The organism is Acidimicrobiales bacterium, assembly GCA_033344915.1.
Classification (GTDB): Bacteria; Actinomycetota; Acidimicrobiia; order Acidimicrobiales; family Aldehydirespiratoraceae; genus JAJRXC01.
The window spans coordinates 3,316,961-3,373,030 of the sequence record JAWPML010000001.1; the positions used below are offsets into that span (position 1 = coordinate 3,316,961).

At 69.4% G+C, this 56,070-nt stretch carries 60 protein-coding genes (2 of these 60 only partly in view); 14 read left to right on the forward strand and 46 right to left on the reverse strand.

Translation table 11 applies throughout. The annotated features are described in order from the left end of the window. Together R8F63_15960 and R8F63_15965 are read right to left on the reverse strand one after the other, a co-directional pair. Positions 1-248 carry the 5' portion of an NADH-quinone oxidoreductase subunit B family protein gene (locus R8F63_15960; GenBank protein ID MDW3220107.1) on the reverse strand. It extends 253 nt beyond the left edge of the window, so 248 of the gene's 501 nt are visible here — the first part of the coding sequence; the start codon lies at positions 246-248; its stop codon lies off the left edge, out of view. Beyond that, positions 248-613, reverse strand: coding sequence for an NADH-quinone oxidoreductase subunit A (locus R8F63_15965; GenBank protein MDW3220108.1), 366 nt, complete (start codon positions 611-613; stop codon positions 248-250). Before R8F63_15965 ends, R8F63_15960 begins: the two co-directional genes overlap by 1 nt. Positions 614-768: 155 nt before the next feature. Here R8F63_15965 and R8F63_15970 point away from each other — a divergent pair, with 155 nt between their 5' ends. Continuing rightward, complete coding sequence (locus R8F63_15970; protein MDW3220109.1) at positions 769-1,263, forward strand: GNAT family N-acetyltransferase; 495 nt, start codon at positions 769-771, stop codon at positions 1,261-1,263. Here the strand turns inward: R8F63_15970 and R8F63_15975 are convergent. Genes R8F63_15975 through R8F63_15985 form a run of 3 tightly spaced genes read right to left on the reverse strand, consistent with a single transcriptional unit; the run spans position 1,236 to position 3,069 of the window. Beyond that, on the reverse strand, positions 1,236-1,547 hold the full coding sequence (locus R8F63_15975) for an AzlD domain-containing protein (GenBank protein ID MDW3220110.1): 312 nt from the start codon (positions 1,545-1,547) through the stop codon (positions 1,236-1,238). The genes R8F63_15970 and R8F63_15975 overlap by 28 nt on opposite strands. Beyond that, on the reverse strand, positions 1,544-2,251 hold the full coding sequence (locus R8F63_15980) for an AzlC family ABC transporter permease (protein ID MDW3220111.1): 708 nt from the start codon (positions 2,249-2,251) through the stop codon (positions 1,544-1,546). The genes R8F63_15975 and R8F63_15980 overlap by 4 nt, the downstream gene beginning before the upstream one ends. Beyond that, complete coding sequence (locus R8F63_15985) at positions 2,248-3,069, reverse strand: PIG-L family deacetylase (protein MDW3220112.1); 822 nt, start codon at positions 3,067-3,069, stop codon at positions 2,248-2,250. The genes R8F63_15980 and R8F63_15985 overlap by 4 nt, the downstream gene beginning before the upstream one ends. 178 nt (positions 3,070-3,247) lie before the next feature. On the opposite strand from R8F63_15985, the gene R8F63_15990 reads away from it, so the two are divergent. The 3 genes from R8F63_15990 (at position 3,248) to R8F63_16000 (ending at position 6,361) form a co-directional block, all read left to right on the forward strand. After that, positions 3,248-3,814 carry an OsmC family protein gene (locus R8F63_15990; protein ID MDW3220113.1) on the forward strand — a complete coding sequence of 189 codons (567 nt, stop codon included), beginning with the start codon at positions 3,248-3,250 and terminating at the stop codon, positions 3,812-3,814. A 92-nt stretch (positions 3,815-3,906) separates the two neighbouring features. Then, entirely contained in the window at positions 3,907-5,163 is a 1,257-nt protein-coding gene (locus R8F63_15995) for an NAD(P)-binding domain-containing protein (protein ID MDW3220114.1), read from the forward strand. Between the two features lie 31 nt (positions 5,164-5,194). Then, positions 5,195-6,361, forward strand: coding sequence for an NAD(P)/FAD-dependent oxidoreductase (locus tag R8F63_16000; protein ID MDW3220115.1), 1,167 nt, complete (start codon positions 5,195-5,197; stop codon positions 6,359-6,361). Here the strand turns inward: R8F63_16000 and R8F63_16005 are convergent. From R8F63_16005 to R8F63_16120, 24 genes are all read right to left on the reverse strand, one after another. Then, positions 6,358-7,488, reverse strand: a complete 1,131-nt coding sequence (locus tag R8F63_16005) for a hypothetical protein (protein MDW3220116.1) — start codon at positions 7,486-7,488, stop codon at positions 6,358-6,360. The two genes, R8F63_16000 and R8F63_16005, sit on opposite strands and share 4 nt — an antisense overlap. A gap of 44 nt (positions 7,489-7,532) precedes the next feature. Continuing rightward, positions 7,533-8,753, reverse strand: a complete 1,221-nt coding sequence (locus R8F63_16010) for a D-alanyl-D-alanine carboxypeptidase family protein (GenBank protein MDW3220117.1) — start codon at positions 8,751-8,753, stop codon at positions 7,533-7,535. Further along, a complete protein-coding gene (locus R8F63_16015) occupies positions 8,746-9,216 on the reverse strand; it encodes a hypothetical protein (GenBank protein MDW3220118.1) in 471 nt (156 codons plus the stop codon). Before R8F63_16015 ends, R8F63_16010 begins: the two co-directional genes overlap by 8 nt. 3 nt (positions 9,217-9,219) lie before the next feature. Then, a complete protein-coding gene (locus tag R8F63_16020) occupies positions 9,220-10,950 on the reverse strand; it encodes an NADH-quinone oxidoreductase subunit N (GenBank protein ID MDW3220119.1) in 1,731 nt (576 codons plus the stop codon). Then, positions 10,950-12,581: an NADH-quinone oxidoreductase subunit M gene (locus R8F63_16025; GenBank protein ID MDW3220120.1), complete on the reverse strand. Its 1,632-nt coding sequence runs from the start codon at positions 12,579-12,581 to the stop codon at positions 10,950-10,952. The genes R8F63_16020 and R8F63_16025 overlap by 1 nt, the downstream gene beginning before the upstream one ends. Further along, complete coding sequence (gene nuoL / locus R8F63_16030) at positions 12,581-14,914, reverse strand: NADH-quinone oxidoreductase subunit L (GenBank protein MDW3220121.1); 2,334 nt, start codon at positions 14,912-14,914, stop codon at positions 12,581-12,583. Before nuoL ends, R8F63_16025 begins: the two co-directional genes overlap by 1 nt. A 4-nt stretch (positions 14,915-14,918) precedes the next feature. After that, positions 14,919-15,224, reverse strand: a complete 306-nt coding sequence (gene nuoK / locus R8F63_16035) for an NADH-quinone oxidoreductase subunit NuoK (GenBank protein ID MDW3220122.1) — start codon at positions 15,222-15,224, stop codon at positions 14,919-14,921. Then, positions 15,224-15,964 (reverse strand): NADH-quinone oxidoreductase subunit J, encoded by a 741-nt coding sequence (locus R8F63_16040; GenBank protein ID MDW3220123.1) that lies wholly within the window; start codon positions 15,962-15,964, stop codon positions 15,224-15,226. The genes nuoK and R8F63_16040 overlap by 1 nt, the downstream gene beginning before the upstream one ends. Continuing rightward, positions 15,961-16,638, reverse strand: coding sequence for an NADH-quinone oxidoreductase subunit NuoI (gene nuoI, locus R8F63_16045; GenBank protein ID MDW3220124.1), 678 nt, complete (start codon positions 16,636-16,638; stop codon positions 15,961-15,963). The genes R8F63_16040 and nuoI overlap by 4 nt, the downstream gene beginning before the upstream one ends. Further along, positions 16,631-17,884 (reverse strand): NADH-quinone oxidoreductase subunit NuoH, encoded by a 1,254-nt coding sequence (gene nuoH, locus R8F63_16050; protein MDW3220125.1) that lies wholly within the window; start codon positions 17,882-17,884, stop codon positions 16,631-16,633. Before nuoH ends, nuoI begins: the two co-directional genes overlap by 8 nt. Next, complete coding sequence (gene nuoG / locus R8F63_16055; protein ID MDW3220126.1) at positions 17,881-20,364, reverse strand: NADH-quinone oxidoreductase subunit NuoG; 2,484 nt, start codon at positions 20,362-20,364, stop codon at positions 17,881-17,883. The genes nuoH and nuoG overlap by 4 nt, the downstream gene beginning before the upstream one ends. Next, complete coding sequence (gene nuoF, locus R8F63_16060) at positions 20,361-21,773, reverse strand: NADH-quinone oxidoreductase subunit NuoF (protein ID MDW3220127.1); 1,413 nt, start codon at positions 21,771-21,773, stop codon at positions 20,361-20,363. Before nuoF ends, nuoG begins: the two co-directional genes overlap by 4 nt. Next, positions 21,773-22,393 carry an NAD(P)H-dependent oxidoreductase subunit E gene (locus tag R8F63_16065; protein ID MDW3220128.1) on the reverse strand — a complete coding sequence of 207 codons (621 nt, stop codon included), beginning with the start codon at positions 22,391-22,393 and terminating at the stop codon, positions 21,773-21,775. Before R8F63_16065 ends, nuoF begins: the two co-directional genes overlap by 1 nt. Then, positions 22,390-23,658: an NADH-quinone oxidoreductase subunit D gene (locus R8F63_16070; GenBank protein MDW3220129.1), complete on the reverse strand. Its 1,269-nt coding sequence runs from the start codon at positions 23,656-23,658 to the stop codon at positions 22,390-22,392. The genes R8F63_16065 and R8F63_16070 overlap by 4 nt, the downstream gene beginning before the upstream one ends. 37 nt (positions 23,659-23,695) lie before the next feature. Then, entirely contained in the window at positions 23,696-24,226 is a 531-nt protein-coding gene (locus R8F63_16075) for an NADH-quinone oxidoreductase subunit C (GenBank protein ID MDW3220130.1), read from the reverse strand. Between the two features lie 2 nt (positions 24,227-24,228). Next, complete coding sequence (locus R8F63_16080) at positions 24,229-24,822, reverse strand: NADH-quinone oxidoreductase subunit B family protein (GenBank protein MDW3220131.1); 594 nt, start codon at positions 24,820-24,822, stop codon at positions 24,229-24,231. Beyond that, positions 24,822-25,313 (reverse strand): NADH-quinone oxidoreductase subunit A, encoded by a 492-nt coding sequence (locus tag R8F63_16085; GenBank protein MDW3220132.1) that lies wholly within the window; start codon positions 25,311-25,313, stop codon positions 24,822-24,824. The genes R8F63_16080 and R8F63_16085 overlap by 1 nt, the downstream gene beginning before the upstream one ends. A gap of 10 nt (positions 25,314-25,323) precedes the next feature. Then, positions 25,324-26,466, reverse strand: coding sequence for a hypothetical protein (locus tag R8F63_16090; GenBank protein MDW3220133.1), 1,143 nt, complete (start codon positions 26,464-26,466; stop codon positions 25,324-25,326). Continuing rightward, a complete protein-coding gene (locus R8F63_16095; GenBank protein ID MDW3220134.1) occupies positions 26,466-27,965 on the reverse strand; it encodes a cytochrome c in 1,500 nt (499 codons plus the stop codon). Before R8F63_16095 ends, R8F63_16090 begins: the two co-directional genes overlap by 1 nt. Positions 27,966-28,016: 51 nt before the next feature. After that, on the reverse strand, positions 28,017-28,895 hold the full coding sequence (locus R8F63_16100) for a Rieske 2Fe-2S domain-containing protein (GenBank protein MDW3220135.1): 879 nt from the start codon (positions 28,893-28,895) through the stop codon (positions 28,017-28,019). A gap of 78 nt (positions 28,896-28,973) precedes the next feature. Next, positions 28,974-29,747, reverse strand: coding sequence for a menaquinol-cytochrome c reductase cytochrome b subunit (locus R8F63_16105; GenBank protein ID MDW3220136.1), 774 nt, complete (start codon positions 29,745-29,747; stop codon positions 28,974-28,976). Positions 29,748-29,771: 24 nt separating this feature from the next. Further along, positions 29,772-30,569, reverse strand: coding sequence for a selenite/tellurite reduction operon b-type cytochrome ExtP (gene extP / locus R8F63_16110; GenBank protein MDW3220137.1), 798 nt, complete (start codon positions 30,567-30,569; stop codon positions 29,772-29,774). A gap of 41 nt (positions 30,570-30,610) precedes the next feature. Further along, the gene (locus R8F63_16115) at positions 30,611-31,027 is read right to left on the reverse strand and encodes a 4Fe-4S dicluster domain-containing protein (protein ID MDW3220138.1); all 417 of its coding nucleotides are present in this window, start codon (positions 31,025-31,027) and stop codon (positions 30,611-30,613) included. Beyond that, positions 31,024-31,476 carry a hypothetical protein gene (locus R8F63_16120; GenBank protein MDW3220139.1) on the reverse strand — a complete coding sequence of 151 codons (453 nt, stop codon included), beginning with the start codon at positions 31,474-31,476 and terminating at the stop codon, positions 31,024-31,026. The genes R8F63_16115 and R8F63_16120 overlap by 4 nt, the downstream gene beginning before the upstream one ends. Positions 31,477-31,768: 292 nt before the next feature. On the opposite strand from R8F63_16120, the gene R8F63_16125 reads away from it, so the two are divergent. Next, the gene (locus R8F63_16125) at positions 31,769-32,614 is read left to right on the forward strand and encodes a hypothetical protein (GenBank protein MDW3220140.1); all 846 of its coding nucleotides are present in this window, start codon (positions 31,769-31,771) and stop codon (positions 32,612-32,614) included. Positions 32,615-32,671: 57 nt separating this feature from the next. On the opposite strand, the gene R8F63_16130 is transcribed toward R8F63_16125, so the two are convergent. Beyond that, complete coding sequence (locus R8F63_16130; GenBank protein MDW3220141.1) at positions 32,672-33,454, reverse strand: hypothetical protein; 783 nt, start codon at positions 33,452-33,454, stop codon at positions 32,672-32,674. Positions 33,455-33,613: 159 nt separating this feature from the next. On the opposite strand from R8F63_16130, the gene pgi reads away from it, so the two are divergent. After that, complete coding sequence (pgi, locus tag R8F63_16135; protein MDW3220142.1) at positions 33,614-35,266, forward strand: glucose-6-phosphate isomerase; 1,653 nt, start codon at positions 33,614-33,616, stop codon at positions 35,264-35,266. A gap of 13 nt (positions 35,267-35,279) precedes the next feature. Here the strand turns inward: pgi and R8F63_16140 are convergent, their stop codons facing one another. The 3 genes from R8F63_16140 to hemB form a co-directional block, all read right to left on the reverse strand. Continuing rightward, entirely contained in the window at positions 35,280-36,029 is a 750-nt protein-coding gene (locus R8F63_16140; protein MDW3220143.1) for a YceI family protein, read from the reverse strand. Between the two features lie 80 nt (positions 36,030-36,109). Further along, entirely contained in the window at positions 36,110-37,372 is a 1,263-nt protein-coding gene (locus tag R8F63_16145) for a glutamate-1-semialdehyde 2,1-aminomutase (GenBank protein MDW3220144.1), read from the reverse strand. Further along, positions 37,369-38,349, reverse strand: coding sequence for a porphobilinogen synthase (gene hemB, locus R8F63_16150; GenBank protein MDW3220145.1), 981 nt, complete (start codon positions 38,347-38,349; stop codon positions 37,369-37,371). The genes R8F63_16145 and hemB overlap by 4 nt, the downstream gene beginning before the upstream one ends. A gap of 105 nt (positions 38,350-38,454) precedes the next feature. Here hemB and R8F63_16155 point away from each other — a divergent pair, with 105 nt between their 5' ends. Then, positions 38,455-39,306: a methyltransferase domain-containing protein gene (locus R8F63_16155; GenBank protein ID MDW3220146.1), complete on the forward strand. Its 852-nt coding sequence runs from the start codon at positions 38,455-38,457 to the stop codon at positions 39,304-39,306. A 3-nt stretch (positions 39,307-39,309) separates the two neighbouring features. Here R8F63_16155 and R8F63_16160 read toward each other — a convergent pair whose 3' ends face one another. The 6 genes from R8F63_16160 to R8F63_16185 form a co-directional block, all read right to left on the reverse strand. Continuing rightward, positions 39,310-39,945: an HAD-IA family hydrolase gene (locus R8F63_16160; protein MDW3220147.1), complete on the reverse strand. Its 636-nt coding sequence runs from the start codon at positions 39,943-39,945 to the stop codon at positions 39,310-39,312. A 5-nt stretch (positions 39,946-39,950) separates the two neighbouring features. Continuing rightward, positions 39,951-40,289 (reverse strand): hypothetical protein, encoded by a 339-nt coding sequence (locus R8F63_16165; GenBank protein MDW3220148.1) that lies wholly within the window; start codon positions 40,287-40,289, stop codon positions 39,951-39,953. A gap of 31 nt (positions 40,290-40,320) precedes the next feature. After that, complete coding sequence (locus R8F63_16170) at positions 40,321-41,535, reverse strand: GNAT family N-acetyltransferase (GenBank protein MDW3220149.1); 1,215 nt, start codon at positions 41,533-41,535, stop codon at positions 40,321-40,323. Continuing rightward, positions 41,532-42,431: a hydroxymethylbilane synthase gene (gene hemC, locus R8F63_16175; protein ID MDW3220150.1), complete on the reverse strand. Its 900-nt coding sequence runs from the start codon at positions 42,429-42,431 to the stop codon at positions 41,532-41,534. Before hemC ends, R8F63_16170 begins: the two co-directional genes overlap by 4 nt. Positions 42,432-42,435: 4 nt before the next feature. Beyond that, complete coding sequence (locus R8F63_16180) at positions 42,436-43,692, reverse strand: glutamyl-tRNA reductase (GenBank protein MDW3220151.1); 1,257 nt, start codon at positions 43,690-43,692, stop codon at positions 42,436-42,438. A 62-nt stretch (positions 43,693-43,754) separates the two neighbouring features. Beyond that, positions 43,755-44,402, reverse strand: a complete 648-nt coding sequence (locus R8F63_16185) for a redox-sensing transcriptional repressor Rex (GenBank protein ID MDW3220152.1) — start codon at positions 44,400-44,402, stop codon at positions 43,755-43,757. 142 nt (positions 44,403-44,544) lie between these two features. Here R8F63_16185 and R8F63_16190 point away from each other — a divergent pair, with 142 nt between their 5' ends. Then, on the forward strand, positions 44,545-45,147 hold the full coding sequence (locus R8F63_16190) for a DUF4328 domain-containing protein (GenBank protein ID MDW3220153.1): 603 nt from the start codon (positions 44,545-44,547) through the stop codon (positions 45,145-45,147). Here R8F63_16190 and R8F63_16195 read toward each other — a convergent pair. Further along, a complete protein-coding gene (locus R8F63_16195; protein ID MDW3220154.1) occupies positions 45,140-46,633 on the reverse strand; it encodes an AMP-binding protein in 1,494 nt (497 codons plus the stop codon). The genes R8F63_16190 and R8F63_16195 overlap by 8 nt on opposite strands. Before the next feature lie 82 nt (positions 46,634-46,715). Between R8F63_16195 and R8F63_16200 the strand changes: the two genes are divergently transcribed. The 3 genes from R8F63_16200 to R8F63_16210 are packed head-to-tail and all read left to right on the forward strand — an operon-like array spanning position 46,716 to position 49,152. Beyond that, entirely contained in the window at positions 46,716-47,375 is a 660-nt protein-coding gene (locus R8F63_16200) for a CAP domain-containing protein (GenBank protein MDW3220155.1), read from the forward strand. Further along, positions 47,372-48,340 carry an ABC transporter ATP-binding protein gene (locus R8F63_16205; GenBank protein ID MDW3220156.1) on the forward strand — a complete coding sequence of 323 codons (969 nt, stop codon included), beginning with the start codon at positions 47,372-47,374 and terminating at the stop codon, positions 48,338-48,340. The genes R8F63_16200 and R8F63_16205 overlap by 4 nt, the downstream gene beginning before the upstream one ends. After that, positions 48,337-49,152 (forward strand): ABC transporter permease subunit, encoded by an 816-nt coding sequence (locus R8F63_16210; GenBank protein MDW3220157.1) that lies wholly within the window; start codon positions 48,337-48,339, stop codon positions 49,150-49,152. Before R8F63_16205 ends, R8F63_16210 begins: the two co-directional genes overlap by 4 nt. A 90-nt stretch (positions 49,153-49,242) precedes the next feature. Here the strand turns inward: R8F63_16210 and R8F63_16215 are convergent, their stop codons facing one another. The 6 genes from R8F63_16215 to R8F63_16240 all read right to left on the reverse strand — a co-directional run bounded on the left by R8F63_16215 (position 49,243) and on the right by R8F63_16240 (position 53,623). Then, the gene (locus R8F63_16215) at positions 49,243-50,109 is read right to left on the reverse strand and encodes an SAM-dependent chlorinase/fluorinase (GenBank protein MDW3220158.1); all 867 of its coding nucleotides are present in this window, start codon (positions 50,107-50,109) and stop codon (positions 49,243-49,245) included. Between the two features lie 43 nt (positions 50,110-50,152). Continuing rightward, positions 50,153-50,959, reverse strand: coding sequence for a pyrroline-5-carboxylate reductase (gene proC / locus R8F63_16220; GenBank protein ID MDW3220159.1), 807 nt, complete (start codon positions 50,957-50,959; stop codon positions 50,153-50,155). A gap of 123 nt (positions 50,960-51,082) precedes the next feature. Continuing rightward, complete coding sequence (locus tag R8F63_16225; GenBank protein ID MDW3220160.1) at positions 51,083-51,547, reverse strand: YbjN domain-containing protein; 465 nt, start codon at positions 51,545-51,547, stop codon at positions 51,083-51,085. 3 nt (positions 51,548-51,550) lie between these two features. Continuing rightward, on the reverse strand, positions 51,551-52,762 hold the full coding sequence (locus tag R8F63_16230) for a glycosyltransferase (protein ID MDW3220161.1): 1,212 nt from the start codon (positions 52,760-52,762) through the stop codon (positions 51,551-51,553). Positions 52,763-52,799: 37 nt separating this feature from the next. Continuing rightward, the gene (locus R8F63_16235; GenBank protein ID MDW3220162.1) at positions 52,800-53,327 is read right to left on the reverse strand and encodes a hypothetical protein; all 528 of its coding nucleotides are present in this window, start codon (positions 53,325-53,327) and stop codon (positions 52,800-52,802) included. 35 nt (positions 53,328-53,362) lie between these two features. Beyond that, on the reverse strand, positions 53,363-53,623 hold the full coding sequence (locus tag R8F63_16240; protein MDW3220163.1) for a MoaD/ThiS family protein: 261 nt from the start codon (positions 53,621-53,623) through the stop codon (positions 53,363-53,365). Positions 53,624-53,694: 71 nt separating this feature from the next. Between R8F63_16240 and R8F63_16245 the strand changes: the two genes are divergently transcribed. The 3 genes from R8F63_16245 to R8F63_16255 form a co-directional block, all read left to right on the forward strand. Beyond that, the gene (locus R8F63_16245) at positions 53,695-54,288 is read left to right on the forward strand and encodes a histidine phosphatase family protein (GenBank protein ID MDW3220164.1); all 594 of its coding nucleotides are present in this window, start codon (positions 53,695-53,697) and stop codon (positions 54,286-54,288) included. Positions 54,289-54,310: 22 nt separating this feature from the next. Next, positions 54,311-54,868, forward strand: coding sequence for a YgjP-like metallopeptidase domain-containing protein (locus R8F63_16250; protein ID MDW3220165.1), 558 nt, complete (start codon positions 54,311-54,313; stop codon positions 54,866-54,868). 87 nt (positions 54,869-54,955) lie between these two features. After that, positions 54,956-56,070 carry the 5' portion of a DUF222 domain-containing protein gene (locus R8F63_16255; protein ID MDW3220166.1) on the forward strand. It continues 175 nt past the right edge of the window, so 1,115 of the gene's 1,290 nt are visible here — the first part of the coding sequence; the start codon lies at positions 54,956-54,958; its stop codon lies off the right edge, out of view.

A 56,070-nucleotide genomic window follows, 5' to 3' on the forward strand; every position in this document is an offset into this window, starting at 1 on the left:
CGCACGGCCGGGGCCATCTTGTCGGTGACGGTGCCGGACACGACCACGAGGTCGGTCTGGCGGGGGCTCGCCGGCAGCGGGATCACGCCGAGGCGCATCACGTCGTAGCGAGCGGAGCCGAACGCGGCGCCCATCTCGATCGCGCAACACGCGAGACCCCACTGATACACCCAGAGGCTGTACTTGCGGCTCATGTTGAGCAGCGAGGTGAGCGGTTGCGGGATCTTCCCGGATTCGACGAGACCCATCAGACCCACCTGAGCATTCCCTTGCGCCAGGCGTAGAGCAGCCCGAGCAGCAAGATGTAGATGAAGATCGCCATTTCGATCAGACCGAAGAGCTCGTAGGCCTCGAGCCGGGTGGCCCAGGGGAAGATGAACACGGCCTCGACGTCGAACATGACGAAGAGCAGGGCGAAGATGTAGTAGCGGATGTTCGACTGCGACCACATGTCACCGGTCGGGTCCACGCCGGATTCGTAGGTCTCCAGCTTCTGCACGGTCGGATTCGAGGGTCGCAGAATGCGCCCGATGCCGAGCAGGACGGCAACGAGAACGACGGCGACGAGACCGAAGATCCCGACGGTGAGGTAACTACGGAGAAAATCCGACACGAAGGGAGAGCCTAGCGATCGTGTTTCGGGCAGAACAAAGCCGGGGAACATTGTCTGAACGACCATGTTCCCGGCCGCCAGAACCTACCGCCCGGCGGCAATTCTCATCGGGATTCGGGCGAATTTCCGACGCCGGCGATCTAGGGTCGCGGCTGATGAGCGACGGGGCGGAGCCGATCACGATCCGGCGAGCGGGGACGGACGATCTCGAACTCGTCGTCGCCCGTCGCATCGCCTTCTTCGGCGACACGCGGGGTTGGACGATCGACGAGATGCCGGCTGACTTCGTCGTCGCCAACCGGGCGTTCATCGAACGAACCCACGGCCACACGTTCCTTTCGTGGCTGGCCGAGGCCGACGGCGGCTGTGTCGGCATCGTCTCCGCCGTGGTCTCCGATGCACCACCGCGGCCCGAGGACCTGCGCCATCTCGATGCCTACATCGTGAACATGCACGTCGACCGGGATCACCGCACCCGAGGCGTGGGGCGGCTCCTGGTCGACGCCTGCATGGCCGAGTGCGAGGCGATGGGCGTGCGCCGGTTCAGTCTCTTCACGACCGAGGACGGACGCCCCCTCTACGAGTCGGTCGGCTTCTCCGACCACTACGGGTGGATGAACCACTACGTCAGCGCCGACAGCGCCCAGTAGGTCGGAAAGCCGACGGCGAACGAGGCGGCCAGCGTGCCGGTGCGCCGAACCGCCCACGCGGCCGCGAGCACGGCCACCACCTCGGCGCCGACCGGCCCGCAGCGTGCGCCGCCGTCCAGGAACAGCGATGAGGCGACCAACGAGGTCACCATGACCGGCGACACCAGCCCCAGCCGAGCGGTCCACACGGCGTCGAGCCGCTCGCCGATACCGCTCACGATCATCGAGGTCCGCAGCGCGTAGACACCGAGCGCCGCGACGAGAAAGACGAGGAGTGCGCTCATGCGTCGACCTCCAGGAACCGGCTACCGACCGCGAGTCCGGCGACCGCCGCGGTCGGGAGGGCCAGCGCTCCGAGCAGCGGGCCCAGGGAGACGACCGCGACGGCGGCCACCAGAGCGGCGACCACGTCGGCGCGCGCCCGAATCGCCGGACCGAGGAGCCCGGCGAACGCCAGCGGCGCGGCGAGGTGTAGACCAGCGCCGTCGGGAAGACGATCGCCGAGCACGTAGCCGATGGGCAGCGACGCCAGATAGGCGGCGATGAGGACGCCGGTCACCGCGAGGTAGTAGCGGACCCGCCAGGCGTCGTCGTCTTCCTCGGCGAACCGCGGTTGGCAGAGCAGGAACTGCTGATCGACGAGCGGGAAGGCGAGCAGGAGACTCCGGCGCCGTGACCCGGCCGCGAACCACTGCGCCAGCCCCGCGGAGTACAGGGCGAACCGAGCGCTGACGAGGACGGCGGCGCCGGCCGCCGCGAGCAGTGTGCCGCCATCACCGAGGGTCTCGGTCAGCACGAGGTGGGCGCTTCCCGCCATGAGGATCGCCCCGCCGAGGTACCCGGCGGCGAAGGAGATGCCGGCGTCCGCGGTTGCGGCACCGACCGCCATCGCGAACGGCACGATCGGCAGGGCGAGCGGCACGGTGTCACGCGCGCCCTGACCGATCGGGCCGCTCCGCAGGGCGCGAACCGTCGTCGACGTGGTCATGCCGCGACCGCTCCCCGACGGCAGGTCCGGGGCGTCCACGGCGACCCCCACTCGGCCGACACGACCGCCTGCAACAACTCCTGCGAAGTCGGCGACCGGAAGGCCTCCTGGTCGATCCAGCGGAGATAGTCGGACTCACCCATGAGGCCCGCCAGCGGCTCCGTCTGGCTGGCGTGGCAGCGCAGCACCGCGCGCTTGGTGGCGAGGGCCGCCCCTCGGACGTCGAGGACCAGATCGAGATCCGCCGGCGACGCGCCCGTGGGCTCGTCGGTCATCCACGCGCCCACGGCGTCGTGGAACGGACGCCACTCGTCCAGCCACTCGGTCGTCTTCGCGGCGAAGCGGAGTTCACCGATGCCGGTGTCGAGCCAGGCTGATGTGGTGGCCAGCCCACAGGCGACGTGGTCGCCGTGGCCGGTCACCCCGTCCGGCCCGAAGGTCACCGTGAGCTCCGGACGGACCTCGGCCATCACCGCGACGATCTCGTCGGCGACGATGCCGGTGTCGAGCCGCTCGAGCGACCCGTCGGGCGCGCCCATGAAGCGGACGTCGGTGACACCGATCGTGGCCATCGCCTCGCGCAGCTCGGCGCGGCGCAACCGCGATCGGCCCGCGTGCGGGCGTTCGTCGTCGGCCGCGAAACCGAGCTCACCGTCGGTCAGGGCGAGCACCGTCACGGCGCCGCCCCGGGCGACGACCTCGGCCATGAGCCCGGCGCTCAGGTACGCCTCGTCGTCGGGGTGGGCCCAGACGCCGAGCAGCCGCTGAGGGATGTGGCACTCGAGGTCGGGGGTGGGAAGGGCATGTGGGTTCTGCATGCCTCCATTCGTACGAAATCGCAGGTCAGAGGTCTTGGAGACGGTCTGGAGATCTGATCTTCAGGATCTCCAGATGTTCTCCAGACGGTCTTCAAGATCTGCGGTCGCCGGTCCTTCAGGGTGGGGCCATCAACCACCGGGGCCGACCGGCTCCGACCAACCGAAAGCAGAGAATCCAATGAGCATCACCGAAACCCCCACGGCGGACAACGGCGTGAACGTCGAGGCCCTCCTCGGCGCCAAGGAGCACGTTGCGGCCGAGCCCGCGCTCGCCGCCTTCGTCTGGAAGGCCTCCAGCGAGTGGGTCAACGGAGCCCACACCCGCTCCACGATCGAGAAGTTCCACGGCCTCCAGGGCGAGCAGTCGCACCGTGAGGCGTACGAGCTCGAGACCGATCACCCGGAGCTGTTCGCGGCCACCGACAACGGCGTGACCCCCGTCGAGATGGTGCTGGCCGGCCTGGCCGGCTGCCTCACCGCGGGCGTCGCCAGCGTCGCCCAGAACCGCGGCATCCAGCTGCGCTCGGTCACCGCCGAGCTCGGCGGCTCCATGGACATCCGCGGCATCCTCGGTGCCGACCGCGACGTCCGCAACGGCTTCGACGGCATCACGGTCACGTTCACGGTCGATGCGGATGCGTCGGCGGAGGACATCGCGAAGCTCGTCGCCCAGTCGCAGAAGCGCAGCGCCGTCTTCGACGTCATCGCCAACGAAACGCCGATCGCGATCGAGGTCGCGTCCTGAACCCCGCCCGATGCGATCGGGTCAGGCCGCACGTCCCCTCCGGACTCCCTGACCCGATCGTCGTCGGCGGCCCGAAACGACGGAGTCGAGCCATGCCCTACACCCCCGCACTCATCATCGGCGCCGGCCAGTGCGGCCTCGCCATGAGCCGGTCGCTCACCGAGCGCAGGATCGACCACGTGATCCTCGAGCGAGGCAACGTGGCGAACTCGTGGCACACCGAGCGATGGGACTCGCTCCGCCTCCTCACCCCCAACTGGCAGACCCGGCTCCCCGACTGGCACTACACCGGCACCGACCCCGACGGCTACATGACCGCCGGCGACGTCGCCGGCTACCTCGGCGAGTACGCCGACAAGATCGACGCCCCCATCCACACCAACACGTCCGTCCGCAGCGTGCGGCGCATGGGCGGCGGCTTCCCCGGCTGGGAGGTCCGCACGGACGACGATCTCTGGTTCGCCCGCACGGTCGTGATCGCGACGGGCGCCTGCAGCACGCCGAACATCCCGGACGTCGCCGCCGGCCTGCCCGACCACATCGACCAGCTGTCACCCATCCACTACCGCAACCCGGCCCAGCTGGCTCCCGGGGGCGTGCTGGTCGTCGGTGCGTCCGCATCGGGCACCCAGCTCGCCGACGAACTCTGCCGCGCCGGCCGCGACGTGACGCTCGCCGTGTCCCGCCACGTCCGCCTGCCCCGGACCTACCGGGGGATGGACATCCAGTGGTGGCTCGACACGGCCGGCATCCTCGACACCCGCTTCGACGAGGTGCCCGACATCGAACGGGCCCGCCGGGCACCGTCGCTGCAGATCGTCGGCACGCCCGACCGGCGCAGCGTGGACCTCGACCTGCTCCGCCGCCGGGGCGTGCGGTTGGCCGGCCGGGTCATCGACATCGACGGCGCCGACGTCCGCTTCGACGACCTCGTCGCCGACCGCTGCGGACACGCCGACGACAAGCTCTTCCGGCTGCTCGACCGCTTCGACGCCACGGCGCGCGAGCGCGGCATCGAGGACGAGCTCGAACCGTCGGATCGCCCCGCCCGCATCACGGTGCCGCCCACCCCGGCATCGATCGATCTCGATGCCGACGGGATCTCGACGGTGATCTGGGCGACCGGCTTCCGTCCGAACTACCCGTGGCTGCAGGAACGCGTCTTCGACGAGCGGGGCGAGATCCGCCACGACGGGGGCGTCGTCGATGCCGAGCACGGGCTCTACGCGCTCGGGCTGCCGTTCCTGCGCCGCCGCAAGTCCACCTTCATCGACGGGGCCGGCGCCGATGCCGCCGACGTCGCCGACCACCTGTCCACCCATCTCGACCGTGTGCCGCTCGTCGTCTGACGAGCGGCCGCCCAGCCCACGGAGCACAACCATGAACCAGTCCCCTTCCCACTACGACGCCGTCATCGTCGGCGCCCGCGTCGCCGGCGCATCGACCGCGATGCTGCTCGCCCGCGCCGGCCTCGACGTCCTCGTCGTCGATCGGTCGGCCCCCGGCAGCGACACGCTGTCGAGCCACGCGCTGATGCGCCAGGCGGTGTCCCAGCTCAACCGGTGGGGCGTCGTCCCCGCGATCATCGACGCCGGAACGCCGGTCATCCGCCGCACCGTGTTCGCCTATCCCGATCACGAGGTGTCGGTCGACATCCGGCCGGAGGGCGACGCCGAGGGCCTCTACGCGCCGCGCCGCACGGTGCTCGACCCGATCCTCGTGGATGCGGCTCGCGCCGCCGGCGCCGAGGTCCACCACGACACCGCCCTCCTCTCGCTGGTGCGCAACGAGAGTGGACGGGTCGGCGGCGTGCACCTCCGCGATGCATTCGGCCGCGAGCGAACAGTGCTGGCCGACCTCGTCATCGGCGCCGACGGACTCCACAGCAAGGTCGCCCGCGAGGTCGACGCCCCCGTCATCCGCCGGGGCCGGGCGGCCAACGCGGTGGTCATGCGCTACCTGTCCGGGTGCGACCTCGTCGACGACGAGTATCGCTGGATCAACCGCCCCACCCGCCTGGGCGGCGTCATCCCGACGAACGACGGGGTCCACTGCCTCTTCTCGTCGCTGTCACAGGCCGAGTTCGCCACCGCCCGCCACGATGTCGAGTCGTTGTTCTGGCGCGGCCTCCGCGAGCTCGATCCCGCGGTGGCCGACGCCGCCCGGGGCGGCGATGGGGCCGGTCCGTTCCGGACCTTCCCCGGGCACCTCGGTCAGTTCCGTCAAGCGGTCGGTGACGGCTGGGCGCTCGTCGGCGACGCCGGCTACTTCAAGGACCCGGCCGCTGCGCACGGCATCTCGGACGCGTTGCGCGACGCCGAACTGCTCGCCGACGCCATCGTCGACGGCGACCTCCGGACCTACGGGCCGACCCGGGACCGCCTGTCCGCCGGCTTGTTCGATGCCCTCGAATCGATCGTCGACTGGAGCTGGACGATCGACGAACTGCCCGAACGCCACTTCCGCATGGGCAAGGCGATGTCCGTCGAGCACCGGGCGGTCCTCGAGCACTTCGCCGCCGAGGACGCCCCGGTCGCCGCCGCCTAGTCCGCGACGGCGTCGGGCGACATCCAGCCGAACGGGATGTACAGACCGGCGTAGAGGTTCTCGTGCATGCCGTAGCCCACGCGGCCGTCGTTGGTCTGGTGGCGGCACAGGGTCTCGTTGAGGTACGCGATGTCGAGCCGTTCGGTCGGTTCGCCGATCGGCGTGTCGACCCCCTCGACCTTCAGCTCGTCGCCCTGCCACACGCCGTGGCCCCAGTAGCCGTCGTACATGTAACCCGACCCGGCCTTGAGGTAGACGGTGCGCAACGGCGTGGTCGTGATGCGCAGATCCGACGCGCCGTCGCCGCTGAACCAGATCTCCGCCGTCTGGACCTCCCGGGTCCCGGGGAAGAACGTGACGTCGATCTCCGGGCGGCCCAGATGCTCGGGCGGGCGATCGTCGCCCAGGTTGTAGAGCTTCACCGCTTCCTCGAGGACCCGACGACCGGCATGGTCGTTGTCGATGGTGATCTTCACCATGTGGTCGTCGAACTGGATCGGCAGCCAATTGTGGAAGAAGCCCATCGACATGTCCGGATGGATCTTGGCGCCGATCCCCTTCGGCTCCGGTTCGCCGATCCCGTGACGTACACCCCAGCTGTGATCGCGGGCACCGTGCCAGCGATCCGGCGTGATGTCGTAGCGGACCCCGTCGACCTCGAGCCAGCCCTCGTAGCTGCCGACGTGGGCGAGCCGGTAGGTGTTCTGGGTCTGGCGTTGCTGGACGTGGCTGTAGGACTTCGGTTCCGCGAGCGCCTCGGTCATCGCCCGGAACGTGAGGTCGCACGAGAGGCCCCACTCGTTCTCGTCGCAGGTCAGTCGCAGCTCGCGCAGTCCCTCGATCACCTCGACCTTCAGCGGCCCGACCGTGGTGTTCATCCGATCCGAGCCGAGCTCGCGGCTGGACCGCACGGTCACCTGATGGTCGCCATGGCTGACCGTGACGAAGGCGTCGGTCACGCCGAGGTTCGGGTACTGGCCCATGCCGAAGACCATGAAGAGCGAGTCGTCCGACCCGTGCATGTTGAAGTAGTAGCGATCGTAGAAGTGGCGATCGCCTGTGTAGACGGTGTCGATCGGTTCGGGGAACTGGTGGATGAGGAAGTCGTCACCGGGGCTGAGAGGCATGACCGGCAGTCTCGCGGCCCAACGTGAACGCCGTCCAGATCAGCTCAGTCGCGGGCGTCGGCGATGGCAGTGGAGCGCAGGATACTGGCGAACTCGGCACGGCTGAGTTGCACACCGATGTCCCCCACGACGATCGGGTCGGCCGCGAAGTCGACCACCGGGGGCCCGAGACCGGAGGACGCGGGGAGGTCAGCCGCGCCGGTTCGCAGGAGCATGGCCAGCGCGGCGTCGGGGGTGAGGAGCTCGTCGGGCGAGAAGGTGGTGGCGCTGGTCCCCGTGGTCAGTCCCTCGCTCCACAGCCAGTCGACGGCGTCGGAGAAGTGGTCCGTCGCGAAGACGTCCGCGAACGGCGCCTGCTCGGTCGCCGCCGGCGCGCCGTGGAGCCGCCAGAGCATCGACGCGGCTTCGCCCCGCAACACCGGATCGTCGGGACAGAAGCGGCCGGGCGCGCAGCCGACCGTCACACCGATCTCGCTCAACCACGTGATGTCGTCGGCGCGAGGACCGGGGCCGACGTCGCAGAATCCGGTCGGGAAGTCGGCCCCGAGAGCGCAGGCGATCCGTCCCGTGCCGACCCACACGAACTCCCACGCCTCGGGATCGGGGCCCATGAGGGCGCCGTCCTGGGGATACGAGGGCACGAACCCGTGGGCCTTGGCCCGGGCGAAGTCGTCGGCGGCCAGCCACGCGTAGGCGCGGGTGTTGACGAACCCGGGGCGCGCTTCGCCGGCCTGACCGACGTCGATCGCGTACCCCGTGTGGTGCTTCGAATAGCCCGGCGGGGCCGATATCCGCAGCGCCGCGTCGATCCCCGCGTCGGACGTGCGGCCGGCCAGCCGGTCCCGGAAGAGGAACTGCTGATCGCGCAGATCGCGGAACGCCGACGTGAGCACGAGCGAGATGCCGTCGGCACGCGCTTCGGCCTGCAGCGCCTCCCATGCCTCGGCGGCCGGCGCCTGGAGCAGTCGCCCGTCGACCGGCACGAGGTCGACACTCGCGACTGGTTGACGGCGATAGCCCCGCTCCTCCGCGAGCGCCCGGATGCGGGCGTCGAGCTCCGCGTCGCCCGTGATGTCGATGTAGAGGTCGTAGATCTCGTCCGGTGGCCGGTCCACGCCCCGAACGTTCGCGTCGACCCAGATGCCGAGATAGGTGTCGGCGTCGATCCCGGGATCGGCGACGTCCGCGGCCACCGGGGAGACCGGCGAGATCGCCAGCAGGGCGACGATCAGTCCGCCGAGAAGAAGTCGCCGCAGCTCAATCACCCGGGAAGGGTACGACGCGTCGGGCCAACCACCCGGCCATGCCGGCCATCAACGCGGTCGGCAGCGGCGAGCGGAGGATGGTCGGGAAGCGACGGAAGAACTCACGCACCCCACCTGCCGTCGGTCCGAAGAGGATGTCGAGGATGAGCACGACGGCGAGCGCCGTGATCACCATGCTCACGATGTTGACGGCCCGTCGGGTGCCGGGCGCGACGTCGACGGCCGGCGTCGTCCCCACGAGAACCGCCGCGCCGAGGATCACGACGCCGACGGTCGGCGTGGTCGACGAGATCAGGGTGCCGTTCCACGCCCATCGGTCGAGTTGCCCGTCGACGAGGCGGCTCAGGATCGGTGCCATCGTCATCAGAGCGGCGCACAGCGTGAGCCCGAGGGCCACCACCTCACGGGCCTCGTCCCACGCGACGGGCAGCGGGCCGTGGTCGTGCGGGCCGCCGGGTTCCATGGATCAGCCGGTGAAGGCCAGGATCGCGTCGTTCGCCAGCTGATCGATCGGGCCCGGGACCACCCCGAAACCGATGGTGAGCAGCAGGGCCACGCCGATCGCGACGGCGGCGGCGGGATGAACCGAGACCGGCTCCGCTTCCTCGTCGGTCGATCCGAGATACATCGACAGCACGATGCGCAGGTAGAGGAACGCCGACACGACGGCGGCGATCATCGCGACGACCGCGAGCCAGAACGAACGGGCGTCCACCGCGGCCCCGATCACCTCGAACTTGGCGACGAAGCCCGTGGTCAGCGGCACGCCGGCCTGGCCGAGCAGGAAGATCGTGAACGCGAAGGCCAGCGCCGGGTTGCGCCGGTTGAGTCCGTCGAGGTCGTCGAGGCTCGTGGCGCGATCGCCCTCGCCCGAGACGACCGTCAGCACACCGAAGGAACCGATCACGAGGAACGTGTAGGCGGCGGCGTAGAAGACGACCGACGCGACGCCGCGGGCGCTCGCCGCCTGCACCCCGACCAGGATGAAGCCGGCGTGGCTGATCGACGAGTACGCAAGCATGCGCTTGGCGTCACGCTGCACGATCGCCAGCACGGATCCGACCAGGAGCGTGGCGACGGCGAGCGCGTAGATCACCGGCTGCCAGTCATCGGCGAACCCGATGAACGACAGGTAGAAGACCCGCACGAGGGCGGCGAACCCGGCCGCCTTGACGGCCGACGCCATGAACGCGACGACCGGCGTGGGCGCGCCCTGGTAGACGTCGGGCGTCCATGCGTGGAACGGCACGGCCGCCACCTTGAAGCCGAGCCCGACGAGCAGCATGGCGAAGCCGATCAACAGCATCGCGTCGTCGATCAGGATCGTAGCTTCGAGATAGATCCGGATCTCCAGCAGGTTCAGCGACCCGGTGGCGCCGTAGACCATCGCCATTCCGTAGAGGAGAAACGCCGACGAGAAGGCACCCAGGACGAAGTACTTGAGGCCCGCCTCCAGCGACTCGGTGCGGCGGGCGTGCATCGCCGCCATCACGTAGACGGCGATGGAGAGCGTCTCGAGGCCGAGGAACAGGACGATGAGATCGTTGGCCCCGACCATGACGAGGCCGCCGGCCGCGGACAGCATGAGCAGGACGTACATCTCCGCGCCCACGAGCCGTTCCCGCCGCAGGAAGCCGTCGAACAACAACGCGCTGAAGACCACGGCGAGTGCGATGAGCCCACCGAACACCAGCGCGAAGCCGTCGAGGCCGTACTGCGTGCCGAAGGCGGCGATCGGACCACCGCCGGGGTTCGCCCCGGCGAGGAGATCCGCGTCGCTCAGGTCCTCGGGCCGGAAGTGCTGTTGCCACAGGACGACGGTGGCGATGAACGACACGAGGCCGACGCCCACCGTGAACGCGGCGTCGAAGCCGATGCGCAGGGCTTGCACGAACCCGGCCGAGAGGACGAGCACGGCGAGGAGACCGATGTAGAACACCGGCTCGGACACGTCGTCGCGCACGCCGGCGAGGGGGACGTCGTTGCCGACGAGGCCCCCGACGATCCACATGGCGAGCACGGTGACCGGCCCGATCGCGGTCGTGATCAGCGCGTCGAACTCCGCCGGCAACCGCTTCACGATCGAGCGGAACATGATCAGCAGGATGGCGCCGAGAGCCAGCGTCATCAGCGGTGTGAGCGCCGACCAGACGACGTCCGGTGTCTCCACGGGTGGGGAGGTGAGCTGGGCGAGCATCAGTGATCGTCCTCCGCGTCCTCAGCCTCGCCATGGTCGTCAGCGTCGTCAGGGTCGGGGACGACGAAGTCGGCGGTCGGTTCCTCGAAGTCGTCGACGTGGAACTCGACATGGGAGATCAGCGCGTCGACCGCCGGTTCCATGCGATCGATCACCGGCTTCGGATAGACGCCCATGAACACGATGCCGAAGAGGAACGGCGCCATGATGAACGCCTCCTTCAGCGTGAGGTCCTTCATGGTGGCGTTGTCGCCCTCGGCCGGGCCGTGGAAGACCCGCTGGTAGGCCCACAACAGATACAGGGCGGCGATGATCACGCCGCTGGCGGCGACGACGGCCCACCAACGATGGGCGGCGAACGCCCCGATGAGGGTCAGGAACTCACCGACGAACCCGTTGAGCCCGGGAAGCCCGATCGACGACAGCATCACGACCATGAAGACACCCGCGAAGAACGGGGCCGGCTTCTGGAGGCCGCCGAGCTCGCTGATCTCGCGGGTGTGGCGGCGGTCGTAGATCCAGCCGACCAGCAGGAACAGCGCACCGGTCGAGAGGCCGTGGTTGACCATCTGGAGGATGCCGCCCTCGATGCCCTCGGTGTTGAGGGCGAAGGTGCCGATCACGATGAAGCCGAGATGAGCGACGGACGAATAGGCGACGAGCCGTTTGAGATCGCGCTGCATCGTCGCCGCGATCGCGCCGTAGATGATGCCGATCGTGCCGAGGGTGACCAGGGCCGGGGCGAACCAGACCGCGGCCTCGGGGAAGAGGTAGATCCCGAAGCGCAGGAACCCGTAGGTGCCGAGCTTGAGCATCACCGCGGCGAGGATGACCGAGCCGGCGGTCGGTGCGTTGGTGTGCGCGTCCGGCAACCAGGTGTGGACTGGGAAGAGCGGCACCTTCACGGCGAACGCGAGGGCGAACGACAGGAAGATCCAGCGGGCGGTCGTGGTGGCGATCGCCTGCGACTCGGCCAGCTCGATGAGATCGAACGTGAGGACCCCGGTCTCGGCCTCGTTCAGGAACGCGAGCGACAGGATGCCGACGAGCATGAGCGCCGAGCCGAACATCGTGTAGATGAAGAACTTCGTCGCCGCGTAGGCCCGTTCGCCGTGCCCCCACTGACCGATCAGGAAGTACATCGGGATCAGCACGATCTCGAAGAAGACGAAGAACGCGAACAGGTCGAGGGCGAGGAACACGCCCATGCATCCGGCCTCGAGCACGAGCAGCCACGCGTAGTACGCCTTCGGCGTGTGCTCGGCGTCGATCGCCACGATCGAGATCGGGAAGATCACGCCCGTGAGCACGACGAGCCACAGCGAGATGCCGTCCACGCCGAGGTGCCACGAGATGCCCAGACTCTCGATCCAGGTGTGGGAGTTCTCGAGCTGCATCTCCGCCGCGTGGGCGGGGCTGGTGTCGAACGCGGTCAGGACCCAGATGGCCATGGCGCCGACGACCGCCGAGAACAGGAAGGCGATCTGTTTGAAGTTCTCCGGGCGGCTGTTGGGCAACAGCAGGAGGAACAGGGCGCCGATCACCGGGAGGATCACGAGCGCGGACAGCACGGGGAAGGTGGCGGAACTGGTCCCTTCCAGCGATTCGGCGGCGAGGAGAAGTGACTGCATCAGACGTTCGCCCTCGTGAGGAACCACACGATCAGCGCGACCGCGCCGACCCCGACCATGGCGGCGTAGGACCGCACCAGACCCGACTGGAGGCGGCGCAGCTGGCCGCCGCCGCTCCGCACGAGCCGACCGACGCCGTTGACGGCGCCGTCCACGAACGTCGCATCGAACCAGGCGACCAGATCGAAGCTCTTGCGGCCCGGGCCACCCATGAAGTCACTGATCGACTCGTCGTAGCGCCAGGCCCGGGCGAGGATCGGGAGCTCGATCCGCTTGGCCGGGAATCGGCCCTGGAGGTAGACGGCAACGGCGGCCGCGATGCCGATCACCCCGCCGATGACGGCCACGACGGCGAGCGCCCACTTCGTGCCCGCACCGCTGGTGAGGTGGGCCGGATGGACGAGCGTCGGTTCGAGCCAGTGGTCGAGGAAGTGGAGATCGCTGGTGAACGGCAGGTTCATGACGCCGGCCACGATCGCCGCGCCGGCGAGCACGACGAGCGGGACGGTCATCTGCCAGGGCGACTCGTGCGGGTGGTACTCGCGGCGGGCCCGCGCCGCGTCGGGCAGGTCTTCGTCGGCGATGTCGCCGAGGGCCGGCTCGCTGAAGAGGTCGAACTCGATCGTGCCCGCGCCCATCGACGACGCCGCGACGGTGGCCACCTGGGCCTCGGCCGTACGCACGGCATCGCGAGCGGCCTCCACGGCGACGGTCGCCTCGTCGGCGGCGGCCTGTGCCTTGGCGACACCGTCCTTCGCCTTGTCGAGGTTCTTCGTGGCCTTGTCGACGGCCTTCTCGTCGGACGAGTCGACCTCGGCCATCTCCGTCTCGCGGGTGGCCAGCTTCTCCTGGGCCTTCGCGAGCTTCTCTTGTGCCTTCACCACCGCGTCCTCGGCACCACCGATGCCCGCCTCGGCTTCGGCGACCGCGGCCTCGGCGGCGGCGACCTTCGCCGCGTTCAGCTGCTCGACCTCCTCGGCCCGCACGTCGGCGTAGCGATAGCGGCCGAAGAAGGTCATGAACACCTGACGGCTCATGTAGAAGGCCGTGAGAATCGCGGTGACGAGGCCGACGAGCCACAGACCGATGTTGTCTTCCCAGGCGAAGGCGAGGATCTCGTCCTTCGACCAGAAACCGGCGAACGGCGGCACGCCGGCGATGGCGAGCCAGCCGATGATGAAGGTGATCGACGTGATCGGCATCAACTTCCGCAGGGCGCCGTAGTGGCGCATGTCCTGGTCCCCGTCCATACCGTGGATGACGGATCCGGAACCGAGGAACAACAACGCCTTGAAGAAGGCGTGGGTGACCATGTGGAAGATGGCAGCCACGTAGGCGCCGGTGCCGATGGCCAGGAACATGTAGCCGAGCTGGCTCACCGTCGAATAGGCGAGCACCTTCTTGATGTCGTTCTGGGCGACGGCGATCGTCGCGGCGAACAGCGCGGTTGCCGCGCCAACCCACGCGATCGTGGTGGGCGCCCACGCGGCGGACACGTCGATGACGCCGTTCATGCGGGTGAGCAGGTACACGCCCGAGGTGACCATCGTCGCGGCATGGATGAGCGCGGACACGGGGGTCGGGCCGGCCATGGCGTCGGGCAACCAGACGAACAAGGGGATCTGGGCGCTCTTGCCGGCCGCGCCGACGAGCAGGAGGATCGTGATCGCCGTGGCGGTCGACTCGGCGAGACCGGCGTCGGCCGCGAAGATGTCGACGTACTGGATGCTCCCGATCGTCGTGAACGTCAGGAACATCGCGACCATGAAGCCCCAGTCACCGATGCGGTTGGTGACGAACGCCTTCTTGCCGGCCGTCGCGTTCGCCTCCTCGGTGAACCAGAAGGAGATCAGGAAGTACGAGCAGGCGCCGACGCCCTCCCAACCGAGGAAGGTGAGCAGCATGTTGTCACCGAGCACGAGCATGAGCATCGAGAAGGCGAAGAGGTTCAGGTAGAGGAAGAACTTCGAGAACTTCGGATCCCCGTGCATGTACCCGATCGAGTACAGGTGGATCAGCGCGCCGACGCCGGTGATGAACAGGGTCATCGTGACCGACAGCGGGTCGACGAGGAAGCCGACGTCGACCTGGAAGTCGCCGGCCGGCACCCACTCGAACAGCGTCTGCACGAACTGGCGGTCGTTGTCGGCATCGCCGTGAGCATCCAGGCCGAGGAGCCCGACGTAGACGACGACCGACGAGACGAACGAGCCGCCCATCGCGAGCGTCGCGAGCCAGCCCGCGCGGGACTCGCCGAGCTTCGGCCCCGCGAGCAGGAGCACGACGAACCCGGCCAGGGGGAACGCGGGGATCAGCCAGACTGCTTCGACCATCGCCCTACCCCCTCAACACCGAGATGTCGTCCGCGGTCGCACCCTGGCGACGGCGGTTGATGGCCACGACGAGCGCGAGGCCCACCACCACTTCGACGGCGGCCACGACCAGCACGAAGAACACGGCGATCTGCCCGGTCACGTTGTTCAACTCCGTGCCCACCGCCACGAACGTGATGTTGACGGCGTTGAGCATCAGCTCCACGCACATGAACATGACCAGCGGGTTGCGGCGCACGAGCAGACCCACCGCGCCGATGGCGAACAGCACCGCCGAGAGCACGAGGTACCAGTCGGTCGAGACCTCCATCAGCCCTCCTCACCTTCCGCCTCGTCAGAGGTGGGACGGGACTCTGACCCCGGGTGTCCCACCTCGGCGAGGTCGGAGTCCGGGAGGTCCGCCCCCGGCACGCCAGCGACGCCGGCGTTGCCGTTGGCGCCGCGTGGGGCGGGGTCGGGCACGTCCATGGCGGCGGGATCGAGATCGTCGAGCGGGTCGAGGCCGATGACCGTGCGGGTCAGTACGACGGCACCGATGACGGCGATGGTGAGGAGACCGGCGGTGATCTCGAACGACATCGCATAGTCGCTGAAGAGCACCCGGCCGAGGCGCTCGATGTCGGTGAACCGCTCGCCGTTCGGACCAGCACTGTTCAACGCCTGTTCGCCGCTCTCCGTCACGCGACCGGTCAACCCGTCCGAGGCGATGATCGTGGCGACGATGACCGACCCGAACAGGGCCGCGCCGATCACGACCGCCAGCGGCTGCTGACCGGCGATGGGTTCCTTGAGGCGCCACTCCTCGGCGACATCCACGCCGAGCAGCATGATGACGAAGAGGATCAGGATGACGATGGCGGCGGCGTAGACGATGACCTGCACCGCGGCGAGGAAGTGCGCGTCCTGGACGACGAAGAGGATCGCGACGCCGAAGAGGGTCTGCACGAGGAACAGCGCGGAGTGCACCGGATTGCGAGCGGCGACTACACCGATCGCGCCCGTCAGGATGATGGCCGCGCCGACGATGAAGACGATGGTCTCGTTCGTCACGCTGCCCCTCCCTCTCCCTCATCGGCATCCGCATCGGCGGACTGGCCGACCTCGGGATCGCGCACGCCGTAGCCGAGCTCGCCGGCCCAGTGGACGACACCTTCGTAGCGATGGTCGCCGGCGGGCGACGTGGCCCGCATCCAGCCGGAGGTCATCTCGTCGTCCCCCGGACGCCAGTCCTCCCACGGCAGCTGTTGGGGCTTGCCGTCGTCGCCGACGACGAGCTCCTTCTTGGTGTAGATCGCATCGTCGCGGTTGGTGAACGAGAACTCGAACAGCTTCGTTTCGGTGATGGCCTGCGTCGGGCACGCCTCGACACACAGGTCGCAGTGGATGCAACGCAGATAGTTGATCTCGTAGACGTAGCCGAACCGCTCACCCGGCGACGTCGGGGTCTCCGGATCGTTGTCGGCGCCGCGTACGTAGATGCACTTCGCGGGACACACACCGGCGCACAGCTCGCAGCCGATGCACTTCTCCATGCCGTCCTCGTAGCGGTTGAGGACGTGGCGGCCGTGGAGACGCTCGGTCTTCTCACGCTTCTCGTCGAGCTTGCCCTCGGGAGCCTTGCCGCCGCGGTAGTCGACCGTGAGGGTCGCCCCGGTGTCGGTCGACTTGAACAGCTTGCGGAACGTGACCGCGAACCCGCGGAAGTAGTCGCCGATTTCAGCCATGGTCGGCTCCTTCCCGTTCGAGGCGCTCGAGGCGCGCGGTGCGCACGGCGGCCATCAACAGACCGGCCAGCACCGCGCAGGCGGCGAAGAGGCCGACGATGAAGAGGATCTCCTGCTGCGAGTCCCAGCCGCGGTCCTCGCCCACCTGGAGACCGGCGAGCAGGATGAACCACGCGAGCGAGACGGGGATGAGCAGCTTCCAGCCGAGATCCATGAGCTGGTCGTAGCGGAAGCGGGGCAGCGTGGCCCGGACCCACACGAGGGCCCACAGGAACACCATCGTCTTGGCGAAGAACCACACGATGCCCCAGGGCCACTCGGGGCCGAAGAGCACCGGTCCGGCCGGGCCACCGAGGAAGAGGGTGACGGCGATGGCCGACATCGTGATCTGGTTCATGAACTCCGCGAGGAAGAACAGGGCGAAGCGGATCGACGAGTACTCGGTGTGGAAGCCACCGACGAGCTCCTGCTCGGCTTCGACGAGGTCGAACGGCGGATGGTTCAACTCGGCCGTGCCGGCGATGAGGAAGATGATGAAGGGGACGAACGCGGTGGTGATCAGGTTCCACCGGGGGACGAACCCGAGCCAACCGTCGCCGGCCTGCTGAGCGACGATGTCGTGGGTCGACAGCGATCCGCTGATGAGGACGACAGCGGCGATCGCGAGACCGAGTGCCGCCTCGTAGGAGATCATCTGGGCGGTCGCCCGCACCGATCCGAGCAGGGGGTACTTCGAGCCCGAACCCCATCCGGCGAGCATGATGCCGTAGATCGCGAGCGACGACATCGCGAGGAAGAAGAGGATGCCGACCGGCGGATCGGCCACCTGGAGGAAGGTCGGGTTGTCGCCCCACTGGAACAGGCCGCTCTCGGTCGAGCCGTCGGCCAGCGTGCGGCTCTCGTTGAAGTTGCCGCCCAGGGGCACGATCGCGAAGACGAGGAACGCGGGGACGAGCGAGAGGTACGGCGCGAGCTTGAAGACGAACCGGTCCGACTTCTCCGGGACGAGGTCCTCCTTCATGAAGAGCTTGATGCCGTCGGCGAGGCTCTGGAGGATGCCCCACGGACCCGCCACGCTCGGACCGATGCGGTTCTGGAAGTCCGCGATGACCTTGCGGAGGAACCAGATGTTCAGCATCACCGCCACGAGCAGGAAGACGAACGCGACGACGACCTTGACCAAGACCCAACCGACGTCGCCACCGTCGACACCGTCGAGGAACATGGGATCGAGCCCGAGGATCATGGCCGTTCCACCCGCACGTCGGTGACGGTGGCCGCCCCGTCGATCATCGAGTTGGCGGACCAGCCGTCGACGGAGAACGGCACCGCGGCGGTGCCGGCCGGCACGCCGGCGTCCGGCTCGACCGGGGCCAGCAGGTGGCCGCGCTCGGACTCGAGCTTCACGACCGTGCCCCGCTCGACGCCGATCTTGTCGAAGTCGACCGGGTTGAGGCGGATCTGGATCGAACGGGCGAGCCCGGCGCTGGCCGGGCTGTGACGCAACGCCACCCCGTCGTCGTACATGCGCCGGGTGGTGACGAGGCGCAGCGAGTAGGCGTCGTTCGCGGGACCACCGTCCGCCGCCGGGGCGGGCAGCGCGATGTCTCCCGAGCCGGCGATCAGCACGCCTTCGATCCGCCCTTCGTCGAGGGCATCGGCGGTGAGGTCGCCGTGGACGGCGGACACGGCCGCGAGTTCGGCTCGGATCGACGCCGGCGAGTCGACACCCAGATCGGCGCCGAGCCGCAGCGCGAGCTCGGCCGCGATCATCCAGTCCGGGCGGGACGTGCCGGCCGGAGTGACCTTCTGCTCCATCACGCTCACCCGACCTTCGAGATTGGTGAACGTGCCGCTCGATTCCGTCGGGGCGGCGGCGGCGAGCACGACGTCCGCGAAGCGGGTGGTGGAGTCGCTCGGCAGCATGTCGACCGAGATCACGATGCCGGCCCCGGCGAGACCGGCCGCCGCGAGTTCGTGGTCGGGGAAGTCGTTGATCGGGTCGGCCCCGAGCAACAGGAGCACGTCGATCCCGCCGTCCTTGGCGGCGGCCAGGATGCCGGCGGCGTCGTGACCGACCGAGGACGGCACGGACGACCAGGCATCGGCGAAGCGGGTCGCCCCGGCGGCGAGCGTGGTGCGGCCGGGGAGGAGCCCTGGGGAGAGGCCGTTGTCGAGCGCTCCGTGGATGTTGCCGCGGCGCAGGGCGGACAGGAACGACACGTCGGCGAGTCCGTTGAGCGCGTGGGCGGCAGCCACGGTGGCGTCGGCCGACTCGGCAACAGATCCCCGGCCGAGCACGACGGTGACGGGACCGTCGATCGCCCCGGCGGCCGCAGCGATCGCGTCGGCGGACACGCCGGCGGCATCGGCCGCCGCGCCCGATCGGGCGGCGACGAGCGCCTCCGCCAGCACGCCGACCTCGCCCGGCCGGGCGTGGAGCGAATGGGCGGCGATACCGGAGAGCCCGCCGCGTTGCGGCGTGAGCTCGATGAGCGTGGCGCCGTCCTCGACGACCGCGTGGCGCAGCCGGAGGTAGAGGGCACCGAGCTCCTCCTTCGGGTCCGACCCGACGAGGATGATCGTGCCGCCCGGGCGGCAGGCGTCGTTGATCGTGGCGCGGGGCAGACCGAGCACGAGCTCGGCCGGGAGGCCGTCACCGAGCTGGGCGTCGACATGATCCGTGCCGACGACGCCCTTCATCAGCTTGGCCCACGCGTACTGGGCCTCGTTGGTCATGCGGGCGCCGCCGAGGACGGCGACGCGGTTCGGGTCGACATCGGTGAGCGCGTCGACGACCGCGCTCATCGCGCCGGCCCAACCGGTGGTGACGAGGTCGCCCGTGACGCCGTCACGGTGCATCGGAGCGACGAAACGCGCCTCGGCGTTCAGCGCCTCGAAGCTGAAACGCTCCTTGTCCGACAGCCAGCCCCAGTTCACGGCATCGGCGTCGACACCGAGGAGCCGCAGCACCTGGTTGCGCGAGGACTGGACGGTGATGCGCGAGCCGACCGAGTCGGTCCACGCGGTCGAGATGGTCTCCTGGAGGTCCCACGGACGCGCCTTGAAGCGGTAGGGCTTGGCCGTGAGGGCGCCGACCGGGCAGATCTGCACGGTGTTGCCGGAGAAGTAGGAGGCGAACGGTTCGTCGGGGAAGGTGTTGACCTGGGTGTTGTTCCCGCGATCCATGAAGTGGATCAGCGTGTCGCCTGCGACCTCGTCGGCGAAGCGGGTGCAGCGGTCACAGAGGATGCAGCGCTCGCGGTCGAGGTACACGGTGTCGCTGATCGCGATGGGCTTTTCGTAGTGGCGCTTCTCCTCGACGAAACGCGATTCGCCGGGGCCGTAGGCCATCGTCTGGTCCTGGAGCGGACACTCGCCGCCCTTGTCGCAGACCGGACAGTCCAGCGGATGGTTGATCAGGAGGAACTCGAGGACGCCGTCCTGCGCCTTCTTCACCGTCTCCGTCTCGGTCTGCACCGTCATGCCGTCGCTCACCGGGGCCATGCAGCTCGGCTGGAGCGCCGGACCGCGACCCGTGTCGACCTCGACGAGACACATCCGACACATGCCCACCGGGTTCATGCGGGAGTGATGGCAGAAGCGGGGGATGTAGGTGCCGTGGCGTTCGGCCGCGTCGATCAGCAGCTCGCCGGGGTTCGCCTGGATCTCGACGCCGTCGATGGTCACGGCGACGGTGCTCACGTTCTCCTGGGTGTCGGTCACGAGCCGGCCTCCACGGGAGCAGCCGCGACCGGAATCGAGTCGCGCTTGGTGATCTTCGCCTCGTACTCGTGGCGGAAGCGGCGGATGGTCGAGGTGATCGGGGCGACCGACGACGGACCCAGCGGGCAGATGGTGGTCTGCTTCGGCGGGAAGGGAACGGCCTCGAGCCCCTGGCTCGGGTCGGCGGCGTTGGGATACGGGCCCGGGGAGATGTTGTCGGCGATGTCGAGCAGCATGTCGATGTCACTGGGCCGACCCTCACCGTCGAGGATGCGCTGGAGCACCCGCTCCTCCCAGGTGGTGCCCTCCCGACACGGCGTGCACTTGCCGCAGGACTCGCGGGCGTAGAAGCGGACCAGGCGCAGCGCGGCCTTGACCGCGTCGGTGGTCTCGTCCATCACCATGATGGCGCCGGACCCGAGCATCGAGCCGGCCGCGCCGACCGGTCGGGCCTCGAGCGGCAGGTCGAGCTGCTCGGGGAAGAACCACGGGGCCGATCCGCCGCCGGGCACGAACATCTTGAGCTCGTGGCCGTCGCGGATGCCCTGGCAGAAGTTGTCGCCGTAGAACAGCTCGCGGAAGGTGGTGACCCCCTGCTCGATCTCGTAGACCCCGGGCCGGTTCACATGGCCGGACACCGCGATCATGCGGGTGCCGGGCGAGTCGGCGGAGCCGTAGGTCTTGTACTGGCTCGGGCCGTTGACCATCAGCCACGGGAGATTGCTGAGGGTCTCGACATTGTTCACGATCGTCGGCTGGCCGTAGAGCCCGATGGCTGCCGGGAAGTAGGGCGGCTTGAGGCGGGGCATGCCCCGGTTGCCCTCGAGCGACTCGATGAGTGCGGTCTCCTCGCCGACGATGTAGGCGCCCGCGCCCCAGGTGAGGGTGATGTCGACGGAGAAGTGGGTGCCGAGGATGTTCTTGCCGACGAGACCCTTCTCGTAGGCGTCGTTGAGCGCCTGGGCGATTCGTTCCTGGGCGAGCGCCATCTCGCCGCGGACGTAGAGGAAGCACTGAGCCAGACCCAGCGCGTAGCAGGTGATGAGACAACCCTCGATCAGCTGATGCGGGTCTCGCTCCATGAGGAGACGATCCTTGTAGGTGCCCGGCTCGGACTCGTCGCCGTTCACCACGAGGTAGTACGGGAACTTGCCGGGGGGCATGAACCCCCACTTGACCCCGGCCGGGAAGCCGGCGCCGCCGCGACCGAGCACGGTTGCCTCACGGACGTCGTCGTGGACCTCGGACGGCTTCTTGGCGAGGGCGGCGCGTAGGCCGTCGTAGCCCCCGGTCGCCTCGTAGCGTTCGAGGGTGTAGCTGTCCTCGTGGGGGAAGCGGGAGGTGACGATCTTCGGCCCGTCGTTGTCGACATAGCCGGGAGCGTGGGGGATGTAGGCGTGGGTCGGCACTATCCCTCCTCCGACGAATCGTTCCGAGCCAGCCACACGGGTGCTTCTCTGGCGTCCTCGGGCGGCACGATACCGGCGCCCTTCCCGGCGGGGATCGCCTGGCGGATCGTCGCGAGCGTGCCGTGGGCGGGGATGTCGTCGGCCCGACCGGACCGGAGGTCCTCGATCATCTGATCGAACTCGTCGTGGCTCATGCGCAGCTTGTAGCGATAGTTCACCTGGAGACACGGTGCCTCGGTGCAGGCGGCGATGCACTCCACGTCCTCGAGGGTGAACATGCCGTCGGCGGTCGTTCCCCCGGCCTTCACGCCGAGCGTCTTCTCGGCGTGGTCGAGCAACTCCTCACCGCCGAGCAGCTGGCAGGAGAGGTTGGTGCACACGTTGACCATGTACGTGCCGACCGGGTGGAACTTGAACATCTCGTAGAACGAGCCGGTGCCCTTCACCTCGGCCGGCGTGGTGCCGGTCAGCTCGGCGATGTGGCGCATGGCGTCGTCGGTGACGTAGCCGTCCTGCTCCTGGGCGAGATGCAACAGGGGGATCAGCGCCGACTTCTTCACCGGGTAGCGCGAGATGATGTCGGTGGCGATCGCGAGGTTGGCGTCGGAGAAGCGGCTCATCGGTCCACCTCGCCCATGATCGGATCGACCGAGGAGATGATCGCGACGCCGTCGGCGATCAGACCGTCCTTCATGAGGTGCGGCATCGTCTGGAGGTTGATGAACGACGGCCCGCGCACGTGCATCCGGTACGGCGTGGCGGTGCCGTCGGACACGATGTAGACGCCGAGTTCACCGCGGGGCGACTCGACGCAGGCGTAGGCCTCCCCCACCGGCACCTGGAATCCCTCCGTGAAGATCTTGAAGTGGTGGATGAGCGCTTCCATCGACTCGTCGATCCGGACCCGGGGCGGCGGAGTGACCTTCTTGTCCTGCACCCGATAGTCACCGGCGGGCATCTTGTCGACGATCTGGCGCACGATCCGCATCGACTCGCGGATCTCGTTGAGCCGGATCGCGTAGCGGTCATAGCAGTCGCCGTAGGTGCCGACGATCACGTCGAACTCGACCTCGTCGTAGGCGAGATACGGCTCGTGGCGGCGGAGGTCCCAGGCGTAGCCGGTGGACCGCAGGAGCGGACCGGTGGCGGACAGGGCGAGCGCCTCGTCGCTGTTCAGCACGCCGACCCCCTGGAGCCGGTCGCGCCAGATCGGCTGGCCGGTCATGAGCACGTCGTACTCGTCGAGGCGCGGGGCGGTGATGTCGAGGATGCGCACCACCTCGTCCTCCCACCCGTCGGGCAGGTCGGCGGCGACGCCCCCGGGGCGGATGTAGTTGTGGTTCATCCGCAGACCGGTGACGATCTCGAAGAACCGCAGCACCTCTTCACGCTCACGCCAGCCGTAGATCATCATGCCGACGGCGCCGAGATCCATGCCGTTCGTGGCCATGAAGAGCAGGTGCGACGACATGCGGTTGAGCTCGCACATCAGCATCCGGATCCACGTGGCCCGCTCGGGCACCTCGATGCCGAGGAGCTTCTCGGTGGCGAGGGAGAACGCGAGCTCGCTGAACAGCGGCGAGGCGTAGTCCATGCGGGTGACGTTGGTGCAGCCCTGGAGATAGGTGAGCTGCTCGGCCTGCTTCTCCATGCCGGTGTGGAGATAACCGACGACGGGCTTGGACCGCAGCACGGTCTCACCCTCCATCTCGAGCATGAGACGCAGCACCCCATGGGTCGACGGATGCGACGGACCCATGTTGAGCAGCACGCGTTCGTCGTCGAGCGGCGTGTTCGGGTCGTTGCCGATCTCCGCCGCCTCGGCCTCGGAGAGGCGCAGCACCGCGGAGTCGTCACCGCGCCGGAGTACCCGTTCCGCAGTCACTTCCCCACCGTCGCCTTCTGGCTTCGCACCGTGCGGCTCATCGAATATTGCTCGCAGCCTTGAACTGCACCGGGATGCTCCCGACCGCATAGTCCTTCCGGAGCGGGTGACCGATCCAGTCCTCCGGCATGAGGATCCGGCTCATGTCGGGGTGCTCGGCGAACTCGATGCCGAACATGTCATAGACCTCGCGCTCGAGCGCCTCCGCGCCGGGCCAGAGGTCGAACAGCGACGGTGCGATCGGCTCGTCGCCGGGCACCTGGACCCGGATCCGGATCCGCTCGCCGGACTCGTGGTTGATCAGCGCGGTGACGACCTCGAAGCGCTGCGCCTCGTGACCCGCGGGCAGGCCGCGGGGAGCGGCGAAGGTGAGATAGTCCACGGCGGTCAGGTCGATCAGCTGATCGAAGCCGTCCGCCCGAGCGGCCGTTGCGACCGCCAGATAGCCCTCGACATCCGTGTGGAGCACGCCGTCGGCTCCCTCGACCCCGCCGTAGCGGCCCGCCGGCGCTTCCGCGGGCGTCTCGTCGTCAGCCGTCTCGTCGGCCGTGGTTTCCTCGTCGCTCACCCTCAGCTCCCGATGGTGAGGCCGGCGCTCTGGCCGTCGCGCTGTTCGATGACGATGCCGGCACCGCCGCCGTTCTCGTCCCGTCGCTTGAGGATCTCCTGGTTCTCGATCTTCTCGTGCAGCGTGAAGATCGCGTGCATGAGCGTCTCCGGACCGGGCGGGCAGCCCGGGGCGTAGACGTCGACCGGGACGACCTGGTCGACGCCCTGCACGATGGCGTAGTTGTTGAACATGCCGCCCGACGACGCACACACACCCATCGAGATGACCCACTTGGGTTCCATCATCTGGTCGTAGACCTGACGCAGGATGGGTGCCATCTTCTGGCTCACCCGGCCGGCGACGATCATGAGGTCGGCCTGGCGGGGCGAGGCCCGGAAGGTCTCCATGCCGTAGCGGGCGAGGTCATAGTGGGCAGCGCCGGTGGCCATCATCTCGAGCGCGCAGCAGGCGAGGCCGAACGTGGCCGGCCAGGTGCTGCGGCGCCGCGCCCAGTTGATGAGCGACTCCACGTTCGCGGTGATGAAGTTGTGCTCGAGACCGGCGAGTCCGTCGTTGGCGATGTCGGTGGTGTCACCCAGGATCGGCAGCTTCATCAGGCCGCCTCACCGGGAGCGTCGGTGTCGTCGTCGACGCGGGGACCGCGATCCTCGAGCCCGACCCGGCGGATGGTGGACGCGAAGGTGCGCTCGGGCGAAGTCATCTCCGTCGGGGGCGCCACGTGCTTGAGCGGGCCCCACTCGAGCGCGCCGTTGCCGATCAGGTAGACGAACGACTCGAACACGGCGAACGAGAACACCATGATCAGCACCAGGCCGAAGAGGCCGAGACCACCCTGGGCGATCGCCCACGGGTAGAAGAAGATGATCTCGATGTCGAAGACGATGAAGATCATCGCCACGAGGAAGAACCGCACCGGGAACCGTTCCGGGGTCTCGCGGGTCGGCACGATGCCGCACTCGTAGGGCTCCCGCTTGGCGACCGTGGGGTTGCGGGGCGCGAAGAGGCCCGACACGAGGAACGATCCCGCCGCGAAAAGGGCCGCGAGGATCAGCAGGAAGAGGAGCGGGAGGTACTGGCCGAGCACGGCCTGACCCCTAGCCCGCCGCGGCGAACTCGGCTCGCCTGGCCATCTCGACCTTGTCGCGTTCGTGGAGCATGTAGCAGAACGCCAGGAAGATCAGCAGCGAACCGATGGTGACGAGGGCCGGCAGCTGGCGCAGGTTGCCGAGGTCCCGGACCATGACCACCGAGATCACGGGCTCGTTCTCGTCGGCGATCGGCCGCTTGGGCGCGGTGCCGGGCAGGTTGTCGATCGATTCCGCGGTGACGGCCTGCACCTGGATCATGGCGTAGCCGGTCGGATGCTTGATGGTGAGCGCGGAGCGGACCTGCGTCCAGATGCGGTCCCATCGGTTCGGGTCCTCCGGGAGGCCTTCCTTGCCACCGGAGGCGTAGCCGTTGAGGATCTTGAACTCCGTCTGGCTGTCGAAGGAGAACTCGCCGCTCTCGAGCAGGAAGGCGATCGCCGAGGCCTGGGCTTCACCCATCTCGGCGGTGGACAGCAGCCGCCACTCGCCGAGCGCCTCGAGGTCGTCGGGCACGATGTGCGGCGCCACGGCCGCCAACTCCGACAGTGTCGTCTCGCTGTTCTTCTCGTTCTCCGCGGCGAGGAGCAGCTCGATCTCCGTCGCGTCGAGACCGTCGGTCTGGTCGCCGGTGAGCAGGTCCTCGGTGAGCACACCGAAGTCGAGCCAGGCCACGCCGAAGTCGATGATGTCCTGGTCGCCGGACTCGGACATCGCCTGGACGTCGACCGAGAGGTCACCGTCGATGATCTCGACGTACTCCGCGTTGGTCTCGCTCAGTTCGGCGGCCTTGGCCAGCAGGACCTCCTGCGCCGTCGGCAGATCGGCCGAACGGAGGGTCTCCGCGACATCGTTCTCCGCGAAGTCCAGGTGGGCACCGGTCTCCTCGTTCTCCTCGACGATCTCGAGCTCGACGAAGACGGGGCGATCGCCCGCGTAGCCGATGCCGTAGATCCACCAGACACTGCCCATGATCGCCATCCAGCCGAAGAAGCCGGCGCCGGCGATGAGGGTGCCGAGGCGGGTGCCCGAGTTGGTGGCGAGCAGGAGCCACACCGAGCCCATGAGGACGACGACGCCCGTGAGGACGGCGAGGAAGCCGCGGATTTCAGGGTCCCAGGCGAGACCGGCGATGAGGTCGATCATCTGCATTACGGAAGGGTCCTCTCGAACGCGACGATCGCGTCGATCTGATCTGAGGTGAGCGTGGCCGGGTAGAAGAACTCGTCGTCGGTGCCGATCGACGGGCCGACCGCGTCGGTCTCGACTCGGGAACCGAAGCCGGGCATCTGACCGTTGCCGCCGGAGCCGCCCCGGCCGTAGGCGACGCCGATGGTCTGACCGGACTCGATGAACTGGGCGTGGGTGCGGGCGGTCTCGAACTGCTGGGTGGTCGACCCGCCGCGCAGGTTCGGGCCGAAGTAGCCGTCGCCCTGGACGTATTCGTCGAGCGGCGACTCGGTGGTGCCGTTGGCCCGTAGCGTGTAGCGCTCCGCGGCGTCGTAGCTGAAGCCGAACGTGTGGCAGCGGGCGCAGCTGTAGGTGGCGTTGGCGGCCGGGTTCGTGAAGAGGAACTCGCCGTACTTCCAGTAGGCCTCGACGTTGGGCACACCGCCGTCGGGATCGGACAGGAGCTCGAGGGTGGCCCAGCGCAGGGCATCACCTTCGAGGGAGTCGTCGTCGTCGAGCGCCATCATCTCGGCCGCGACGCGGGCCCCCTCGGCCTCGGCCAGGAAGGCGACGGCCAGCGCGTCGATCTCTTCGCCCGCCGCTGCGTTGGCCTCGTTGAAGCGGTCGGTTGCGGCCGCGAGGGTGTCGCACAGGCCGGTCTCGTCCTCGTCGAGATCGGCGTCGCCACAGTCGATGTCGAGTGCTTCGACCGCGAGCGTCGCTTCGAGCTGGGCAGCCGATGCTTCGCGGACCTCGGTGAGTGCCGGGGAGACGTAGACGAACGCACCCGTGTCGTCGGTGCCGTCGACCACATACTCCTCGGCGCGCTGGAGCACGCCCGCCTCGACCTCGCTCGCGATGGTCTCGGCGTCGATCTGGATCGAGCGGAGGTAGTAGATGACCTCTTCGAGCTGCTGGTCCGTGAGCGGGCCACCACCACCGGCACCCCACGCGGGCATGACGCCGTTGCGGCCGAAGTTCAGGGTGTGGAGGACCTCGTCCTCGGAGAACCGCGAGAGCACGGTGTTGAGCGCGGGGGCCTTCCACACGACCTGGGCGATGAATCCACCGTCGTCCGTGGTCAGGGCGGTGCTGGTGGAGCCACCGGCACCGGCCGCGCCGTGGCACGAGACACACTGGGCACCTTCGATGTAGATGTCCTCGCCCCGGTTGGTGAAGATCCGGTCGATGTCCTTGTTGCGACCCTCTTCGCGACCCGGCTCACCGAGCCAGTAGAAGGGAAGCGCGATCGCGATGATCGTGAGCATCGCCAGGTTGGCGGCGAGCGCGAGGTCGAGACGACGACCCTCGAGGTCCTCGTCGCGCAGGGCGGGCGCGCGGTTCGCGGCCAGCTCGACCTCCGATCCGATCTCGGCCTTGGCCGCACGGATGTTGAAGAAGAGGTAGACGAGCCCACCGATGAAGACGATCGCGAGAATCGCGAAGCCAATGGTTCGTTGTGTGGATGCAGCGAGCAGCATGCGCGTTGGAAGGGTTCTCGAGACTGTCTGGACGGGAACGGAGGGAGGTTACTAGTGGGAGGCCTGACCGATGCAGTTGGGCCCTTCGGCTTCCTGACCGGTGGTGTTGGTCCCGATGGCGGGACCCTGGATGATGGTGCCGGTGTCGACGGTGAGGGAGCCGTCGGGACCGATGGTCATGGCGAAACGATCCATGCCGCGCGGGGCCGGGCCGCCGCGCTTCTCGCCGACCTGGTTGTACTGCGAGCCGTGGCACGGGCACTCGAACCACTGGGAGGTGGCACAGCTGGGCACGCGGCAACCGAGATGCGGGCACTTCTGGTAGAGGGCGACGATGCCGCCGTCGAGACCGAGCTGGAAGCCGGCGGTCATGCCGGAGAGCTCGGGTGCGGAGTAGACGTTGCTGGCCTTCTCGACGGCGCCGTTCGGGTATTCGGTGAGCCACATGCGTCCCTCGGCCTTGTAGAGGAAGCCGTTGCTGCTGCGGATCTGGCCGAGCAGGTCGCTCACGAGACCGACCTTGATGGCCGAGCCGAAGCCGCCGCCGAGCTGGGGCCACAGGAAGGCGATGCACGCCGCGCCGAAGCTCGAGAGGCCGAGGGTGAACATCAACACGATCGACCGGTTGAAGAACTGCCGACGGGTGACGCCGATCTGCTCGGGGTCCGGCGGGACGTAGGGGGCGGGTGGCGCACCGCGTCCGGCGAGCTGGAGCTCCTTGGTTGCGGCCTTGCGCTCGAGCACCGCCGCCTGCTCGACCTGCTTGCCGGTGAGCTCGTCCTCGGCGCCCAGCGCGGGGCTGGCGGCGTCACGGGCCCGGGTCTCTCGCGACAGCATGCCGACGGCATCGGTGTTCTGGCGCGCCCGCAGGCCGGCGCCGATCCCGATCAGGGCCAGCACGGCCAGCACGACGATTGCAGCGATCAACATGTCAGTTGCCTCCTCGGGGGCTCATCCCCAGATTGGCTCCGGGCGTGAGCCCATACGCAGCGGTTCGGTGGTCGTTCATCACAGCTCGAAGAAGAGGCCGGCTTCCCAGGGGAAGACGAAGTTGAAGCCGGGACCCCGGAAGAACGAGCCGATCATCACGAGGACCGCCCAGAACATGAGGTGAATCGTCATTAACGACACCGCGAACTTGCGGTCCTCGGGCTTGTTGGACGGGTTCTTGTCGATGTAGGGGGCGAGGATCAGCAAGAAGATGCCGATGCCCGGAATGGTCACGCCGGCGACCATCGGGTGGAACATCGTGAGCAGTTCCTGCAGGCCGAGGAAGTACCAGGGTGCCTTCGACGGGTTCGGGGTCTCGTTGAAGTTCGCGAGCTCCAGCAGCGGGGCGTTGACGAAGATCGAGAAGATGAGGGTGAACGCGGTGATGAAGAGGGCGGCGGCGAACTCGATGACGAGCAGGTGGGGCCAGACGTGGACCTTGTCCTGCGGCATCGCCTTGACGTCCTGGATGGAGCCGGACTTGACGACGGTCAGGAGGCGCTGGGTGTGGCCACCGGGGCCGGTGGGCAGCGGACCGGCTGCGGCCGCAGCCGGGGCGGCGGCCGGCGCGGCGGTCTCGACCGCGGTGCCACCACCGTCGCCGCCGTCGGCCTTCGCCTTGGCGGCCTTCGAACGCTCGAGCAGGTGGGCGGGGATCTTCGACGCGGCTTCCTGCTGTTCGGCGGTCAACTCGGCTTCTTCGGCGGGCGCGGCATCGGACGCCTTGGCGGCGGCGGCCTTCGCCCGCGCCTCCTCGGCCCGTTTGCGGAGATGTTCTGGGACTTCGGTCATCGTTCCTCCTCGTCCAGCCCTGGCCTACAGCGGACCCGAGATGCCGCCGTCCTTGCGCACCCGCCAGAAGTGGATCGCCATGAAGATGACGATCACGAACGGGAGCATGAGGACGTGCAACACGTACCATCGCAACAACGTGTCCGTGCCGATCTCGACGCCGCCGAGGAGCACGAATCTGACCTGGTCGCCGAACACCGGTGTGTACCCCATCATGTTGGTGCCCACCGTCACCGCCCAGAGTGCGAGCTGATCCCAGGGCAGCAGATAGCCGGTGAACGAGAGCAGCAGCGTGAGCGTGAGCAGGATCACGCCGATCACCCAGTTGAACTCGCGCGGCGGCTTGTAGGCGCCGTGGTAGAAGACGCGGGCCATGTGGAGGAACACGGTGAGCACCATGAGGTGCGCACCCCATCGATGCATGTTCCGTACGAGCAGCCCGAAGGTGACCGAGGTCTGCAGGGTGTAGATGTCGTCCCACGCCGCGGCGGCGGTGGGGCGGTAGAAGAACATCAGGAAGATGCCGGTGACCGTCAGCAGGATGAAGAGGAAGAAGCTGAGCCCGCCGAGACACAGCGTGTAGGAGACCTTGACCGCGTGACGCTTCACCTTCACCGGGTGGAGGTGGTACATCACCGAGTTCATGATGACGTAGGAGCGGTTACGGGGGCTGTCGGTGTAGCCCTTCCGGAAGATCGAGCCCGGACGGAAGATGGAGTTCCACGCCTGGCTGGAGACGATGTCGTCGCCGAGCTGGGCCGCGGAGTCCTGCAGCCGCTGCGGGAGGGGCTTCTTGATCTCGTCGTCGGTGTCGGTTGCCATGAGAGGTTCGCTTTGTCTGTCTGGTGTTGGTGGTCAGAGCCTCAGCCGAGGCGCATGCCGTATCCGTAGCCGTGGGAGTTGGTCCGCTGGTGGGCGTCGCCGGCCGCGGCGGGGTCGCCGATCTTGCCGAGGATGATCACACCGGTGGGACACCGATCGACGCAGAGCGCGCAACGGGTGCACACGTCGTCGTCGATGGTGAAGATCACGTGGTCGTTCGGGTCGAGCCCGGGCTGCTCCGTGCCGATCGCCTCGTCGATGGCGTCGGGGCGCACCATGAAGATGCACTTCCACGGGCAGATGTCGACGCAGCCCTCGCACATGATGCACTCGGACTGGTCGATGTGGATGAACTGCTTGGGCTTGACCGCCTGGGAGAGCCACGCCGCGTCCACTTCCTGGAGCACGTAGTCGTCGCGGAACTCCGGCATCGGCGGGTTCGCATCGGTCGTGGTCACGACGACGAGCCCTCCTTCACCAGCGGACGGCCGAACGTGGAGCGGGCCGGCGCGGTCTCCTCCTGCGCCTTGCCCCGGTTCTGCCAGATCGACCAGAGGGCGATGTTGCCGCCCAGGACCACGCCGTAGATGACGACGGCGATGATGTGCTCGATGTGGAGGTAGTTGATCGTGATGGGGTTCCAGCCGTCCGCGGACTGGGGCTTCAGGATCCCGCCCGGCCCGTGGAAGAACTTGTCGGAGCGCCAGTTGAGCTCGTTCTCGGCCCACACCAGCCACTGATGGGGAACCACGCCGTAGGCCCAGAACAGCAGGAAGAACACGATGAACGAGCCCAGCATCGCCTCGCCCCAGGTGTGGGGTTGACCGACCGGGCGGCGCTTCGAGTACGCGACGATTCCACCGGTGATGGCGAGCATGATCAGGCTGGACAGTGTGAAGGCGACCACGGGGACTCCGGTGGAGAACTGGGGTAGACGGACGAGCTGAACAACACAGAATCCACGACTTCGTGAATCCACGCACAAGTGTAGACCCGAGGTGGCGCACCACTCGGGTTGGCCGAAGGTTTACCACGGGAAAATGCGCGCGAACCCAATCCGGCGCCGCGGATTTCGCCCGGGGCCGACAAGTCCGTCTCCGAGTTGTTCGGACGTGCGACACTGCCTCTATCCTTCGAGCGGTCTGCGCTCGTTCAACGATCGACAGACCCATGTACTCGACCCCGCACCGGAGACGACGGTGACCGAAGTTCCCGAGCACCTTCTCAAGAAGGCCGCAGAAGCCCGTGCCCGCCTCAGCGGCGAAGAGGGCGACGCCTCGTCCGCGGACGCGCCGGCGGCCGAGGCTGCTCCCGCGTCAGCGGCGCCCGTTCCCGCGGCGGCGGCCGTGCCCGCCGAGCCGGAGCCCGAGCCAGAGCCGATTCCCGACACCCCGATGGTCGCGGCCGCCAAGGCCCGCAAGACCATCCCCGTCTGGGTCATGCCCGTGCTGCTCTTCCTGCCGATCTGGGCGATCTACTACGTCGGCTACCTCGAGAACCCGCCGACCACCGGCGGCTTCGCCTTCGAGGGCGAAGAGGTCTACACCGCCAACTGCGCGGGCTGCCACGGTGGCGGCGGAGGCGGCGGAAGCGGCCGGGTCCTCAACGGCGGCGAGGTGCTGCTCACCTTCCCGGTCTACGAGTCCGGCGACGCCTACGACGGCCTCGCCGGTCACATCGGCTGGGTCGCCAACGGCTCCGCCGGCACCGAGGCCGCCGAGGGCACCAACCTCTATGGCGACCCCGACCGCCCGGGCGGCCAGCGCACGGTCGGTTCGTTCGGCTCGAGCATGGGTGCCTTCGCCAGCAGCCTCTCGGTCGAGGAGCTCGCCGCCTCGGTGTTCCACGAGCGCTCCCAGTTCGGTGGCGACCAGATCGACGCCGACGCCATCGCCGAAGAACTCGAGGTGCTCGAGGAGTTCGTCCACGTCGCCGAGGAAGAGGGCATCGAGAATCTCGGCGGCCTCACCGTCGCCGAGATCCACGACCTGCTCCAGCAGGCTCGCGGTGAGTCCGGCGGCGGCAACGAGACGGCCTCCGAGTAGCAACTCGTCCGGAAGCGATTCGCCGAGCGGGCCGCCTTCGGGCGGTCCGTTCCGCGTTCAGGCCAGGAGTCGGGCGCGGAGGTCGGCGGCGAGGGCGGCGAGCTCAGGGTCCGCCGCGAGCGTCGCGATCTTGGCGTCGACCGTGGCGCTGTCGGTCGGCCAGCCGAGCACCCAGCCGGTGAAGGTCTCGGCGAGATCCTCGTGGGCCGCGGTCGAGGCGTAGTCGTTCACGAAGTCGGCCGGATCACCACTCGCCACGTCGCCCGGCCAGAAGCGCTCGGCGAAATCCGACAGGACCGACCCGGCCGCCGCGCAGCCGAGGGAGATCTGGGTGCCGGAACAGCCGTCGACGTCACCGAAGGTGAAGACCTCGTTGTCGAGCGTGACCACATGGGAGAGCTCGTGGACGATCGTCTCCTCGATCAGGGCACGGTCCTCGACGTCGGCGATGTCGAGGCTGAGGATCCAACCGCCGGTGACCGAGGGGTGGACGACCCCGACGAGCCCCCGCTCGTCCTCCCGCACGACCGAGAGTTGCGCCAGCTCGTCGCGCTGGGCGGTCGGCCAGGTGGCGTCGACGATGGCCCAGACCGGGTCGAGCTCGGCCGTGACTGCGTCGCGAGGATGACCGTCGACGACGATCACGTCACCGACGCGCTCGACCTCCTGGCGGTACGACACCCGCTCGACGATGCGCGCCGTGTCCCCGCCGAGTTCGACCCCTGCGGTGCCGAGCTGGGTGGACGGGCCGTCGTCTTCCCAGGGCCGGGCGATGTTGACGCCCGCGAGGATGCCCACGGCGGTCGCGAGGATGAGGATGCGTGTCGTGAGCCTGGCCATGAGTCGTCCGCTACCGAGACTACGGACCACGAGGGGTCCCGCTCCATGAGCCATGCGGCTCAAGACCGCCCGGAGAATGAGTCGATGGACCCACGCGGCACCGCCAACCCGGCGCGAGCCGCGAGAATGGCGCTACCGAGGCAACCCCCGAGAGGGCCGATGGACATCACGACGACCGAGGAATGGCAGGCGGTGACGGCGCTCGCCGCGGACTTCGACGCGCTCGAGCTGCGGCGGCTGTTCGAGGACGCCGGCCGGGCCGACGCGATGACGCTGACCGTGGGCGACCTCGTGGTCGACTACTCCAAGCACCGGGTGACCGGTGAGATCCTCGATGCCCTGATCGCGCTGGCCGACCGGGCCGGGCTCACGGAACGGGTCGAAGCCATGCTGCGGGGCGAGCGCATCAACACCACGGAGGACCGTGCGGTCCTCCACACCGCCCTGCGCGCTCCCGAGGACCGGGTGATCGAGGTCGACGGCTCGTCCCACAATGTCGTGTCCGCCGTCCACGACGTCCTGCGGAAGATGACCGCGTTCTCGGATCGCGTCCGCGACGGCGACTGGGTCGGCCACACGGGGGCTGCGATCGAGACGGTCGTCAACATCGGCATCGGGGGCTCCGACCTCGGCCCCGTCATGGCCTACGAGGCCCTCGCCGCCCATCGCCACCCCCGCATCCGCTGCCGCTTCGTCAGCAACGTCGACGGCAGCGACATCGCCGCCGCGCTGGCGGATCTCGACCCGGCCACCACCCTGTTCGTGATCTCGTCGAAGACGTTCACGACCGTCGAGACGTTGACCAACGCCCGCTCGGCCCGGGGCTGGCTCACCGCCGCGCTCGGCGACGAGGCCGTCGCGAAACACTTCGTCGCCGTGTCGACCAACGACGTCGAGGTCGCCGCGTTCGGCATCGACACGAACAACATGTTCGGCTTCTGGGACTGGGTCGGCGGTCGCTACTCGGTCGACTCGGCGATCGGGCTGTCGCTCATGCTGGCCATCGGGGCGGAGGCGTTCCAGGAGTTCCTGGCCGGCTTCCGCACGGTCGACGAGCACTTCGCCACCGCGCCGCTCGATCGGAACGTGCCCGCCCTCCTCGGCCTGATCGAGGTCTGGTACCGCACGTTCAACGACCTGCCGACCCGTGCGGTCCTCCCCTATTCGCGCTACCTGCACCGCTTCCCCGCCTACCTCCAACAGCTCGACATGGAGAGCAACGGCAAGCGGGTGCGGGCCGACGGCGAGCCTGTCACCTACGAGACCGGCCCGATCGTCTGGGGCGAACCCGGCACGAACGGCCAGCACTCCTTCCACCAACTGCTCCACCAGGGGACGACCGTGGTGCCGTGCGACTTCATCGTGATGGCCAGGCCTGACCACACCGACGCCGAGTTCCCCGGGGTCGAGGCCCACCACGACCTGCTCGTCGCCAACTGTCTCGCCCAGTCCGAGGCGCTCGCCTTCGGCAGGACGGCCGCCGAGGTCGCGGCGGCCGGGACGGACCCCGCCCTCGTCCCCCATCGCACGTTCCCGGGCAACCGGCCGTCGACGACGATCATGGCGCCGGCGCTCACCCCGTCCGTGCTCGGTCAGCTGATCGCCCTCTACGAGCACCAGGTCCTGACCCAGGGCGTCGTGTGGGGTGTGAACTCGTTCGATCAGTGGGGCGTCGAACTCGGGAAGATGCTGGCGAACGCCATCGTCCCCGAGCTCACGGACCCCTCGGCCACCCTCGACCACGACGCGTCCACCAACGCCCTCATCGAGCGCTACCGCACCCACCGCGGCGGAGAAAGTACGGGGGTCTGACCCCAGTACTTTCTCAGCGGGCGACGATGAGCTGGAACTCGACGGTTCCCTCGTCGGCCACGCTGACCACGATCGAGGCCGACGGCGGAGTGATGTCGAAGTCCTCCCACACGAGCTCGGTCGAACCGACGATCACGCCGAACCCGTCGTCGCGCACGTTCGCATCGATGGCGAACGTCACGGGGTTGGTCACCCCGCCCACGGTGAGCTCACCCTCGACCGTGAAGCTCTGGGGATCGCCGCCGGGTTCGATGGCGGAGACGTCCACGCCGCCGTCGAACGTGAACGTGGCGGTCGGGAACTCCGAGGCATTGATCGCCCGTCGGATCGCGCTCTCCCGCCGGGGGTCGTTCGAGACGATGGAGGTCATGTCCACCGTGACGTCGGCGCCGACGAGCTGACCGTCGTCGATGGTGACGCTGCCGGTGACGCCACCGGAACGGCCGACCGCCGTCGTCTCACCGATCGTGAGCTCCTCCGCGACCCGGAATCCCGCGAAGCTGCCGCTCGCCGTCTCGAAGTCGAAGGTCCCGATCTCGTCGTCGACGGCCCACACGCCGTCGATACCCGTCGGGACGGGGCCATCGCCATCCTCCCCACCGTCGCCGTCTCCTGACGCGGCGAGGTCGGCATCGAGCTGGTCGTTGGCATCACCGAGGTCCACCGCGTCGGGGGCGTCGTCCTTGAAGAAGAGGAACCACACGGCGAACACCACCACCGCCAGTGCGCCGATTCCGCCACCGATCACATACTTCTTGTTCATGCCCGCTCCTGGGTCGTTGCTCGAGATCCTCTACGCACGGCCGTCCGATCCGGTTCGCGTCTTGTGCAGACGTCGCTCCGTCAGAGACCGGCGGCCACCGTTCGGACGGCCTCGATGGTGGCCTCCACCTCGGCCCTACCGTGGGCGAGCGACGGGAAGAGCGCCTCGTAGGCCCCCGGAGCGAGGGCGACACCCTCGGCCAGCATCCCGTGGAAGAACCGCTCGTAGACGCCGTTCTCGCAGATCGCCTTCGCCTCGTCGAAGTCGGACGGCAGCGTCGGACCGAAGAAGAGGCCGAGCAACGGGCCGACCCGTGGGACCGTCGCCGTCACCCCGGCATCGGCGAACGCAGCCTCCATCCCGACCTGCAGTGCGGTGGCCGTCGCGGTGAGCTCGTCATAGGCGGCGGGCGTCAACAACGACAGCTGGGCGAGCCCGGCCGCGGTGGCGAGCGGGTTTCCCGACAGCGTGCCCGCCTGGTACACGGGGCCCAGCGGGGCAAGGTGGCTCATCAGGTCGCGGGACGCGCCGAACGCGCCGACGGGCAGCCCGCCCCCGATCACCTTGCCGAACGCCCACAGGTCCGGCCGCACCCCGGACCACTCCGCAGCCCCACCGGGGCAGAGCCGGAAGCCGGTGATGACCTCGTCGAACATGAGGAGGGCGCCGGCGGCATCGCACGCGTCGCGTAGGCCCTGGAGGAATCCGGGCCGGGGCTCGATCAGCCCCATGTTGGCGGCCACCGGTTCGACGACCACGACGGCGACGGAGTCGTCGATCTCCGGGACGACGTTGTAGGGCGCGACGACGGTGTCGGCGACCGCACCCGCGGTCACACCCTCGGACCCCTTGAGCCCCTGTTGGGCGACGCCACTGCCACCGGCGACGAGCAGGGCGTCGGAGTGGCCGTGGTAGTTGCCGGCGAACTTCACGATCGTGTCCCGACCGGTCGCGCCGCGGGCGAGACGGATCGCGGTCATCGTCGCTTCGGTGCCGCTGTTCACCAGACGCACCATGTCCATGCCGTCGATGCGCCGGCACATCTCTTCCGCGAGGAGCACCTCGCTCGGGGTCGGCGCGCCGAAGCTCGCGCCCTGCGCCGCGGCCTTCACGATCGCCTCGGTGACGGTCGGGTGGGCGTGGCCGAGGATGCCGGGGCCGTAGCTCATGACGTAGTCGATGTAGCGGCGGCCCTCGACGTCGAAGACGTAGGGCCCCTCGCCCCGCTCGACGAAGTAAGGCGTGCCACCGACAGAGCCGAACGCCCGTACCGGCGAGTTCACGCCACCGGGGATGACGGCCCGGGCGCGGTCGAAGAAGGCCTCGTTGGTGGGCCGGCTCACTGCATGCCCTCCGCGAGCATCCGGGCGAAGTAGGTGAGGATCAGGTCCGCGCCGGCCCGCTTGATCGCGAGCGTGTGTTCGAACGCGACGGGCTCGAGCTCGAGCCAGCCCTGGATCGCCGCCGCGTGGACCATCGCGTACTCGCCGCTCACGTGATACGCCGCGATCGGCACGTCGAGCTCGGCCCGGGCCCGGGCGATCACATCGAGGTAGGGCATCGCCGGCTTGACCATGACCATGTCGGCGCCCTCCGCGATGTCCTCGCGGATCTCCTCCATGGCCTCGCGGGCGTTGGCCACGTCCTGCTGGTACCCCTTGCGGTCACCGCCGCCGGCGATCTGCACGTCGACCGCGTCACGGAAGGGGCCGTAGAGGGCCGTGGCGTACTTGGCCGCATACGCGAGGATCGCGGTGTCGTCGAACCCGGCGTCGTCGAGCGCCTCACGGATGGCGAAGACCTGCCCGTCCATCATCCCGGACGGCGCGACGATGTCGGCCCCCGCCGTGGCCTGCGCCACAGCGATCTGCTCGTAGAGCTCGAGCGTCGCGTCGTTGTCCGGCTGCCCGCCCGCGTCGAGCACACCACAGTGCCCGTGGTCCGTGTACTCGTCGACGCAGAGATCGGCGACGAGGACGAGGTCGTCGCCGTGGTCGTCACGCAGGTCCGAGAGCGCGACCTGGACGATCCCGTCCGGATTCCATGCCTCGGAGCCTTCGGCGTCCTTGCGTTCGGGCACGCCGAAGAGGATCACCGCCGGCACGCCGAGGTCCTTCAGTTGCCGGACCTCCTCGCGCAACGATGCCCGGCTGTGCTGGAACTGACCGGGCAGCGACTCGATCGGCTGGGGTTCGTCGATGCCCTCGCGCACGAAGAGCGGCGCGATCAGGTCGTCCGGATGAAGTCGGGTCTCCCGCACCATGCGGCGCAGCGCCGGGGTTCGCCGGAGACGACGGAGCCGCCGCTGAGGAAAGGTCACCCCGAAAGGCTACCGACACCAGGGGCCGGGGCCGAAGCCGACCGCCGCTGGACGGCCATCCGATCGGCGACGACACTGGTCGTCGCCGTCCACGAGCGGAGTGTCATGTCGGAGATCCACGAGAGCAACCAGGCCCAGGCGGACTTCTGGTCGAGCGCCGGCACGCTCTGGACCGCCCTGCGCGAGCGGTTCGACGATCAGGCCGGCGACCATGGCATCGCCGCGATCGACGCGCTCGCCCCGGCGCCGGGCGAGCGCATCCTGGACATCGGATGCGGAGCCGGCAGCGCCACGATCGACCTCGCGGGCCGGGTCGGGCCGGAAGGGTCCGTGCGGGGGCTCGACATCAGTCCGACGATGATCGACGGCGCCCGCGAGCTCGCCGCCTCATCCGGCGTCACCAACGTCTCGTTCGAGGTCGCGGACGCGATGGTGGCACCGTTCGAAGGCGATCACGACGGCCTCTACTCGCGGTTCGGCGTCATGTTCTTCTCGGATCCGGTCCGCGGGTTCGCCAACATGCGCACGGCCCTCCGGCCGGGTGGCCGCATCGGGTTCGTCTGCTGGCAGACACCGGTGCAGAACGAATGGGCATCCGTCCCGCTCTCGGTCATCGGGCAGTTCGCCGAGATGCCCTTCGGGGCGGATCCGACCGCCCCCGGCCCGTTCTCCCTCAGCGACCCCGCGCGACTCGAGCAGCTGCTCACGGACGCCGGCTACACCGACGTCGAGCTCGCGGGCCGCGAGGTCAGCGTGAAGCTCGGGGATTCCATGGGCGAGGCCGTGGACTTCCTGTTCGGACTCATGCCGCCGGCCGCCGCGCTGCGGGCGAACGACCCCGAAACCGCGGAAAAGGTCGCCGCCGCGCTCGTCGAGGCGTTCGCCGACTGGGAGGGCGACGACGGGGTCCTGGCGCCCTCGGCCACCTGGATCGTCACCGGTCGCTCACCCGACTGACCGTCAGAGGCCGAAGCGCTCGTACGGGAACTCGTGGAGCGAGTCGAGGATCAGATCCGCGTCTCGCGGTCGGTCGAGCACGGTGATCCGGTTCGGTACCACCACGCACGTCATGCCGGCCGCCTTCGCGGCGGCGCACCCGTGCTTGGAGTCCTCGATGGCGACACACCCGTCCGGGTCGACGCCGAGCGCGGCCGAGGCGGACAGGTAGAGATCCGGTGCGGGCTTGCCCCGGTCGACATGATCGCGGGTACGGATCGCCACGAAGTGGTGGATCAGCCCGAGACGGCGGAGGTGGGGCTCGACCCACGCGGTCGGCGAGCTGCTGGCGACCGCCAGCGGAACCGCGGCCCGGTTCGCCGCCTCGATCACGGCCACGACCCCGGGATTGGCGACCATACGGTGGTTCCAGTCCCGACGCTGCTTCGCCGCCCGCTCGATGACGGCCGGATCCGGCGGCTCCCCGAGGGCATCGGCGATCAGCTCCGGCAGGGACTTGTTGTCCGCCAGACCGATGCCCTGCACCCACGTCTCGAGCGGCATGTCGAGCCCGTGGGCGAGGAACGCGTCGCGGGCCACCTCGTAGATCGGCCACTCGGTGTCGGCGATCGTCCCGTCGAAGTCGAAGACGATCGCCATCGCGGTCACGGCGGACTCTCGCGTTCGCGCAACGCCGTGGCCTGCGCGTGCACGGCACTACGCAGGGTGCGCAATCGGTCGTTGACGGCTCGCGCCTTGTCGTCGTCGATCTCGTGACCGTTGGCGCGGTGCAGGGCCAGATCCGAGAAGCTCCCCATCCCGCCGTAGGCCGCGAGGAGATGGGCCACCGCATCCGGGTGACCGTCGGCGATGAGCCGCCGGTCCCGGTCCAACCAGTCCGCCCACGTGGTCTCGCCGTGGGTCCGCAGCAGCACGAGCAGGTCATCGAGCGTGCGAAGGAGATCGTCGCGTTCGGGCGAGGGCGCGCCGCGTTGCATGGTCACCAGAGTGGCCGATCCGGGGCGCTCCCGCGGGTCAGTTCGAGGAATCCAGCTCGAGGGCGAACCAGTGGTGGGCGTGGGGCTCGTCGTTGAACGGCTCCACCTCCGCGAACCCGGCGCTGCGGTAGAGGGCGATCGCCTCGGGGAGCGCCCGGTTGGTCTCCAGTTGCACCCGCCGCAGGCCCATGGCACGCCCCTCGGCGACGAGGCGCTCCAGCAGGCGGCGGCCGATCCCCCGGCCCCGGACATCATCGGAGACCCACATCCGCTTGATGTCCGCCACGTCCGGGGCAACCTTCTTCAACACGCCGCACGCCACCGGCGCACCGGCGAGGCGGCCGGCGAGGAACAGCCCGTTCGGCGGGCTGATCTCGTGCACGTCGGTCGTCAGGACGTTCTCCCGGTCGAGGCCCGTCTCGAAGCGCCGGTCGATCTCGGCGAAGTACTGCTCGAGCATCCACTGCGACTCGGCCGCGGCAGCCGGCTCGGGCCGCAACAGCACCAGGTCGGGCACGGCCGCGGCGATCGCCGCCACGATGCCGGGAATCGAATGCTGATCGGCGACGATGTCGGGGGCCAGACCGAGCGCCACCGCCTCGTCGGCGGTCGCCGGGCCGATGCACGCGAGCACCGGCGGCAGGTTGGCGACGCCGACGCCGGCCACGAGGTGCCGCACCGTGGAGGCCGAGGTGAAGGCGGCGACGTCGGCGTGACGACACGCCTCGGCCGCGGTGGCGTCGACCTCGACCGCGACGGTGCGGTAGGCGGGAACGTCCTCGACCGTCCATCCCCGATCCCGGAGCTCGCGGGGCAGCACATCGCGGCCGGTCTCGGCCCGGGCGAGCAGCATCGTGCCCCCGTCGGCGCCCGGGCTCGGCAGCGCCTCGGCGAGGCCCTCCGCGATCGAGGACGACGGCACGAGGTCGACCCGCAGACCCGCCGCCTCGGCCTTCGCCTTCGTGCCGGGGCCGATCACGGCGACGGAGACGCCGTCCGCCAGCGGAGCCTCGAGGGCCGCGCCGACGCGCGTCGCGCCGTTCGGACTGGTGATCACGAGCCAGTCGCCCGCGGTGAGCCGCGCCAGCGCGTCGGTCAGCGCCGCGCCCCCGTCCGGCGGATCCTCGATCGTGATGACCGGCACGGGCACCGGCTCGGCGCCGAGCTCGACCAGGGCGTCGCACAGGGCGGCGGACTGCTCGCGTGGACGGGTGACGACCACCCGCACACCGGCGAGCGGCCCGGCGGTCATCGTGCGTCCGCCAGGAGGTCTGCGCCGCCCGCGTCGTCGAGGAGGTGACGGGCGACCCCCCGGCCGAGTTGGTCGGGATCGTCGCCGGTCCGGCGCTCGCGGATCATCACCCGGCCGTCGAGCGAGGCCAGCATGCCCACCAGCTCGACGGTGCCGTCCGCGGTCGACACCGCGTGGGCGCCGGCCGGCAGATCGCAATCGCCGCCGAGCTCGGAGAGAAAAGCGCGCTCGGCATCCACGAGGCGGCGGGTCGCGGCGTCCTGGATGGCCCCCAACGCCTCGATCGTCGCCGCGTCGTCGGCTCGACACTCGATCGCCAGCGCGCCCTGGGCGACCTGGGGCACCACCAGGGCCGGGTCGAGCCGGTCCACGTCGTCGCGGTCCAGTTCGAGGCGGTCGATCGCAGCCGCCGCCATCACGATGGCGTCGAAGTCGGCGACCTTGTCGAGCCGGGTCGCGATGTTGCCCCGCAGCTCGGAGAAGCGGAGGTCGGGCCGATGCCAGGCGAGCTGGGCGCGGCGGCGAACGGACCCGGTCGCCACCCGGGCCCCGGTCGGAAGGGCATCCCACGTACAGCCGACGAGAGCGTCACGCGGGTCGGCCCGCGTCGGGACGGCGGCGATCACGAGGCCGTCGGGCGTCTCGGCCGGGAGGTCCTTGCCCGAGTGCACGGCGAGGTCCGCCCGCCCGTCGAGCACGGCGGCCTGCACCTCCTTGACGAACACACCCTTGCCACCGATCGCGTGGATCGGGGTCGCGGTGTCGCGATCGCCCGCGGTCGACACCACGACGCGTTCGAACCCGTCGCCGCTCCCTGCCGCCGTCAGCAGTGCCCGCACGTAGTCGGTCTGCCACAGCGCCAACGCACTGCCGCGAGTCGCCGCCCGGAGAGCCACGGGATCAGAGATCGAAGAGGTCGCGGATCGACTCGGCGAGTCGTTCGCCCCGGGCCCGGCCCGCGGCGTCCTTGAGCCGGACGGTGGGCTCGTGCAGCAGCTTGTTGACGAGACCCTTGGTGAGCGCTTCGACCGCGGCGCGCTGGTCCGGATCGAGGCCCGCCAGCTTCGCCATGTGACGTTCGAGTTCGGACGTGCGGATCGTGTCCGCTCGGTTGCGGAGCTCGGCGATCAGGGGGGCGACCTCGCGGGCCGAGACCATCGCCTGGTAGCGGTCGACCTCTCCGTCGACGATCGCTCGCACGCTCTCGACCTCGCCGTTGCGACCGTCGAGCCCTTCGTCGACGAAGGCGCCGATGTCGTCCATGTCGAGCAGGGTGATCCCCCTGATCTGGCGCGCAGCCGGGTCGACGTCACGCGGCACCGCGACGTCGACGATCACGAGCGGCTGCGACCGCGTCACCGCCAACTGGGACATGTCGGCGACGTCGAGAATCAGGTCCTGGGCACCGGTGGTGGTGACCAGCACGTCCACCCGGGCCAGCGCCTGTTCGAGCTCCGCCAACGGGACGGCCTGTCCCCCGCACGCCTGCGCGAGCGAGACGGCACGGTCCCAGGTGCGGTTCGCGACGAGCACGTCGGCGGCCCCGGCCTTCGCCAGCGACTTCACCGTGCCCTCGGCCATCTCGCCGGCGCCGATGACGAGAACGGTTCGCCCGGCGATGCCGTTGCTCCGCTCGTCGGCGAGCGCCACGGCCGCCTGCGAGACCGACGCGATGCCACGGCCGATGGAGGTCTCGGTGCGGGCTCGCTTGCCGGTCTCCACGGCATGGCGGAACAGGGTGCCGAGTGAGGACCCGACCGTGCCTTCGACCCGGGCCTGCTCCCAGGCATCGCGCACCTGGCCGAGGATCTCGTGTTCACCGACGACGGCGGAGTCGAGACCGGCCGCCACCGAGAAGAGATGGCGCACCGCCTCGGTGTCGTGGTGGGCGTAGAGGTGGTCGGCGACGTCCTCCGGGGCGAGGCCGGCATGGCGGGCGAGGAACTCGCGCACGTCCTGGTAGCCGCCGTGGAACCGCTCGGCGAAGGCGTAGACCTCGATGCGGTTGCAGGTGGAGAGCACGACGACCTCGGAGAGATTGTCGGCCTGACCGAGACCGGACAGCGCCTTGCCCATGCCGTCGGGCGCGACCGTCATCCGCTCGAGTTTGGCGAGGGGGGTGGAACGGTGGTTGCACCCGATGGCGACGATCGACATGGGTCAAGAGTGACGGATGGCAGGCCGGTTTGCCAACCTCTGACCAGCGACGGCGACGATGGTCACATGTCCCCCGGATGGGGCAGATCGCGCTGGAGATGGAACCCCAGGATCTGGAGCTCGGTCGACAGGTCGACGGCGCGGACCTCGACGTCGGCGGGCACGCTGACGACCGTCGGGCTGAAGTCGAGGATCGAGCGGATGCCGGCGGCGACCAGGCGGTCGGCGGTCTCCTGGGCGGCCGCGGCGGGCGTGGCGATCACGCCGATCGCGATCCGGAGCTCGGCAACCACGTCGGCCAGCCGGTCGGGATGGTGCACGGGAACCCCATCGATCGAGGAACCGATCAGCTCGGGGTCCACGTCGACGGCGGCGACGACCGGGAACCCGCGATCCGTGAACCCCGTGTGGTTCGCCAGGGCGCGTCCGAGGTTGCCGAGGCCGCACACGACCACAGGCCACGTGTTCGCGACGCCGAGCGCCCGACTGACCTCGAAGACGAGATGGCGGACGTCGTAGCCGACGCCGCGGGTGCCATGGGTCCCGAGGTAACTGAGGTCCTTGCGCACCTTGGCGGCGTTGACGCCGGCGAGTTCGGCCAGGACGTCCGAGGACGTCGTGGACTGGCCGTCCCCCGCGAGCGCGGTGAGACTGCGGAGGTAGACGGGGAGGCGGGCGACGGTCGCCTCGGGGATGTGTCCGGTGGCCACGCCCCTACGCTACGGAATTCGTGATCGATTTCACAAGCGCACGAGCGGAAGAGCAACGCACGCATCGGCCATGACCTCGCTCCCTCCACCCCCACCGCCGCCACCGAGCGGGCCTCGCTACCCGACCCGGCCGACGGGCCCCGTGCGCTCCCTCCTCGTGCTCGGCCGGCTCACCCAGGCGTTCGTGGGTGTCCAGATCACGATCGCCGCCTTCTCCACGCACGCCCTGTGGCGGCGGGCCGACACGGTCCGCGCGTTCACCGACCGACTCGGGGTCGGTGAACGTCACCTCGATGCCGCCGACACCCGGGTCCTGGTCACCAGCCTGCTCTTCAGCGTGACCTATCTGATCGCCGGGGTGACCTTCCTCGTCTGGTTCCACGCCGCGTACCAGAACCTCGAGCGGCGCGGCGTGGCGTCACACGCCGGCGGATGGGCGATCGGCGCCTGGTTCGTCCCCTTCCTCGCGATGTGGCGACCGGTGCGGATCATGGGGGAGCTGCTCGGTCCCACGGCGGGGCTCCGGAGCAAGCTGTTGCTGTGGACGTGGTGGGTGCTCTGGGTGCCGTCGATGCTGATCTGGTCGGTGGCGTTCGCGATCCTGCCCGACGACGTCGACGAGTTCATCGCGCTCGACCGGTGGAGCGCGACGGGGCGGGCCGCGCACATCGCGGCGGGCGCGGTCCTGATCGTGCTGGTTCGGCGCGTCGGGCGCGCCGACGCCGCGGCCGGACCGGCTACCTGAGCTCGCGGCGCAGGGTCTTGCCGCCCAGGCCCCGCGGGATCTCGTCGACGACGTCGACCTTCGTGGGGCACTTGTAGCGGGCGAGCTCGGTGGCGCACCACTCGATCAGCTCGTCCTCCTCGACGGCGCGGTCGGGCGCGGCCACGACGAACGCCTTCACCGCCTCACCGCTGTGGGGGTGGGGCACGCCCACGACGCCCGCGTCAGCCACTGCGGGATGCGTCATCAGCACCCGCTCGACCTCGGCCGGGTAGACGTTGAACCCGCTGACGATGATCAGGTCCTTGGCGCGGTCGACGAGGAAGAGGTAGCCGTCGTCGTCGACCACGGCCATGTCGCCGGTGTGGAGCCAGCCGTCGTCGTCGAGGATCCGGGCGGTCGCCTCCGGATCGTCGAGATACCCCGCGAACACGTTCGGACCGCGGACGAGCACCTCACCGGCATCGCCGATGTAGACGTCGTCGCCGGCCTCGTCGACCAAGCGGACCTCGACCCCGGGAATCGGGCGACCGATCGACCCGACCGGTGCATCACCGGAGGCGACCGTGACCGACGGACTCGTCTCGGTCAGCCCGTAGCCCTCGTGGATCCGGAATCCGAGTCGGTCCCGGGCGTCGTGGACGACCCGGTCGGGCAGCGGTGCGGCGCCGGAAACGGCGATGCGCAGGCTCGCGAACTGGGCCGGGGTGACCCCGTCGACCTGCGTGAGCGCGGCCCACATCGTGGGTGGGCCGGCGAGCACGGTGATCTTCTCGTCCTCGATCAGCTCGACCATCGACGTCGGGTCGAAGCGCTCGATGAGGATGAGTGTCGCGCCGACCCACAGCGTCTGGTTGAGGATCGAGTTGAGGCCGAGCACGTGGAACATCGGCACGACACAGGCCGTGACGTCGTCCGGCCGGGTCACCGGGCCGGGCCGGGAGAGCACCTGCCGGATGCTGGACGCGAGGTTGCCGTGGGTGAGCATCGCCGCCTTCGGGAATCCCGCGGTGCCACTGGTGAAGAGAAGGGCGCAGACGTCGTCGTCGGCCCGTTCGACGATCGGCGCCCCGCTCGACATCTCGATCGCCTCGTCGAGATCGGTCGCCTGGTCGAGATCGGCTCCGGTGGGCACGAGGACGTGTTCCAGCGTCGGGACCGCGGCGCGGTCCAGATCACCGATCGCGCCGACACCGGCCGGACCGGCGATCACCGCCTTCACGCCGGACATCGCCAGCTCCCGCTCGATCTCCGGTGCCGGCGCCTGCGGATTGAGCGGCACGGCCACGAGACCGGCGCCGATCACGCCGAACCACGCCCGCACGAACCGCGGGTTGGTCCCGCACAGGATCGCGACACGATCGCCCGGCGCGAGCCCGAGACCGGCGAGCACGCCGCGGGTCGCGTCGATCTCGTCGCGCAAGCGCCCGTAGCTGATGCGGTCCCCGCCCGCCACGAGCGCGGTGCGATCACCGGGATGGTCTTCCAGCAAGGTGGCCAGGTTCACCCGATGATGATGCCACGCCCGGGACATCCAGACCTCCTGGGGACTCAAGGAAACCGGGGCTGCGACCGACGGGAACAGCGAGATGAACCTCGTCCCCGACTCGCCGCGCCGACGCAACCGTCGTCGGCTGGCCTTCATCGTCGCCGCCGCGCTCACCGTGCTGGGTTCCCAGCTGGTGCAACCGGCCGAACCCGCCTCGGCGTCGGCGAGCGACGAGTCCGCGTTCGTGGCCGCGCTGAACCAGGTCCGAGCGGACAACGGACTCCCCCCTCTGACGGTCAACATCGAGCTGAGCAACCTCGCCCGTGAGCACGCGCAGGTGATGGCCGACGCCGGCGAGATCTTCCACGCGAACCCGATCAGCGCCGGCTACACCGGCGAGTGGGCCAAGCTGGGCGAGAACGTCGGGGTCGGCGCCAGTGTGGAGGTCCTGATGGACGCGTTCGTCGCGAGCTCCGGGCACTTCGCGAACATCGTCGACCCCTCCTTCACCGAGGTCGGCGTGGGCGTCGTCTGGCGCGACGCCGCGATGTACACAACCCACCGCTTCCTCCAGCTCCCCGGTGCCGCGCCCTCGACGACGACCACGACGGCCCCACCGACCACGGCCCCGCCCCCGACCGCGCCACCGACGAGCGTGCCGGCGAGCACGGTGTCGCCGACCGCCCCCCTGCCCGCGCCACCGATCACCGCCGAGCGGGTGCTCGCCCTGCTCGCACTGCTCGACCAGGTCGGCACGTGAACGACGCGTCGACGGCATCCGACGTCACGATCGAGGCCCACGCGCTGTCCCGTTCCTTCGACGGTCGGGTCGCGGTCGACGGGCTCGACCTGCGCGTCGCGCGCGGCGAGGTGCTCGCCCTCCTCGGACCGAACGGCGCCGGCAAGACCACGACGGTCCGCATGCTCAACGGGGTGCTGTCACCGGACCGCGGCCATGCCCGCGTCCTCGGCCTCGATCCCGCGACCGACGGCGAGGCCGTACGGCGTCGCACCGGCGTGCTCACCGAGAACGCCGGCCTCGACGACCGGCTGACCGCCCGCGAGAACCTCGAGTACGCCGCCCGAATGCGCGGGTACTCGATCGCCGACGCTCGCGCCCGCGTCGACGAACAGCTCGAGCGGTTCGCCATGGCGGACATGGCGGAGATCCGCACCGGCGGCTTCTCCACCGGCCAACGCAAGCGGCTCGCGCTCGCCCGCGCCCTGCTCCACGCCCCCGAGGTGCTGTTCCTCGACGAGCCCACGTCGGGGCTCGATCCCGCCGCCACCCGTGACGTCACGTCACTCATCGGCACGCTGGCCCGCGACCAGGGTCGCACGATCATCCTCGCCACCCACTTCCTCGGCGAGGCCGGCCGGGTCGCCGACCGCATGGCCGTGCTCGATCGGGGCCGCCTGCGCGCGATCGGCCGACCCGAGGAGCTCGCCGCCGACCTGTGGGACGGCATCCCCGCGGACATCGACCTGGCCGGACCCGTGTCGCAACAGGTCCTCGATCTCATCGGCTCGATCACCGGCGTGCTGCGGGCCGACGCCCGCGCGACCGGGGCGACCGTCGCCCTGCGCGACCGCGCCGTCATGCCCCGGCTCGTCGCCACGCTGGCGGCCAACGACATCGACGTGTTCGGCGCCACCATTCGCCCCGCATCGATGGAGGACATCTACTTCGCCCTCGAGTCGGGCTTCGCGTCGGAGTGGACATGAGCACCGACACCGCCGTGATCCGCGCGATTGTCGCCCGCGATCTACGGGCCGTGCGGCGCAGCAAGGCCGTCGTCATCCCGATGCTCACGGTCCCGGTGCTGCTGATGGTCGTGCTTCCACTGGTCGTCGGCTTCGCGGCCCGGCGGGCGAGCAGCGCCGACTCGCCCGACATCCGCATCCTCGAGAACCTCCCGGCCCGCCTCGCCGAACCCATCCAGGCGCTCCCCCCGGAGGAACAGCTCCTCACCCTCGTGCTCGGATTCCTCCTCGCTCCGCTGTTCCTGATCGTGCCGCTGATGGTGTCCGCCGTCCTCGCCGCCGATGCCTTCGCCGGCGAGAAGGAGCGGCGCACGATGGAGACGCTGCTGCACCTGCCCGTGTCGGATCGCGACCTGTTCATCGGCAAGTTCCTGACCGGCTTCCTTCCCGCCGTCGCCGTTTCCTGGATCGGCTTCGCCTGTTTCTGTGTGGTCGCCAACCTCGTGTCGTGGGGCATCGTGGACGGGCTCATCGTGCCGAACGCCCTCTGGCTGGTGATGATCTTCTGGGTCGCGCCCGCGGTCGCCACGTTCGGGCTCGGCGTGATGGTCCGCGTCTCCGCCCGCTGTCGTACGACCCAGGAGGCGAACCAGCTCGGTGGCGCCGTGATCCTCCCGCTCGTCTTCGTCGCGGTCGGTCAGTCGACGGGCATCCTGCTGCTCGATCTGCCGCTCGCGATCGCGATCGGCGCCGTGGTCTGGATCGTCGCGCTCACCCTCGTGTGGCGCGGGGCGGCCCGCTTCACCCGTGACCGGGTGGCGGGCACGGCCTGATCCCTCAGCGGGCCAGCAGGAAGAACTGCAGGGCGCCCGCCGCGAGGATCGCGAACAGGAGCAGGGCGATCACGAGGGTCGTGCCGCTTCTCATCGGGGACGATCTCCCAACTGGACCGGCGTGACGACGCCGGGACGGGCGTCGTCGTCGAGGGCGCGTATGCGCACCTCGTCACCTTCGGCGAGCCGGAGCTCGGCGGCCGCGGAGGAGCGGGCGACCGCGATCGAGAGCAGTCCGCTCGAGTCGACGACGAGGCCGACGCGCCCGGTGGGGATCTCGTCGTAGGCGTCCGCTCGCAGACCGACGCGATCGTCGCCGGCGATGGTGACCATGAGGTCCGGGCCGAAGGTCGTGAGCTCGAGGGGGTCGACGTTGAGCTGGCAGTTGCCGAACCGGTCCACCCACAACACCTCGCCGACGAGGACGCCGTCCTCGATCTGGCTCACCGGGAGCACGCCGGGCATGAGTCCGGCGGGCTCGATCTCGGGACCGAGATCGGTGAGCGGCACGCCGTTGCAGAGGTGGGCCGCCGCGGGGGCGAACACGTCGCGCCCGTCGAACGTGGCGCCCGCCGCGCTCAGCAGCCGGTGGTCCACCGACGTGAGCTCGACCGCACGGGTCGCACCACCCACCAGGCCGACCGCCGGCGCGAGCAGACCGTTGTCCGGGCCGACCAGGAAGGACGCGCCGTCCCCGACCTCGATCGCGATGGGCCGTCGGGTCGTGCCGACACCCGGGTCGACGACGGCGACCACGACGCCCGGGCAGAGATAGTTCGCGGCGCGGGCGAGGGCGAGACCGCCGGCGCGGGTGTCGTGGGGGGCGATGCCGTGGGTGACGTCCACGACGTTCACGTGGGGCGCGATCGAGCGGATCACCGAATGCACGACGCCGACGAACTCGTCGTCGAGCCCGAAGTCGGACAGGAACGAGACGGTGTCGAAGCGGGCGTTCACACCCGAGACGGTATCGGCCGTCCCGGTCGGCGACGTAGGCGGGTCACCCGCCGCCGAGTTCGCGGGAGCGGTCCGTGGCCGCCTTGACGACGCGGGCGACGAGGTCCATCAGGTCCGCCTCGGCGAACACCTCCAGGCCGGCCTGGGTGGTGCCGTTCGGCGAGGTGACGTTCGTGCGCAGCACCGCGGGATCCTCGCCGGACTCGCTGAGCAGCGTCGCCGCCCCGAGCAGCGTCTGGCGGGCGAGCGTGTCGGCCGTCTCCGGCGTGAGTCCTTCCGCGATGCCGGCGGCGATGAGCGCCTCCGCGAGGTGGAAGACGTACGCGGGGCCGGATCCGGACAGACCGGTGACGGCGTCGAGGTCGCCCTCGTCGACGACCACGACCGTGCCGACGGCGCCGAGGATCGACGACGCCCACTCGAGGTCCGCGGCGGTCGCCGCGACCCCGGGAGCGACGGCGGCTGCGCCCTGGCCGACCAGGGCCGGGGTGTTCGGCATGCAGCGCACGACCGCGGTCCCCTCGGGCAACCGGGCCTCCATCGCCGCGCACCGCACGCCGGCGGCGATCGACACGAGTCGGCGGACGCCGGTGTCGGCCAGACCGTCCAACGCCACCGGCACGATGTTGGGCTTCACCGCGACCACCACATCGCGCGCCGCGACGGGCGTCGGGCCGGTGCGCACGCCCGGAAGGAGCGTGGCGAGGGCGGCGCGGCGATCGTCGTCCGGCTCGACGACGTGGAGTTCCTCCGGCGGCGCCCAGCCGTTGGCCACGAGGCCGCCCACCAGGGCCTCGGCCATCTTGCCGCCGCCGACGATCTGGAGCGTGGTTCGCACGGTGTCAGTCACGTCCGGCACCGTAACGCCCGACGGCGGAGGTGCCCGGTGGAGACAGGTACAACGCACTTCCCCGAGCGTCCGAGTCCCCACCGGGCTGGGAACGAATATACATGAAATGACGTGAAACGCAACTCACCCGTCGAACCGGGAGGCGAACCCGATCCGCAGGGCCGGTTTGAAGATCAGCTCCACCGCCGCCCACATCGAGCCGAGGATGCGATCGAGCTCGGCGTCGGTCACGGCGGCAACCGGCAGCGACCCGCGCAGGAACACGGCGTGTTCCTCGCCGATCTCGAGGTGCAGCCCGGTGAGCTTGCGGTTGCGGATCAGCAGGTGCTCGTAGAACGCGGCCTCGTTCTCCTCGGGGGCCGGCATGAGGAACGTCTCGAAACCGAGGGTGCGCTGGCCGAGCGTCCACCAGGCCGTCCACACGTCCTTCTCCTCGCCCCGGACGCGGACGAACCAGCGCACGATGTCGTCGGGCGACCGCTCGACGGCTTCGAGCGCGGGATTCTCCGCCATCTCGGCCGCGAGCCAGGCGTCGATACGGGCCTCGAGGTCGGCGAGCTCCTCCGCGGTGGCCGGCGGGGACTGCACGTCTCAGGCGAGACAGTCGACGGGTTCGCGCTCGCCGAGGTCGTGGTACACCCGCCGGAGCCGGCCGGCCATGGTGGTCCAGGTGTAGGACGCCGCGGCGTCCGCCGCGTTGCGACCGAGCTCGTCGGCGAGGAGCGGCGAGTCCAGGATCCGCCGGGTGGCGGCCGCGAAGTCGCGGGGATCGCGCCCCGCGATCCGGAACCCGGTGCGGCCTTCGTCGACGAGGGTGCGCAGCCCGCCGACATCCGACGCGACCACGGGCGTGCCACAGGCTGCGGCCTCGAGGGCGACCAGCCCGAACGACTCGCTGCGTGACGGCACGAGGCACACGTCGGCGGCCCGGTAGTAGGTGGAGAGGACGTGGTGGGGCTGGGGCGGGATCATCGTGACCCGGTCGACGAGCCCGCGGTCCGCGATCAGCTTCTCGATCTTGTGCACCTCGTCGTCGCCCTCCAGACCACTGGATCCGCCGACGATCAGGAGCTGCGCATCGTCGAGATCCAGCGCGGCCAGCGTCTCCACGGCAACATCCACGCCCTTGAGCGGCTGGATGCGACCGACGAACAGCAGCAGCGGATCGGGTCCGAGGTCGAGGGCCCGGCGGGCTCCGTCGCGGGCCCCCGGCGAGAAAAAGGCGTGGTCGACGCCCGGCGGCACGACCTCCACCCGATCGGGATCGGCGCCATAGTGGCTGACCAGCTCGTGCAGCTCGGTGACGGAGTTGGCCGTGATGACGTCCGCGCAGCGGATGACCTCGGCTTCCGCATCGATGCGCCGCTGGGGTTCGGGGTCGCCGGTCTCCGCCTTCACCCGGGCGAGCGTGTGGAAGGTGGTCACCAGCGGCAGGTCGAGCTCGTGCTTCAACCGGTGCCCGGCGACACCCGACAGCCAGTAGTTGGCGTGGATGACGTCGACCGGGTCGTCGGCGAGTCGGGCGGCGACGGCGTCGGAGAACAGGTCCACGATCTCCGGCAGTTGCTCCTTCGCCAGCTCGACCGGTCCGGCGTCGACGTGCACGACCCGGAACCCCGGCTCGACCTCGACGACGTCGGGCAGGTCGTGGGTCCAGCGGCGCACGAAGACGGTGGCGTCGGTACCGCCCTGGGCGAGCGAGGAGACCAGCTCGCGGATGTAGACGTTCATCCCGCCCGCGTCACCGGTGCCCGGCTGGACCAGGGGGGACGTGTGGAGGGACAGCACCGCGACGCGACTCACAGCCGTCTCCAACGCTCCGGGCCCCGCCGACATTCCCTCATGCCGGCGTGGTGGGTGCTTCTCCGGCCGCGATGCGACGGGCGAGCTCGTCGTTCAGTGCATCGATGGTGGTGTGCAGCGTGCGGCGGCTGGTGCTCAACCGCTCCTCGAAGTCGCGCAAGGCGATGACCGCGGCGGAGAGCTCGGCGTCGGCGAGGTTCGCGACCTCGGTCATGATCGACGGCCCCACGACGTCGTCGAGGACGTCGGACAGCGGGACGACGACCTCGTCCGGCGGATCGAGCTCCTGATCGACGCGACCGGAACCCGGTGCCCGGACACCGTCGCTCAACAGGTCCGGCAGGCGGGCGACCAGATCGGCCAGGTCACCACCACCGCCGTTGGCCCGGCGCTCGACCTCCGCGACGATCACATCGAGGCGCCCCTGGGCGAGTCGGCGGACGTAGGACACGCCGTTCTCCAGGTCGGTGCACTCCGAACGCATCTCACGCAGGCTGTCGGTCGCGGCATCGTGGACGCCCGCCAGGTACTCGGGCTCCAACACACGCTGCAGATCGGGAATCATCGTCAGGTCATCTCCGGCTCGAACGACGGTGCACTCTACCGGGCCGACGAGCGGGCGTCGGATCCGCCCGAAACCGGCGGAAGCACGGCGACTTCGTCCGCCTCGGCGACCGGGTGGTCACGCTCGACGGGATCACCGTTGCACCAGATGGTCGCCGTGTCGAGCACGCCCGCGAACGCTGCGCCGTACTTCGCCGCGGCCGCATCGAGCACCGCGCCGACGGTGTCACCGGCGAGTTCGTCGGCCTTGGTGCCGGCAGCCTCGCGGGCCGATGCGAACAGTCGGAGACGGGCCATCCGCGTCCACGGTACCGGCGGTCGCGGCATCCCTCTCACTGTCAGTGCCCACCGGTACGGTCGGCTCGAACATGCTGAACGTGCTCATCGCCCGCCACGGACAGTCGGAATGGAACGCCCTCGGCAAGTGGCAGGGCCAGGCCGACCCGCCACTCTCCGACCTCGGTCGCTCCCAGGCCGCCGGCGCCGCCACGCAGCTCGGCATGTTCGACGCGATCATCGCGAGCGACCTCGACCGGGCGCTCACCACCGCGATGATCATCGCCGACGGCATCGGCGTCGGCCCCGTCCTGGTCGAGCCGGCGTTTCGCGAACGGTGCGCCGGTGAGTACGAGGGCCTCACGCGTGACGACATCGAGGAGCGCTACCCGGGCGCGCTCGACGCCCGCGAGTGGCCCCCGGGCTGGGAGCCGGACCACGCCGTGCACGAGCGGGTCATCGCCGGGCTCGAGCGCGTCCGGACCGACCTCACGAGCGGCGACGTCCTCGTGATCGCCCACGGTGGCGTCATCTACGCGCTCGAGAACCACCACGGCGCCGACCACGAACGCATCGCCAATCTCGGCGGGCGCTGGTTCCACCACGACGGCACCCGCTGGTCGCTGGGCGAGCGGGTCCAGCTCAGCCCCGACGACGTCACCATCGAGAGCCAGGACATCCTGTGATCACGGCGTCGGGGGTCGGCCCATGATGTCGTCGCGCTATCCGGTGGAGGTCATCCGCTCCGAGCGCCGGGTGAAGACCGTGTCGGCCCGGATCGTCGACGGGGTCATCCGCGTGCGCATCCCCTCGTGGATGAGCGACGCGGACGAGCAGAAGTTCGTCGCCGACGTCGTGGAGAAGATCGAGCAGGAGCGTCGGTCCCACGCGATCGACCTCGACACCCGGGCCGCCCGACTCGCCGACGACTACGGCCTGCCCCGTCCCGAGTCGATCCGCTGGTCCAAGACCCAGCAGCAGCGGTGGGGATCGTGTTCGGTCCACTCCGGCCACATCCGCATCAGCAATCGGCTCGTCGACGTACCGCCGTGGGTCCTCGACCACGTGATCATCCACGAGCTCGCCCATCTGGAAGTGGCCGACCACTCCCCCGCGTTCCACGCCCTGGTCGAGCGCTACCCGCTCGCCGAACGGGCCACCGGTTATCTGCTCGCGCTCAACGATCGGCTCGATCGCATCCAGCCGCTCGAGGATGTCGAGCCCGCGGCGGACGAGGGCTTCGACGAACTCGACGCCGCGGGTTAGATCCGCTGTCGGCCCTCAGTCGGCCGGGGCGGACGAATCCTCATCCTGCCATCACGGTGTCACAGGGGGTGGGTATGATACGAACGTATGTTCGATCCAGATGGGTTCGATGATCTGACCGCAGACGAGGCAGCCGCCGAGATCGCGCGGCTCGAGCGCGAACGCCGGCGCATCGATGCCGCCCAGCTCGCGTTGCTCGATCAGATCGACCGATCGCAGGTCTTCCGCACCGACGGGCACTTCTCGGCTCGGGTGATGATGCGTCTCCACGCGCACCTGTCCGGGCCGGAGGCATCGCAGCGGGATCGGGTGATGCTTTGCCTGCGTGACCTCCCGGATGTCGCGACGACGTATACGGATGGGCTGATCGGCACCGATCAGGTCCGCCGCCTCGCGGCGGTGTGGGCGAACCCGCGGGTCCGCGACCAGCTCGTTGCCTGCGAGGAGATCTTCCTCGCTGCCGCCCGGGAGATGGAGTATCGGGAGTTCGATCTCTTCTGCATCCAGTGGACGAACCTCGTCGATGTCGACGGCGCCCACGACAAGGCGAACCGCCGCTGGCGCCGCCGTCGCATCCAGCTGGATCAGGACCTCAACGGGTTCTGGAAGCTCGACGGTCGGCTCATGTCGTCCGACGGCGCCGACCTGAAGGAGATCCTCGACCATCTGGTGCAGGCGATGCGGCTGGGCGACATCGAGGCGGCCAAGGCCGAGCACGGCGACAACTGGCGACTCCATCTTCCCCGCACGCTGAGCCAGCTCCGCCACGACGCGTTCATCGAGCTCGTCCTGCGAGGCGCCGCCGTCGGCCCCGACGGCCAACCGGTCGAGCGCACGCTCGACCGCGTGGTCGACGAATCGACTTACGAGGCGCATGTGGCGGCCCTCCTCGGCGCCACCCCACCACCCCTCGATCCCACCGATCCCCACCGGTTCTCCCGCACCACCGACGGCACCTACGTGAACCCGGCCGAACTCGTGGCGAGGTCGATGGTGGACCACGTCCGGCGGGTCGTCGTCAACGCGGCCGGGGTCGTCATCGACCTCGGCCGCCGATCCCGGCTCTTCACCGGCAATGCCCGCGACGCCGTGTTGCTCGCCGAGATCTCCTGCTACTGGACCGGTTGCTGGGTGCCCGCCACGTCCTGCGAGGCCGACCACCTGCTCCCCTGGGAGCGCGACGGCAGAACCAACCCCGGCAA

Excerpts from the sequence above, each read along its gene's own strand:
- R8F63_15970 (MDW3220109.1), top strand. The coding sequence starts at position 769 with ATGAGCGACGGGGCGGAGCCGATCACGATCCGGCGAGCGGGGACGGAC.
- R8F63_15975 (MDW3220110.1), bottom strand. The coding sequence starts at position 1,547 with ATGAGCGCACTCCTCGTCTTTCTCGTCGCGGCGCTCGGTGTCTACGCG.
- R8F63_15980 (MDW3220111.1), bottom strand. The coding sequence starts at position 2,251 with ATGACCACGTCGACGACGGTTCGCGCCCTGCGGAGCGGCCCGATCGGT.
- R8F63_15985 (MDW3220112.1), bottom strand. The coding sequence starts at position 3,069 with ATGCAGAACCCACATGCCCTTCCCACCCCCGACCTCGAGTGCCACATC.
- R8F63_15990 (MDW3220113.1), top strand. The coding sequence starts at position 3,248 with ATGAGCATCACCGAAACCCCCACGGCGGACAACGGCGTGAACGTCGAG.
- R8F63_15995 (MDW3220114.1), top strand. The coding sequence starts at position 3,907 with ATGCCCTACACCCCCGCACTCATCATCGGCGCCGGCCAGTGCGGCCTC.
- R8F63_16000 (MDW3220115.1), top strand. The coding sequence starts at position 5,195 with ATGAACCAGTCCCCTTCCCACTACGACGCCGTCATCGTCGGCGCCCGC.
- R8F63_16005 (MDW3220116.1), bottom strand. The coding sequence starts at position 7,488 with ATGCCTCTCAGCCCCGGTGACGACTTCCTCATCCACCAGTTCCCCGAA.
- R8F63_16015 (MDW3220118.1), bottom strand. The coding sequence starts at position 9,216 with ATGGAACCCGGCGGCCCGCACGACCACGGCCCGCTGCCCGTCGCGTGG.
- R8F63_16020 (MDW3220119.1), bottom strand. The coding sequence starts at position 10,950 with ATGCTCGCCCAGCTCACCTCCCCACCCGTGGAGACACCGGACGTCGTC.
- R8F63_16025 (MDW3220120.1), bottom strand. The coding sequence starts at position 12,581 with ATGCAGTCACTTCTCCTCGCCGCCGAATCGCTGGAAGGGACCAGTTCC.
- nuoL (MDW3220121.1), bottom strand. The coding sequence starts at position 14,914 with ATGGTCGAAGCAGTCTGGCTGATCCCCGCGTTCCCCCTGGCCGGGTTC.
- nuoK (MDW3220122.1), bottom strand. The coding sequence starts at position 15,224 with ATGGAGGTCTCGACCGACTGGTACCTCGTGCTCTCGGCGGTGCTGTTC.
- nuoI (MDW3220124.1), bottom strand. The coding sequence starts at position 16,638 with ATGGCTGAAATCGGCGACTACTTCCGCGGGTTCGCGGTCACGTTCCGC.
- nuoH (MDW3220125.1), bottom strand. The coding sequence starts at position 17,884 with ATGATCCTCGGGCTCGATCCCATGTTCCTCGACGGTGTCGACGGTGGC.
- R8F63_16065 (MDW3220128.1), bottom strand. The coding sequence starts at position 22,393 with ATGAGCCGCTTCTCCGACGCCAACCTCGCGATCGCCACCGACATCATC.
- R8F63_16080 (MDW3220131.1), bottom strand. The coding sequence starts at position 24,822 with ATGAAGCTGCCGATCCTGGGTGACACCACCGACATCGCCAACGACGGA.
- R8F63_16090 (MDW3220133.1), bottom strand. The coding sequence starts at position 26,466 with ATGCAGATGATCGACCTCATCGCCGGTCTCGCCTGGGACCCTGAAATC.
- R8F63_16095 (MDW3220134.1), bottom strand. The coding sequence starts at position 27,965 with ATGCTGCTCGCTGCATCCACACAACGAACCATTGGCTTCGCGATTCTC.
- R8F63_16100 (MDW3220135.1), bottom strand. The coding sequence starts at position 28,895 with ATGTTGATCGCTGCAATCGTCGTGCTGGCCGTGCTGGCCCTGATCGGG.
- R8F63_16105 (MDW3220136.1), bottom strand. The coding sequence starts at position 29,747 with ATGACCGAAGTCCCAGAACATCTCCGCAAACGGGCCGAGGAGGCGCGG.
- extP (MDW3220137.1), bottom strand. The coding sequence starts at position 30,569 with ATGGCAACCGACACCGACGACGAGATCAAGAAGCCCCTCCCGCAGCGG.
- R8F63_16130 (MDW3220141.1), bottom strand. The coding sequence starts at position 33,454 with ATGGCCAGGCTCACGACACGCATCCTCATCCTCGCGACCGCCGTGGGC.
- pgi (MDW3220142.1), top strand. The coding sequence starts at position 33,614 with ATGGACATCACGACGACCGAGGAATGGCAGGCGGTGACGGCGCTCGCC.
- R8F63_16140 (MDW3220143.1), bottom strand. The coding sequence starts at position 36,029 with ATGAACAAGAAGTATGTGATCGGTGGCGGAATCGGCGCACTGGCGGTG.
- R8F63_16155 (MDW3220146.1), top strand. The coding sequence starts at position 38,455 with ATGTCGGAGATCCACGAGAGCAACCAGGCCCAGGCGGACTTCTGGTCG.
- R8F63_16160 (MDW3220147.1), bottom strand. The coding sequence starts at position 39,945 with ATGGCGATCGTCTTCGACTTCGACGGGACGATCGCCGACACCGAGTGG.
- R8F63_16170 (MDW3220149.1), bottom strand. The coding sequence starts at position 41,535 with ATGACCGCCGGGCCGCTCGCCGGTGTGCGGGTGGTCGTCACCCGTCCA.
- R8F63_16180 (MDW3220151.1), bottom strand. The coding sequence starts at position 43,692 with ATGTCGATCGTCGCCATCGGGTGCAACCACCGTTCCACCCCCCTCGCC.
- R8F63_16200 (MDW3220155.1), top strand. The coding sequence starts at position 46,716 with ATGAACCTCGTCCCCGACTCGCCGCGCCGACGCAACCGTCGTCGGCTG.
- R8F63_16210 (MDW3220157.1), top strand. The coding sequence starts at position 48,337 with ATGAGCACCGACACCGCCGTGATCCGCGCGATTGTCGCCCGCGATCTA.
- R8F63_16235 (MDW3220162.1), bottom strand. The coding sequence starts at position 53,327 with ATGATTCCCGATCTGCAGCGTGTGTTGGAGCCCGAGTACCTGGCGGGC.
- R8F63_16240 (MDW3220163.1), bottom strand. The coding sequence starts at position 53,623 with ATGGCCCGTCTCCGACTGTTCGCATCGGCCCGCGAGGCTGCCGGCACC.
- R8F63_16245 (MDW3220164.1), top strand. The coding sequence starts at position 53,695 with ATGCTGAACGTGCTCATCGCCCGCCACGGACAGTCGGAATGGAACGCC.
- R8F63_16250 (MDW3220165.1), top strand. The coding sequence starts at position 54,311 with ATGATGTCGTCGCGCTATCCGGTGGAGGTCATCCGCTCCGAGCGCCGG.